Here is a 57,671-nt window from a genome sequence, read left to right on the forward strand (position 1 = left end):
GTAATACGGACGGAAACACCGCGCTGGCCAGGCATCGCCAGCGCGGTGTGCACACAGGGCCTGTCGACAGCCAGGGCAACATGAGACAAACTCACCCTATTCGAATTTGTCACAAGTTATATTCATGGAGAGCCCGTGCTCGAAATCCGTCATCTCAAGACCCTGCACGCCCTGCGCGAAGCCGACAGCCTGGTGGAAGCCGCTGAACGCCTGCACCTGACCCAATCCGCGCTTTCCCACCAGTTCAAGGAGCTTGAGGAACGCCTGGGCATGCCGTTGTTTGTGCGCAAGACCAAGCCGTTGCGCTTCACCAGCGCCGGGCTGCGCCTGCTGCAACTGGCGGATGCCACCCTGCCCCTGCTGCGCGGCGCCGAGCGTGACATCGCGCGCCTGGCGGGCGGCACCGCCGGGCGCTTGCACATGGCCATCGAATGCCACAGTTGCTTCCAGTGGCTGATGCCGACCATCGACCAGTTCCGCGATGCGTGGCCCGAAGTCGAACTGGACCTGGCCTCCGGCTTTGCCTTCGCGCCGCTGCCGGCCCTGGCCCGGGGCGACCTGGACCTGGTGGTGACCTCCGACCCGCTGGAACTGCCGGGCATCACCTATGTGCCGTTGTTCACCTACGAGGCCATGCTCGCGGTGGCCAACCAGCACCCGCTGGCGAACAAGCCGTACATCGTGCCCGAAGACTTGATCAGCGAAACCCTGATCACCTACCCGGTGGAGCGCGACCGCCTGGACATCTTCACCCGCTTCCTGGAACCGGCCGATGTGGAACCGGCCCAGGTGCGCACCTCGGAACTGACGGTGATGATGATGCAGTTGGTGGCCAGCGGTCGCGGCGTGTGCGGCATGCCCCATTGGGCGCTGCATGAATACAGCTCCCGGGGGTATGTGAAAGCCAAGCGGCTGGGGGAGAAAGGCCTGTTTGCCACGCTGTATGCCGGGATTCGCGCCGACATGCTCGACGCGCCGTACATGCGCGACTTTTTGCTGACGGCCAAGGACACTTCGTTTTCGACCCTGGATGGAGTCAGCGCCGTACGCTGATGAACAGCGGGTAACTGTGGCGAGGGAGCTTGCTCCCTCGCCACAGTTTCACGCACCCGTTAGAGACGCGCGGTAGAACGGCAGGATCAGGTCCCGGGTCAGGGGCGCAAGGTGCAAATCGCCGTCGCCGGCCGGGTCGATCCAGCGCACCTCTTCAATCTCGGCGGCCGGGGTCACCGGCACGTCGATGTGCACCTGGAACAACTCGGCCTGCACCACAAAACCCGGCTCATTCGCCGCCGGGGCCGAGAACTGGCCCAGGTACACCGCCGTCGCCGGATCAATCCGCAGGCCCAGTTCTTCGTGCAGCTCGCGGGCCAGGGCCTCGGCAGGTTGCTCGCCGGCGTCGATCTTGCCGCCCGGCTGCATAAAGGCCTGGGTACCGCGCTTGCGCACCAGCAGGGTCTGGCCGTCGCTGCCGATCAGCAGGGCGGCGGCGATGCGAATGGTGGAGGTCATGGGTGGGTCGCCTTCAATACAAAGGCGCAAGGATCCCATGAACCGGCCTCAACCCGAAAGCAGCGCCTCATCCGGCTCTTTGATAAACACGCTGTACTTCGCCCCCTCCATGGCCTCGAACGCAATCAGCTTGTCCACCAGCGGCAGGTTCAGCACCTTGCCGGCGTTGAGCAGCAGCATGCCGTTGTCGGCGTTGAGGTTACGCGCCAGTACCATGCCTTCGGCCAGCTCGCGGGTGGTCAGGACTTTCACGGTCGGGTCGCCCAGGGTCACGTCGCTGAGGAACGCGGCGCAGGCCTGGATAAAGTCTTCCACCATGTCCGGGTCGTAAAGACGCCCGGCGTATTTGCGGATGTAGAGCAGCGCTTCGTCGCTGTTCATTTGCCGCTCCAGGATCAGGCCGCGTTGCAGTTCGATAAAGTCCACCGCCAGCTTCAACAGGCGCGAGCCAAACGGAATCGCGTCACCCTTGAGGTGGTCGGGAAAGCCACTGCCGTCCCAGCGCTCCTGGTGATGGCGAATCAGGCGCGCGGCATCTTTCATCGGCTCCAGGGTCATCAGCAACGATTCACTCTGGGCCGGGTACGCGCGGTAGCGTTCACGGTCGGTGCTGTGCAGCAGGTCGGAGGGCGACACCATCATGCTGTCGCTCCAACTCAGCTTGCCGATGTTATAGAGCGCGGCGGCCATGGTCAGGTCGCGCGCGCTGGCTTCGTCCATGGGCTGGAACTTGCAGTACACGCGGATCAGTTCGATCAATTGGCGGTTGGTCTGTTTTTCCTTGGGCAGCCGCAGGTTGGCCAGCAGCGAAAACACCTCGGTACCGGTCACGTAGCTGCGCTTGAGCTCATCGTAGGCCAGGTCGAGCATGTCGGCGGTCTGCTGCAGCTCGGAGGTGCGCGCCACGACGCGTTTTTCGAGGGTCGCATTGAGGGCTTTCAGCTGGTCGTTCTGCTCGCGGGTCAACTGTTCAAGGCGCAGCCGCTCACGCTCGGAATGCTGGTGCTCCAGGGACTGGCGCAAGGTCAGGAGCATTTCCTCGTCGTTCCAGGGTTTGCTGATGTAGCGGTGGATCTGCCCTTCGTTGATCGCCTTGATCATCATGCTCATGTCGGCGTAGCCGGTCAGCAGGATGCGCGTGGTGGCCGGGTACAGCCGGTGGGTCTCGGCCAGCAGCATTGCACCGTCCATGGCCGGCATGCGTGCGTCGGTCATGATCAGGTCGATGGGCCGGGCCGCCATCATTTCCAGGGCCTGGGCGCCACTGCCGGCCAGCAGCACATCATAGGGTTGGCCACGCAGCAGGCGACGCAGGCTGTTGAGGATCGACTCTTCGTCATCGACCAGCAGAATCGTGGGAGTGTAGGGGGCAGTCGTAGCAAGTTGCTCGTCCATGGCGACACCTCCTCTCAATGACACAAAATTGCACCATTGCGCCCCGGTCATCATCAATCGCTGTACTTGCAGGGGCATTGAGCGCTAGATGAAGACGGGGGTAACTGGCGTTGATTTGACGCCAACTGGCCGACTTATTCAAGGGAGCCAACTATGCTTGTGGCATGAAGCCCATGACCGCCCCTGTTTACCGATGCACTCAAGGTAAGGAAGCCACATGCGCCAGAATATGCAGTTGAGCGCCTCCCGGAACCGCTCGTGAACCCGCGCTCCACACGGGCCAACCGGCGAATCCTGATCGTCGACGACACCACGTCGATCCACGAAGACTTCCGCAAGATCCTCGAGGCCGACGCCAACGGCGGCCAGTCCCTGGACAGCATCGAAGAGACCCTGTTCGGCACCGCCCCGGCGGTGCGCCAGACGTTCCTGCTGGACTCGGCCTACCAGGGCCAGGAAGCGCTGGCCCTGGTGACCAAGGCCCTGGCCGCCAACACGCCCTACGCCCTGGTGTTTATCGACATGCGCATGCCCCCGGGCTGGGACGGCCTGGAGACCATCGAACAGCTGTGGGCCGTCGACCCGCACCTGCAAATCGCCCTGTGCACGGCCTACTCCGACTACTCCTTCGAAGCCATCGAGGCGCGGCTCAAATACGACGACCAACTGCTGATCCTGAAAAAACCCTTCGACAACCTCGAAATCCGCCAGATGGCCAGCGCCCTGACCTGGAAATGGCAGCTGGCACAAGATGCCGCGCTCAAGCTGATGGGCCTGGAGCGTACGGTGGAGGAGCGGGTGCAGGAACTGCTCAAGGTCTCGCACCTGCTGCAATACGACGCCCTCACCGAGCTGCCCAACAGCACCTTGCTGGGAGACCGGCTGACCCAGGCCATCGCGGTCTGCAGGCGCCACGACACCCAGTTGGCGGTTATGTTTATCGGTCTGGACCGCTTCAAGCGCATCAACAACGCCCTGGGCCACCCGGTGGGCGATGAAGTGCTCAAGCAAGTCAGCCAAAGCCTGGTGGCGACCGTGCGCGAATCAGACTCGGTGTTTCGCTACGGCTCCGACGAGTTCGTGCTGATCCTCAACGACGTTCATCATCCCCAGCAAACCCAGCACATTGCCGAAAAAGTCCTCAAGGCCGTCAGCCACATTCGCTACGTGGCCGGCCACGACCTGAGCGTCACCGCCAGCCTGGGCATCAGCATTTACCCCAACGACAGTTTCAGCGCCGTGGAGTTGATCAAGAAAGCCGAAACCGCCATGCACGCCGCCAAGGATCATGGCCCCAATGATTTCAGCTTTTTCATTGATGACATGAATCGCCGCGCCCAGGAACAACAAAGCCTGGAGACCGCGATTCGGCTGGCCCTGCAACGCAATGAGTTTGTCTTGCACTACCAGCCGAAACTGGATTTGAACAGCGGGCGGATCGTCGGCGCGGAAGCCTTGATTCGCTGGCACCAGCCCGACCATGGCTGGGTCTACCCGTCGGCCTTTATTCCGGTGGCCGAAGACAGCGGCCTGATCGTGCCCCTGAGCCAATGGGTACTGGGCCAGGCCTGCGAGCAAGCCCAAGCCTGGCAGGCCTGCGGCCTGACCCCGCTGTGCATTTCGGTGAACATCTCGGCCATCGATTTTCGCCAGCGCGATTTTGTCGCCAACCTGGCGGCCATCCTCGAACGCACCCACCTTGCGCCGGGCTTGCTGGAGCTTGAGATTACCGAAAGCGTGCTGATGCAAAACGTCGAAGACACCCTGACCACGCTGCGGGCGATCAAGACCATGGGCGTGCGCCTGGCGGTGGATGATTTCGGCACCGGCTATTCCAGCCTCAGCTACCTGCGGCGGTTTCCGATTGATGTGCTGAAAATCGACCAGTCGTTCATTCGCGGCTTGAGTAAAAACACCCAGGACGCGCAATTGATCAGCGCGATCATCAGCCTGGGTAAAAGCCTGGACCTGAACATCATTGCCGAAGGCGTGGAGACGGTGGAGCAGCTGGATTTCCTCAAGGCCCACCACTGCGAAGAGGGCCAGGGTTTCCTGTTCAGCAAGGCCGTGCCCGCCGAAGAGTTCGCCCAACTGATGCAAGCCGGGCGACGTACCCTGATGCCCAGCCAATAACCTTCTGCCCCAAGGAGTCATCGCTTGAGCGACGCCACGCCACGCTACGTTCTCCGGTCTTCCCGGGCGCCCGGGCTCGCCATCACGCTTTGGCTGGCAACCTGCCTGCCGGTGATGGCCGCGCCGCTGGATGAACCCCTCAAACCGCTGCCGCCGGTGCCGTCTCTGGACGTGGCAACAGTGGAGCTGGGGCGTCAGTTGTTCAATGAAACACGGCTGTCGGTCAATAACACCAAGTCCTGCGCCAGCTGCCATGACTTGCAAACCGGCGGCGTCGACAACCGGCCCTTCTCCCTGGGTTTCGACGGCAAGCCGGTGGCGCTGAACACCCCGACCGTGTTCAACGCCAGCCTGAACTTCAAGCAGTTCTGGAATGCCCGGGTCGACACCCTGGAGGCACAGGTCGAGCAGGTGGTCACCAGCCCGATGGAAATGGGCAACGACTGGCAAACGGTGGTGACGACCTTGTCGGCACTGCCCCACTACCAGGCCACGTTCCAGCAGATCTACCCCGACGGCATCACACCCGCCAATGTGCAAAATGCCCTGGCGACCTATGAGCGCACCTTGCTTACCCCGCATTCGCGCTTCGACCAATACCTGGAAGGCAACACCGACATCCTCACCCTTAAAGAAAAATACGGCTACCAGCGCTTCAAGGAATACGGCTGCATCGCCTGTCATCAGGGTGCCAATATCGGCGGCAACATGTACCAGAAGTTCGGCGTGATGGGCGACTACTTCAAGGCCCGTGGCAACCCCACCGAGGCCGACCTGGGACGCTACCTGCTGACCAAGGACGAGGAAGACCGCAACGTGTTCAAAGTGCCCAGCCTGCGCAATGTGGCGGTCACCGCACCGTACTTTCACGACGCCTCGGCCAAGACCCTCGAAGAAGCCGTCGACGTGATGTTCAAGTACCAACTGGGTCGCGTTCCCTCGGCTGAAGACACGACCCTGATCGTGCTGTTCCTGAAAACCCTGACCGGCGAATGGGCAGGCAAGCCACTATGAAACTCTCACGCCGCGCCACCCAGCTCATGCTCAGCACCATGACCCTGATACTCGCCTCGACCCTGGTTTTCCTGTACCTCAAGTCATCGAGTGACCAGACCACCACCTACACCGAGTCCCGCGACCTGATCCGCGAAATCAAGCAACTGAACTCACAATGGGACAGTGAAGTGCTCAAGGCCAGGATTGCCCTGACCCACAACTACGACCCTCTGGTGGCGCCCCTCAGCGAAATGAACCGCCTGTGGGCCAGCCTGGAGCGTCGCGAATCGCAACACCGTCACGAAGACCCGGCCCGCTGGCAGGCCGGCCAGGACGCCTATCGCGAGGCGATCCAGGAAAAGGCCCGGTTGGTGGACCAGTTCAAGTCCCACAACGCAGTGTTGCGCAATTCCCTGGCCTTCCTGCCCACCGCCGAGGACGATATCCAGGCGCAGTTCCTGGCGCTCACCGACACCGACAAACTGCTCCAGCAAAGCATCGCCACCGACACCTACGACGTACTCCTCAGTAGCCTCGAATTCGCCCAGGTGACCAGCGACGACAAGGCCGCCGACATCCTGGTGGGCCTGAACAAACTGGCGATCAACAAACTGAGCCTGCCCGAGTCGTTCCAGGTGCCGGTGGAGATTCTCAGCAATCACATTTCACTGATCCTGCGGGAACAGCCCGTGGTCAACGGCCTGCTTGAACGCATCGCCGCCGTGCCGCTGGCCGAACGCCTGGACGACCTGACCAACCAGCTCAACCAGGACCAGTCGGCGGCCGACCTGCTCGACCAGAAATACCACCGCTACCTGCTGGTGTTTTCCACCTTGCTGGTGGCGCTGCTGCTGTATCTGGCGATTCGCCTGTTGCGCAGTTTTGCCGAGATCAACCGGGTCAACCGGGCCCTGCATGTGGTTAACGAAAGCCTTGAGCAGCGCGTTGAAGAGCGCACCCGGGAACTCAAGGATGCCCAGGGCGAACTCATGGACAGCGCGCGCCAGGCCGGCATGGCGGAGATCGCGACCAACGTGCTGCACAACGTCGGCAACGTGCTCAACAGCGTGAACATCTCTGCCGAGCTGGTGGCGCGCAAGCTGCGCACCAGCAAGGCGCTGGGGCTGGGCAAGGCCATGCAGTTGATCAACGAGCACCGCCATGACCTCGGCACCTTTCTCACGGAGGATGAAAAAGGCAAGCTGCTGCCCGGCTACCTGAACCAGTTGGTCGAGGCCATCGCCACTGAACAGCAGGGCCTCACCGAGGAGCTGGCGCAACTGAGCAAAAGCGTCGACCACATCAAGGACATTGTGTCCACCCAACAGTCCTACGCCGGCGCGTCCACGCTGCTGGAGCCGGTGCATATCAGTGCGTTGATGGAAGATGCCCTGCGCATGAACTCCGGGGCCCTGAGCCGCCACCATGTGACGGTGGTCAAGGACTACCACGACGTGCCCGAGATCATGGCCGACAAGCATCGGTTGCTGCTGATCCTGGTCAACCTGATCAGCAACGCCAAGTATGCGATGTCCAACCTCACCGACCGCACCCGGCAAATGACCCTGACGGTGCTGCCGCTGGACGACGGCACCTTGCAGATCAGCGTCAAGGACGAGGGCGAAGGCATACCGGCAGAAAACATGACCAGAATCTTCACCCACGGTTTCACCACCCGCAAGGAAGGCCACGGCTTCGGCCTGCACAGTTGCGCCCTGGCCGCCCTGGAAATGAAGGGCCGCCTGACCGCCCACAGCGACGGCCCGGGCAAAGGCGCGGTGTTCACCTTGCACATCCCCCTTGACCCCGCACGGACATGAGCATGAACCAACCACCGAACCGGCGAATCCTGCTGATCGATGACACCCCGTCGATTCACCAGGACTTCCGCAAGATCCTGACGCCGCCCATGGAGTCGAACCTGGAACTGGACGAGATGGAAACCGCCTTGTTCGGCGACAGCGTCAAACCCCAGGCCCAGGCGTTCACGCTGGATTCAGCCTACGGTGGCCAGGAAGGCTTGCAGCTGCTGTGCCAGGCCATGCAACAAGATCGCCCCTATGCCCTGGCCTTTGTGGACATGCGCATGCCCCAGGGCTGGGACGGCGCGCAAACCATCGAAGCGCTGTGGAAAGTCGACCCGCACCTGCAAGTGGTGGTGTGCACCGCCTACTCCGATTATTCCTGGGAAGAACTGCTGTTTCGCCTGCACGCCCATGACCGCCTGCTGATCCTGAAAAAGCCCTTCGACAACATCGAAGTCCAACAGATGGCCAACACCCTCGCGGCCAAATGGGACATGGCCCGGCGCGCGTCCCTGCAAACCAGTCACCTTGAGCATCTGGTGGAGCAACGCACCCAGGCGTTGACCCTGACCAGCCAGGCGCTGCAACTGGAGATCGATGAGCGCAAGCAACTGGAAAGCCAATTGGTGCAATCGGAAAAACTCGCGTCCCTGGGCCAGCTCGCAGCGGGCGTGGCCCATGAAATCAACAACCCGGTGGGGTTTATCTCCTCCAATCTGAGCACCCTGGACGGCTACTTCAAACAGTTGCAGCAGATGCTCGACGCCTATCGGCAGGCCGAAGAAGCCCTCGCGCCCGGCGTATGCCTGACGCACTTGCAAAGCCTGCGCAAGGCCATGGACCTGGAGTTTCTCAAGGAAGACATCCCGGTTCTGATCCACGAATCCAAGGACGGCATTGGCCGCGTGGCCCAGATCGTCAAGGACCTGAAGGATTTCTCGCGGGTCGACAACGACGAGCAATGGCAGTGGGCAAACCTGCAACAGGGGATCGACTCGACCCTGAACATCGTCGCCAGCGAACTCAAGTACAAGGCCGACGTGGTCAAGCATTTCCAGGTGCTGCCGGACATTGAATGCCTGGCCTCGCAGCTCAACCAGGTGGTGATGAACCTGGTGATCAACGCCGCCCAGGCCATGGGCCCGGAACGCGGCACCATCACCCTCAGCAACGGCGTGGAGGGCGACAAGGTCTGGCTGGAAGTGGCGGACACCGGCTGCGGGATCGCGCCGGAGAGTGTGCAGAAAATCTTTGACCCTTTCTTCACCACCAAGCCGGTGGGCGAAGGTACAGGCCTGGGGCTGTCACTGTCGTACGGGATCGTGAAGAAGCATCACGGGACGATTTCGGTGAACAGCGAAGTGGGCAAGGGCACGACGTTTCGGGTGGTATTGCCGATTCGCCAGACGGCAGATCCCCTGTAAAGGCACGCCTCTACAGGGGACAGGCTCAGGCTTCGGCGTTCTTCGGGGCCGAACCAAACGACGCAAAACGCTTGTTGAAGCCAGCGATGCGGCCTTCGGACTGGGTCTTGCGCTGCTGGCCGGTATACACCGGGTGCGAGGCGCTGGACACGTCGAGGAGCACGTAAGGGTAGGTGTTGCCGTCGCTGTGTTTTTGCGTACGGTCGGTTTCCACGGTGGAACCGATCAGGAAGAACACATCGGCGGCGGTGTCGTGGAACAACACGGTGCGGTAGTCGGGGTGGATACCAGGTTTCATAAGGCCTCCGGGGCGTCTGGGCGATCAATTAGTGTTATACAGTAACACAAATGATGCGCCCAAACGAGAACCGATTGCAATAAGAATAGACCTCAAGCTTCTATGCGGCTTCCTGGAAGTCCATCTCCGGTGGTTGCTGCGAAAAGCCCCGCGTCAGGAAACCCAGGTACACCAGGCCAATCGCCAACCAGCTCAGGCCCAGGTAAATCGCCAGGTGATCGAGGCTGACCATCAACCACACATCCGCCAGCAGGCCGATGGTCGGGAACACCAGGAACAGCACCAGCTCCCGCAGCCCACGCTGTTTGGCGCCGATCCAGTAGTGGAAGATCACCGACAGGTTCACCAGGCTGAAGGCCAGGAAGGCGCCGAAGTTGATGAACGAGGTGGAGGTGGTAACGTCCAGCTTCAGCGCCAGCAAGGCCACCACGGCGCACAGCAGTATGCTGTTCACCGGCGTACCGAAGCGCGCATGCAACGTGCCGAAGAACGACTTGGGCAACACCCCGTCGCGCCCCATCGCAAACAGCAACCGCGAACCGCTGGCCTGGGCCGACAGCCCCGAGGCGAACTGGCCGACGATCAGGCCGATCAGGAAGATCGACACGAACAGGTCGCCGCCAATGTTGCGGGCAATCTCATAGGCGGCCGAGTCCACGTCGGTAAATTCGAATGACGGGTGGGCGATCTGCACGAAGTACGACACGCCGACGAAGATCAACCCGCCGATCAGGGTGATCAACATGATCGCCCGGGGAATGGTGCGGCGTGGGTCACGGGTTTCCTCGGTCAGGGTGCTGACCGCGTCGAAGCCCAGGAACGAATAGCAGGCGATCGCCGCGCCGCTCATGATCAGCGGCATTTGCATCTGGCCGTTGAAGAACGGGGTGATGGTCCACAGCGGCTTGCTGGCGTCACCGCCGATGTAGTGGATGCACAGCGCGACGAAGGCAATCAGCACCAGGAACTGCACCAGCATCAGCAAGGCGTTGATGCCGTTGGCGAGTTTCAGGCCGATGATATTGATCACGCTGGTGACCCCGATAAACGCCAGGACCCAGACCCATTGCGGTACGGCCGGGAAGGCTGAATGCAGGTAGGCCGCGCCGATCAGCCAGATGGCCATGGGCAGGAACAGGTAGTCGAGCAACACAGCCCAACCGGCGATAAACCCGAGCTTGGGGCTGATGGCCTTGCGCACGTAGCTGTAGGCCGACCCGGCCACCGGGAACGCCGAGGCCATGCGGCCGTAGCTCATGGCGGTGAAGAACATCGCCACCAGGGCAGCCAGGTAAGCGGCCGGGACCATGCCGGCGGTGGATTGCGCCAGGATGCCGAAGGTACCCAGGACAATGATCGGTGTCATATAGGCGATGCCAAACAGCACCACCGACCCTAACGACAGGGTGCGTTGCAAACGAGCCATGAGCGATTCTCCGCGCAATTATTAGAGTTATGGCAGAACTGAAGTCGGTGTTGCGAATGTCTTTATTTTTTATGTAAGGCCCAGCCTTTGTGGTGAGCGGGCTTGCCCCGCGCGAGGCAAGCTCGCTCACCACAGGAATTCCATTTGCCAGTGAGATCAGGCTTTGGGGATCAACAACTCCCGCGTACCGTCCTCGCGCTCAATCACCTCCCCCGGCAATTTCAAGCGCTGGTCATCCAGGTAGCGATAGTCCTGTCGCGCCGCCGCCAGTTGTCCAAGGTCCAGATCGACCCTGAACTGGCCTTCTTCACGCCCAGCTTCAAACAACAAGGTGCCGAACGGGTCCACCAGGGCACTGCCACCGGCGAACATCAGGCCGTCGTCACCCGCTTCCACCCGGTTGACCATCAGCGCAAACGCCTGGTTTTCCTGGGCGCGGGCCATGATCGCGGTGCGGTGAGTCGGGCCGTAGGGGTCCATGTTGCCGTTGGTGACGATCAACACTTCAGCGCCCACCTGCGCCAGGGCGCGGGCGGTTTCCGGGAATTCGATGTCGTAGCAGATCAACAGGCCCACGCGCACGCCGTTCCACACGCAGGTGGCGTAGCGATCACCCGGGGTGAACACGCCGCGGTCCGAGGCCCACAGGTGGGTCTTGCGATAACGCAGGGCGATGCCTTCGGGGGTGATCATCAAAGTGGTGTTATAGAATTGGCCCGCGTCGTTCTCGGCCATGCCGATGACCACGGCGATGTTGCGCGCTCGCGCAGCCTGGATAATGGCCTGCACGGTCGGTCCGTCCACCGGTTCGGCGACGTCCGCCACGGTGCTGGCGGTCGGGAAGCCCATCAGGTGGGTTTCCGGGAACACGACCAGTTGGGTATCGGCCGCACACGCGGCAATCGCCGCCAAAGCGCGCTCAAGGTTGTAAGCTGTGCCGTTATCGCGGCCTGCCAGTTGGGCAAATTCGACCTTCATGGTGTGTCCTGTTGTTTTAACTGTGGCGCAGTATGCGCAGGCCGCAATCACTCGGGAAATCACGCAGCCGGGTTAACCCTATGGGGGTAGATGCATGACATTGTCGCTGGAAGACATCGCCTGGCACCGTTCGGTGGGGCAAATGATAGACGCCCTGGACCAGCCCAATTTCTGGACGCAACTGGTCCGGTTACTGGACCAGTACGTGCCGTTCGACAGTTGGGTAGTGCTGCTGTTCAGCAGCGAGCACAAGCCGTTGGTGTTCGCCGAATGCCCCGGCCAGGACGGCGAGCCGGACCATCTGTTCCAGGACTACCTCAACGGCTTGTACCTGCTCGACCCCTTCTACATCGCCAGCCGCGAACACTCGCGCACCGGGCTGTTTCGCCTGGCCGAAGTGGCGCCGGAGCAATTCGAGCTGACCGAGTACTACCAGCGCTACTTCCGGCTGAACGTGGTGGCCGATGAAATCCAGTTCAATTGCCAGCAACCGGACGGGCGAACCTTATGCCTGTCCCTGGGTTGCAAACAGCGTTTTGACCCACAGCAGATAGCCCTGCTGTCGCTGATCCAACCCTGGGTATTGAGCCTGCTGCGCCAGCGCCTGCCCCATGAACTCAACCAGGTGAGCGCCCCGCAGGCACCGATTCAGAACGACGACTGGGGCGCACAGTTAACCGCACGCGAGCTGGATGTGGGGCGCTTGATGCTCAGTGGCTGTTCCAGCAAGGAAATTGCACGCAAGCTGGAAATCTCGGTGGAAACCGTGAAGGTCCACAAAAAGCACATGTACAGCAAGCTGGGAATCAAATCCCAGTCGGAGCTGTTCTCGATTTTCCTGCAGGCTCAGACGAGCTGAATCGGCCCCAGGAACTCAACCAGTCGAGGAGTTTGATGACGACTTCCTTGACGAACGCCGGTGTGGCTTCGTTGTTGGCGACGGCCTCGGCATAGCCTTTGAAGATTGACATCAGGCTCCCCTGGGCGGCGCCACGGATCGACGTTTCCAGGCCGTCGTTGAGGGTTTTCTCCAGCCCGGTTTTTGCACCGGCCATCATGCCGGCGGCGCTGCCATCCGACTTTTCTACACCCAGGGCCATGTTGCTGAGGCCGGGGAACATCCATGTTTTGTTGCCGACGGCACCAGCGATATTCTGCGTCATGTTCTTCGGAGCGTCCTCAGGTCTCACCTCGGCGCCCGAGGGCGGCGCATCGGCCTCCTGACGTTCGGCGCCCTTCTGGCTCAGCAGAAACCTGACGACAGGGTTGTCATACACCGCCTCTGCATGACGCTCACGCCGCTCCTGCGTCGGGTCATCCGCTTGGGGCGTTACTTCGTGCTGCGGCGTCAGATCGTTCGCGCTCGCTCGATCGTTTTTTGAAATCGCCGATTGTTGAGGCAGAGACGGTGACAAATAGCGATCAGGGGCAATTGAGGCACTGACAGTCATAACAATTCACTCATGGCAGAAGTTGACATACGGGATTCGCGTCCTGCGTCCATAGTGGCAATCGCCCGGAGAAGAGTTCCCACAAACAGGCAGCGCCGTGGCCAATAAACGCGCACCAGAGCGGTCAATCCTTGTCCGGGCTTTGAGGACAGGCGCAGAATGGCGGATCGACCTGTAGAGTTGAACCTGAGGAAAAACCGTATGAGCCTGTCGTTACTAAGCCGTTACGCGTTCTTTGCCGTCTGCGTCATTTTCACCCTCGCCAGCATGCCGTTTATCGAACACGAATGGCTGTGGCCGATCGCCGTGGTCACCGGCATTCTCAGCCTGATCGGCATTTTCGACCTGATGCAAAGCCCCCACGCGGTGCGCCGCAACTACCCGATCCTGGGCAATATCCGTTACCTGGTGGAAGGCATCCGCCCGGAAATCCGCCAATACCTGCTGGAATCCGACAGCGACGCCCTGCCCTTCTCCCGGGCCCAGCGCTCGCTGGTCTACTCCCGTGCCAAGAATGAAAGCGCCGACAAACCGTTCGGCACGCTGATCGATGTGTACCAGTCGGGCTTCGAGTTTATCGGCCACTCCATGCGCCCCGCGCCGTTGAGCGACCCCAGCGCCTTTCGCGTGATCGTCGGCGGCCCGCAGTGCAAGCAGCCGTACTCGGCCTCGGTGTTCAACATCTCGGCCATGAGCTTCGGCTCGTTGAGCGCCAACGCGATTCGCGCCCTCAACCAGGGGGCCAAGCTCGGCAATTTTGCCCACGACACCGGCGAAGGCAGCATCAGCCCCTATCACCGGGAAAACGGCGGCGACCTGACCTGGGAACTGGGCAGCGGCTACTTCGGCTGCCGCACCAGCGACGGCCGTTTCGACCCGGAACGCTTCGCCGTGCAGGCGCAGAACCCGCAGGTGCGGATGATCGAAATCAAGATGAGCCAGGGCGCCAAACCGGGCCACGGCGGGATCCTGCCCAAGCACAAAGTCACCCAGGAAATCGCTGATACCCGCGGCATCATGATGGGCGAAGACTGCATCTCGCCGTCGCGGCACAGTGCGTTTTCCACCCCGATCGAGATGATGCAGTTCATCGCCCAGTTGCGTGAGCTGTCGGGCGGCAAGCCAGTGGGCTTCAAGTTCTGCCTGGGCCACCCGTGGGAATTCATGGGCATCGCCAAGGCCATGCTCGAAACCGGCATCCTCCCGGACTTTATCGTGGTGGACGGCAAGGAAGGCGGCACCGGCGCCGCGCCCGTGGAGTTCACCGACCACATCGGCGTGCCACTGCGCGAAGGCCTGCTGTTTGTGCACAACACCCTGGTGGGCCTGAACCTGCGGGACAAGATCAAGCTGGGCGCCAGCGGCAAGATCGTCAGCGCGTTCGACATCGCCAGCGTCCTGGCCATCGGCGCCGACTGGGCCAACTCGGCGCGGGGTTTCATGTTTGCCATCGGCTGCATCCAGTCGCAAAGCTGCCACACCAACAAATGCCCCACCGGCGTGGCCACCCAGGACCCGCTGCGCCAACGCGCCCTGGTGGTGCCGGACAAGGCCCAGCGGGTGTTCAACTTCCACCGCAACACCCTGAAGGCCCTGGCCGAAATGCTCGCCGCCGCCGGCCTCGATCATCCGTCGCAACTGTCGGCCAAGCACCTGGTGCGGCGCATGTCGGCCACCGAGATCAAGCTGTTCTCGCAGCTGCATGTGTTCCTCAAGCCTGGGGAACTGCTGACCGGCGAAGTGAACGGCGAGTTTTATTCGCGCATGTGGCAGATGGCACGGGCGGACAGTTTTGAGCCGAATGAAATCGCGGCGGCTTAACTTTTTAACGGAACGATACGATGCTGAAAGTGATTGCCGAAGACTTCATCAAACCCGAACACCTCGACACCGCGCGCCCGTGGTACGCCGAACTGGTGGAGAAAACCCGCCAGGAACCGCTGTGCATCGCCTACGATCTGTTCGTCGACCAGAAAGACCCCGGGCACTTTATCTTTGTCGAGCAATGGCCCGACCAGGCCGCGCTGGATACGCACTGCCAGACGGAACACTTCACCCGCCTGGTGCCGCAGATCAACGAGTACCAGGCCCAACCGTGCCGGGTGTTGTTGATGGACGCCTTCTGAAAAGATAACCCTTTCCTGCTGAACCGGACCACCGAACGGCATCGTTGAAACAAGGAGCTTCACCATGCCGTTACTGGACTTCACCGCCCTCGCCGCACAACTGCCGGACACCTGGAAATCCACCCGCCTGGGCCAGGTCGGCCCGGCGCGGATCAAGGTGCTGCGCATGGATGCGCAGGCCTACGCAGAAGAAACCCACGACTACAACGAAGGCCTCCTGGTGATCGACGGCCATTTGCGCCTGTCGATCGGCGAGCAGGCCGTCGACGTCGGCGCCGGCCAGATGTACCTGGTGGAAGCCGGCATCGCCCACGCCGTACTTGCCGGCAGCCACGGCACGCTGGTGATCATCGATGTTTAAACGCCGCGATGAGACATTCAGTAAAAACTGAGCTTTGCAATTGCTTACAAATACCGCCAACCTGCGCCCGCCCGACGTACGGCACGACTAAAGCCGTCGCCTGCTTGTCATTACTAAACCCCTTGTTCAAGAGCCCGCTGCCATGCTGAACGGACGCGACCCGCGCATCGATTTTTTTCGGGGCCTGGCGTTGATCTTCATTTTCTGGGATCACGTACCCCACAACCCTCTCGGCCAGATCACCCTGCGCAACGTTGGCTTCAGTGATGCAGCGGAAGTCTTTGTGTTCCTGGCCGGTTATGCGGCGGTGCTGGCCTACGGCAAGATCCTGCAGCGCGACGGCTATTTGATCGCCTGCGTGAAGATTTGGCGACGCACCTGGGTGCTGTATGTGGTGCATATCTTTCTGCTGGCGATGCTGATGGGCATCGTGTTCTTCGCCAACAGCCATGTGGAAACCCGCGACCTGGTCGAAGAGATGGGCCTGACGCATTTCGTCACCCACCCCCAGCAAGCGTTGGTGGATGAGCTGCTGTTGCGCTTCAAGCCCAACCTGATGGACCCGCTGCCGCTGTATATCGTGCTGCTGGGTTGCCTGCCGCTGGTGCTGCCGTTGCTGCTGCGCAAGACCTGGGCGGTGGTGGCGGTTTCGCTGGCGGTGTACCTGTTGGCACCGCACCTGGGCTGGAACCTGGCGGCGATCGCCGACGGTGTGTGGTACTTCAACCCGGTGACCTGGCAGTTGCTGTTTGTGCTGGGCGGTGCGGCGGCGATTCATGCACAGCAGCCACGCCCGGCAGAAACCCGCAGGCTGCTGCGTCAGCCGTTGTTCGTGGCTGCGGCGGTGTACGCAGTGGTGGCGGGGGTGCTCACGATCTCTTGGCGCTGGCCGGAGATCCACGACGCGCTGATGCCGTCGGTGCTCAGCGACCTGCTGTACCCCATCAGCAAGACCGACCTGTCGCCCGTGCGTTTGCTGCACTTCCTGGCGCTGGCCTATGTCACCGCCAAGCTGCTGCCCGGCCATGGCTGGACGCAAAACTGGCTGGCACAGCAAACCTGCCGCATGGGGCGTTACTCCCTCGAAGTGTTCTGCCTGGGGGTGCTGCTGGCGCCATTGGCGGACATGGTCAATGCGATCACCGGCGATGCCTTCGCCATGCAAATCTTCACCGCGATGGTGGGCGCCGGGCTGATGGCGCTGCTGGGGGCCTGGCTGGACTTGAACAAGCGGCTCACGCAACCGACACGCGTCGCTACCGCCTGAAAAACAAAAAGCCCCGAAAGGGGCTTTTTGTTGAGCACCGAAAAATCAGCTCGCGGTGCGCGCCGCAGCCTGGGTCGGCTGCAACTTGAACACATAGAACAACACCGTCAGCAGCACCAGGAACGCCGGGCCGACATACAGCGCCACGCGGGTATCCGGGAAGTACGCCATCAGGCCCACCACCAGCAGCAGGAACGCCAGCGCCAGGTAAGAACTGACCGGGTACAGCCACATGCGGTACTTGAGGGCTTTTTGCTCGGCCGGGCTCAGGCTCTTCCGGAACTTGAGCTGGGCCAGCAGGATCATCAGCCAGGTCCAGATCGCGCCGAAGGTGGCGATGGAGGTCACCCACACAAAGACTTTTTCCGGGACCATGTAGTTGAGCAGCACGCCCAGCAACAACACGAAGATCGACAGCAGCAGCGCCTTGCGGGGTACACCGTTGCTCGACGTGGTGCCGAACGTGGCCGGGGCCTGGCCGTTCTGCGCCAGGCTGTAGAGCATGCGCCCGGTGCTGAAGATACCGCCGTTGCATGACGACAACGCCGCAGTGATCACCACGAAGTTAATGATGCCGGCGGCGGTCTTGATGCCAAGACGCTCGAAGGTCATCACGAACGGGCTGCCCTGGGTGCCGATTTCGTTCCACGGGTAGATCGACAGGATCACGAACAACGCACCGACGTAGAACAGCAGGATGCGCCAGAACACCGAGCCGATAGCACTCGGGATGGTCTTCTGCGGGTTCTTCGCTTCACCGGCGGTCAGGCCGATCATCTCGACGCCCAGGTAGGCGAACATCACCATTTGCAGGGACATCAACACGCCCGTTACGCCGTTGGGCAGGAAGCCGCCGTGGGCCCACAGGTTGGAAATCCCCAGCGCCACGCCGTCGTTGCCGAAACCGAACGCGATGATGCCGACGCCGCCGATCACCATGGCAATGATGGTGACGATCTTGATCAGCGCGAACCAGAACTCGAACTCACCGAACGCCTTGACCGCGATCAGGTTGATGGTGCCCATGCTGACCAGTGCACCAAGGGCCCAGATCCAGCGGGGCACATCGGGGAACCACACGCCCATGTACACGGCGACGGCGGTGATTTCCGCGACGCAGGTCACCAGCCACAGGAACCAGTAGTTCCAGCCGGTGAGAAAGCCCGCCAGCGGGCCGAGATAGTCTTGTGCATAACGGCTGAACGAACCGGCGACCGGGTTGTGCACGGCCATCTCGCCGAGGGCGCGCATGATCACCAGGATCGCCAGGCCGCCGATGATGTAGGACAGCATGATTGCCGGGCCGGCCATTTCAATGGCCTTGGCCGAGCCCAGGAACAGACCGACACCGATACAGGCGCCGAGGGCCATCAAGCGAATATGCCGTTCGCCGAGTTCGCGTTTCAGCGGACCGCCCTGAGCGGTCTCGCCATGGGGCAGGTGATTGCCAGCTGGCATAGGGATACAACCTCGTCTTGTTATTGGATATGAGCCACCGAGTCCGGGGCGTCGCGGCGGGTGGCCGGGGCGTCCTGATAGCGGGCCTGCCTTTTGGGCAAGACCGTCTGGCCGGGCCAGATCAGCGGGGGTGCAGTATAAAAAGCTAAACCCAGGGGTTTTCACTCTATAAACGACAAGATTCAGCGGGAAATCGCGGTAAAGGCCCCTTTGGCGGAGGAGCATTACCTGTTCCGCGTAGGAATCATCGCCAACAAACGGCGGCGAGTATTGCACGGTAATGGTGCAGCGTCATGCCCCTACCTTTGGCGGATTTACCGGTGGGGGGAGGCTCTAGGGCGACAGTTGTGGGTCATACGCATGACCTGTGGAGAGAGGTTTCTCCTGTGGCGAGGGGGCTTGTCCCCCGTTGGGCTGCGAAGCAGCCCCAGTAAAGACACCGCATTTCTTCAGGCAGATCCTCATGGCAGGTTTTGGGGCTGCTTCGCAACCCGACGGGGGACAAGCCCCCTCGCCACAGACAAGCCCCCTTGCCACAAAAAGGTACCTACGCGAAACACGCTGACACTGAACTGCAAGGGAGCACTCCACAGCAACTGCTAGCGTCAATTGACTACTTCCCCCAAGGAGCAACGGAATGCTTCACCAGCCCAACTCTCATCTATTACGCCGTGGTCGATATTCAGAATCAGGCCGCCCTTACCTGATCACCGCCGTAGTTCACAATCGACAGCCCCTGTTCAACGACTTCCACTTGGGAAGACTACTGGTAGCAGAATTCAGGAAGACCCATGAATTGGGCATGGTTGACTCTCTGGCATGGGTTGTCATGCCAGATCACTTTCATTGGTTGTTTGAGCTGCAGGATACAAAGTTGTCGCACGCCGTGGGACGGACCAAATCCCGGAGCACCCTCACCATTAATCGCGCACGCGGAAGCAAAGAGCGATTCTGGCAACTCGGCTACCATGACCGAGCAGTGCGTACCGATGAAGACCTTCGCAAAATCGCCCGCTATATCATCGCCAACCCGTTGCGTGCGGGTCTGGTCGAGAACATTGGTGACTACCCGCTGTGGGATGCTGCCTGGCTCTGATTTTTCCTGTGGCAAGGGGGCTTGTCCCCTCACCACAAAAAGCCCCTTCCCCACAGAACGAACGATTTCGTCTCAGGAAGCGAATATTCACAAATCCCCCCCACTCGCCCACCACCGTCTAAGCTTCAACCAAGTCCGATCAATCTACGTAAATGGATCAATCGACTATGGGCGCTTTATGGCAAAACGCTTCGACCAAGGCTGCGGTATCCACCGATAGCCCGGATGAACAGCCATTGCCACAAAGCCCCCCTCCCCGCCGGCGATTGTGGTGGCGGCTGGTCTGGCTGGTGCTGCTGATTGCGCTGATCGCCCTGGGCTTTGCCGCCCTGAGGGAAATGCACACCTCACGGCTGCAGGCCAAAACCTTCACCGACCTCGCGTCAACCCTCACCTACCAAATGCATGCAGGCCCAAGCGATGCGCGGGTTTATCCCGGGGCCGGGCCGTTCGACAAGCGCCTGGGCTACAGTGCCCTGGGCGAATTCCTGCCGCGCCTGATCAAGCGGGACTACCTGATCCAGGCACAAGCACGCTTCTCCCCCGACCTGATGGTCTACGCCCAGCGCGGCCTGTTTGTGCCCTACCCGGAAAAGATCCAGGCCGGCCTGACCATCACCGATTGCCGCGCCGCGCCGTTGTATCAGTTCACCTATCCACAGCAGTTCTACCCACGCTTCGCGGCGATTCCGCCGGTGGTGGTCAACAGCCTGCTGTTTATCGAAGACCGCGACCTGCTGGACCCGAAAAATCCCCAACTCAACCCCGCCGTGGACTGGCCGCGCTTTGCCAAGGCCGCCTGGTCACAGGTGGCGAAGCTCTTGCACCTGCCCGGCCAGACGGCAGGCGGCAGTACCCTGGCCACTCAACTGGAGAAATACCGCCACTCGCCCGACGGCCTGACCCTGTCCGGCGGCGAGAAAATCCGCCAGATGATTTCCGCCAGCGTGCGGGCTTACCAGGACGGCCCGCAAACCCTCGCCGCCCGCCAAGACATCGTGCGCGACTACCTCAACAGCGTGCCCCTGTCGGCGGTACCCGGCCACGGTGAAGTGCACGGCATGGCCGAAGGTCTGCGCGTGTGGTACGGCGCCGACTTCAACCAGACCAATGCATTGCTCAACAGCACCGACCCCAAACAGCTGCCACAAAAAGGCCTGGCCCTGCGCGAGGTGTTGTCGCTGATGATCGCCCAGCGCCGCCCGTCTCATTATTTGTCCAAGGGCCACAAGGAACTGGCCGACCTCACTGACAGCCACATCCGCCTGCTTGCGCAAAACAACGTGATCGACCCGGCGCTGGCCAAGGCTGCCCTCGCCAGTAAAATCACCTACCGCGACTGGCAACAGCAGCCAACGATCCAGCCGATCGAAAGCAACAAGGGCATCACCGTCGCCCGTACGCGCCTGGCCGCGCTGCTCAACCAGCCGCTGTACGACCTCGACCGCCTCGATCTCGCCGCCACCAGCACCTTGCAAGCCGACCTGCAACGCCAGGCCAGCGCTTACCTCAAGCACCTCGCCGACCCGGCCTTCGCCGCGCAGATCGGCCTGATCGGCCCCACCTTGCTGACATCCGCCAGCACCGCCCAGGTGCGCTACAGCTTCAACCTCTACGAGATGACACCCGACGGCGCACGGGTGCGGGTGCAGACCGATAGCACCGACCAGCCCTTCGACATCAACGAGGGCAGCAAGCTGGAACTGGGCTCCACCGCCAAGCTGCGGGTGATGACCACCTACCTGCAAATCGTCAGTGAACTGCACGACAAATACGGCGCGATGCCGGCTGCCGAGCTGCGCAAAGTCCCAGTGGACGACCAGGACCGCATCACCCGCTGGGCCCTCGACTACCTGACCCAGAACAGCGACCGCAGCCTGCCGGCCATGCTCGACGCGGCCCTCAATCGCCAATACTCGGCCAACACCAGCGAAGGTTTTTTCACCGGTGGCGGCCTGCACCACTTCCACAACTTTCGCAGCCAGGACAACGGCCGTAACCCGACGTTGATCGAAGCGTTGCGCGAGTCCATCAACCTGCCGTTCATTCGCCTGATGCGCGACCTGGTGCGCTACAGCACCTACCAGGGCCCGAACAACAGCGCCGAATTGCTCAAGGACGACAACGACCCGCGCCGCCAGGAATACCTGGCCCAGTTTGCCGACCGCGAAGGCACCACGTTCCTGCTGAAGTTCTGGAAAAAGTACCGCAACAAGAACACCCAGGCCCGCCTCGACACCTTCCTCGACAGCATGCACCCCACCGCCATACGCCTGGCCGCCGTGCACCGCTACCTGCTGCCCAACGCCAGCCAGTCGAGCTTCAACAGCTTTATCCGCTCACACCTGAGCAGCGTGAAAAGCACCGAAAAACTCACCGACGAGCGCCTCGACAAGCTCTACCAGAACTACGGCCCGGGCGCCTACGACCTGCCCGACCAAGGCTATATCGCCAAGGTCCACCCACTGGATTTGTGGCTGATGGGCTACCTGCTGAACAACCCCGACGCCACCTTCACCCAGGCCACCGCCGCCAGTGAACACGAGCGCCAGGAGGTTTACAGCTGGCTGTTCAAAAGCCGCCACAAGAGCGCCCGCGACAGCCGCATCCGCACCATGCTGGAGATCGAAGCCTTCCTCGATATTCATCAGCGCTGGCAAAAAGTCGGCTACCCGTTCGACCACCTGGTGCCGTCGCTGGCCACCGCCATCGGCAGTTCCGGCGACCGCCCGGCCGCCCTCGCGGAACTGGTGGGGATCATCCTCAACGACGGCGTGCGCCAACCCACGCTGCGCATCGACAGCCTGCGCTTTGCCGCCGACACGCCTTATGAAACCCGCCTGATCAACGACCCCAATCGGGGCAAGCGGGTCATGCCATCGGAGGTCGCCACCGCCCTGCGCGGAGCCTTGTCGCAAGTGGTGGACGCCGGTACCGCACGCCGCGTGTCCGGCAGTTTCAACCTGGCCGACGGCACACCGCTGGCCATGGGCGGCAAGACCGGCACCGGCGACAACCGGATCGAAGCCATCGGTGCCGGCGGGCGGATCCTCAGCTCCAAGGCGATCAACCGCACCGCAACGTTTGTGTTCTATATCGGCGACCACCATTTCGGCGCGCTGACCGCGTTTGTACCCGGCGCCTCGGCCCAGGGTTTCAAGTTCACCTCGGCGTTGCCGGTGCAGGTGCTCAAGGGCATGGCGCCGATTCTCACGCCCTATTTGCAGCCGGGAAACAACACCCTGTGCCAGGTACTTCCCACTAACGCCGCGCGCTGAAAAGCAGGGGCTAGACATGCGCTTTATAGGCGCATTTTTCCGCTGGTTCCGTGCGGTTTTCCAGCCAGTATTCGAACTTATCCAAAGCCCCCGCCCTGAATAGACTGAATGGCAATTCTTGTTTTATTCAGGTTCTCCCCATGCCCGACCCTCTTTCCCAAACGCCCGCCGATGACTTCAAAGGTGCGCATTACCAACACTTCAAAAACGCGCTGCCCCTGTGGATAAAAAGCGCCTCACCTGAACGTGTGCGATCACTCAAAAACACCCCGCGCCAGACCGCCCGGCCTTATCCACAGGCCTTGAATCATCCGCAGCTCAAGGCTGCAATCGCCGCCCAATGGCACAGCCAGAACCGCCTGGACCAGACCTTTCGCGACCTCAATGACGTCCAGGCCTTTGCCGAACCCTTGCTCAAAAATGCGCTGGCCTACTACGGCGACATCGACGTCCGGGCCACCTTCATCCGCCTGTATGCCAAGGCCGACCTGGCCTGGTGGGCACGGGACATCACCGAAGGCGTGACCAGCCGCACGGTGTCTTTACTGGAGGCGGCCCTGCACAACTTCGCCGCCTCCGACCGCTTTGTGGACCATGCCTTTTTGTCTGCCGAAGACCCGCGCGGGCAACGCGACATCCTCACCCTGCGCCACCGCAGCACCGGCGCCGTGCTGACCGCCGAGCAATTCAAGGACATCTGCCGCGCACTGGACATCGGCGCCCGCTACCAGGTGCGCCTCAAGGAAACGCTGGGGTTCAACGACCGCAGCGTGGCACGCACCCTGCGCCTCGACGTGATTGCCAGCCAGAAAAACGCCCTCGCCGTCGCCGCCCACCTGGCCCTGGCCAAGCGCGATATTGCACCGGACGCACACAGCGCATTGCTCAGCCTGATTGCCGGCCAGCAACCCCGACTTGATGGTCGCCTGCTCAAGCCCTACACCCTGCGCCTGATGAACACCGCTCTGACGGGAATCGTGGTGTTCTGCCCCTCCCCCGACTCGCCGATCCCCCTTGGCCGGCTGCTGGCCTATGTGCCCGAAGACCCCGAGCACCCGCTCAAGGAATACCCGTCACCTGCCGCGCTCATGCAGGCACTCACCCGCCAGTTGCGTGACACCCAGCGCTACCAGGCGTTTTTCAGCCAGTTCGTGGCACAGGCGGAACGGGGCTATTTCTTTGCCAACCTGAATAGCCGTCTCAGCCGGGTGCGCTGGCACCAGAAGGCAGCCACCGACCCCGAGCCGACCTGGAAAGACACCCCGGTGGACACGCCCAACCTGCAATTTCGCCTGCAGGACATTGCCGAGGATTATCAGAACCGCTCCAGCCTCAGCACCGAAAATGACCTGTGGAACTACCAGTACCGGCTCAAGCTGAACAAGGTGCTCAATGATGCCCAGGAGATCGCCGTGTCCACCGCCCTCGCCGACCGGCACGCGCGCTGGGCGTGGTGGGACAATCTGGAAAAAATCCTTTCGGACATCCTCAATGTGGCGTTGCTGGTGGTGACACCCTTTGTGCCGGTGCTGGGGCAATTGATGCTGGCCTACACGGCTTATCAGCTCGCCGATGACGTGTTTGAAGGCATAGTCGACTGGTCCGAGGGCCAGGGGCTTGAAGCCACGGATCATCTGCTCGGAGTACTAAGCAGTCTTGAGCAATTTGCCTTGTTTGCCGCCGGCAGTGCCTTGGGCTCGTTCGCACGCGTGAAGCTCTCGGCGTTTGTCGAAGGGCTTAAACCGGTGGAAATGCCCGACGGCGCCCTGCGCTTGTGGAACCCGGACCTCGCGCCCTATGCGCTGAAAAACCTGGAGCTGCCCATCGATGCAAAACCCGACACCCGCGGGTTACATCAACACCAGGGCAAACAGATTCTGGCGCTGGACAACGACCATTACGAAGTGCACACGGTCGCCGAAGAAGGCATCCATCGCATCCCCCATCCGCAGCGCCCGGGCGCCTACGCGCCGAAGGTATTTTTTAATGAGCAGGGCGCCTTCGCCCACGAGGCGGAGCAGCCCCGCAGTTGGGACAGCACCACCCTGATGCGTCGCCTCGGGCACCGCACCCAGGCCTTCAGCGATCTCGAACTGCAGCAGGTACGGCGCATCAGCGCCACCGACGAAGACGTGTTGCGCGGCGTGTACGTGTACAACCGGCCCACACCGCCGTTGCTGGAGGCGACGTTCAAGCGCTACGAAGCCTGGCATGTCGCAAAAGAAGCGAGCGAGACCCTGCGCGCCGGCTCGCCGCTGCCCGCAGACCCGTCATCGGCGTGGTTCGAACAGACCGTCACCGAGCTCCCTGGCTGGCCGGAAAACACCGCGTTGCAGGTGTTCACCCGTGCCGACCTGACCGGGGATTCACGCACCTACACCAAGCCCGATGCGCTTCCAACCGCAACCCTGAAAGTCAGCCTCGGGGACGTGATGGCCGGAAAATTGCCGGAGAAGGTGCTGGGTTTTCTCGACGACAGTGCCGTGCGCACCTTGCTCGGCCGGGACGTGCCCGATACTGAACGGGTGCAGGTGCTGCGGGATCAGTTGGCCGACTATGTGGCCACGCAAACCGGCGACATCGGGCAATACATCCACCAGATCAAGGACCAGTCCAGCGACCCGTTCGTGCGTCTGCTGCGTCAACCATTGCCCGATCTCGACTCAACCCTTGCCCAATCCGTCGTCCAGACCGCCAACCGCACCGAGCGCCAAGCCATGGAAGAAAATCACCTGCCACTGCGGCTGCTCAACCAGGCCCAGGAACTGGGTTTCGTCGCCGACGCCAACCAGGCCTACGCAGGCTTTTACACACCCTGGCCCATCACGCCGGGCACCGAACGCATGGCCCTCAACACCCTGAAACTGCACAGCGATGCCTTCGCCGACCTGCACCTGGAGATCCGCGAGCAGACCCCGGACGGCCCGTTGCGCTGCGAGGCGGGCCCGGCGAACGCATCGCAACGGCGGATTCTGGTGCGCAAAAATCACCAGGGCTATGAAGTGTTCGATCAGGCCCAACAGCGATTGAGCGGGCTCGATGACCTGTATGAATCGCTGCTGCACGCCGTCCCCGTTCCGGGCCAAAAACCCGGCCAGGGTGCCGAGCTGAAACGCTGGTTGATGGAGAAACTCCACACCCTCGCCGAGCGCCGCCGGGTGCTGGCGCGACCACCAGAACGCAGCACGGTGGACAAACAGACCAGCCAGTTGCTCAGGGGCCCCGGCGCCAGCCGGCACCCGCGTGCGCCTCAGCACACCGAAGCGACCCACAGCCGGGAAGTCCTGCAACTGTTGTTTCCTTCAATGGGCGAACAACGACTCAACCGATTTATCGACAACATCGGCCCCGCGCAGATGCGCACCGTCCTCAATCAACTGACGGCCGAGAACCACAGGCTGCGCAGAGTGCTGGAAACGTGGAAGCGCGCCCCCAGCCGCCACCCCAAGGACAGCCGGGATTACCGCGCAGAAAAAGCCGCGAGGCATTTTGTCGCCGATGCCCTGTACCGCTGCTGGGAAGACCGCATGGCCGAACACACCGATGCCTGGGGCCATGTGCAGCAGGGTGCCGAACTGGACCTGCGAGGCATCGTCTTGCCCGACAGATTGCCCGACCTGCACAGCGGTTTCGAGCACGTGACCCGCCTGGTGATTACCCACAACACCTTCTCCGAGGACCACGCGCCGTTTCTCCAGGCCTTCCCGGCCCTGCGCTCGCTGGACCTGAGCCATAACCAGCTGGATGAACTCCCCGCGGCCATCGGCGACATGCGCTTTCTGAAACACCTCGACCTCAGCGACAACCTCATTGAACTGGATGCCGACGACGAGCCGCGCCTGGCCAACCTGCGACGCATGGAACACCTGATACTGGATAACAACCCCCTGCGCCGCGCACCGGACATCTCAAAAATGCCCAACCTGCGCCGCCTGCTATTGAGCCGAACCCAGATTACCTCGTGGCCCACCGGGATCTTTGTACACCCCGCGAGCCGAGACTTTTTGCTGGACCTGCGAGGCAATCGGATTGAGTGGGTGCCCAACTTCCCGCCGGACACCCCGCACGCCGGACTGGTCGCCCGCACACGCCTCGACCGTAGCGCCTTGTCGAACGAACAACGCCTGCGCTTTGAAAGTTACCGCCTCGCCGCCGGGCTGGACCCCAATCGCACCTACGACCCCAAGGGCGACAGCGGTTATTGGCTGGAAGCGATGGACCCGCAACTGCACGACTATCGCAAGCTGTTGTGGGACACGCTGGAGCAAGAGCATGGCTCCCAGGGGTTGTTTGAAGTGCTCAAGTCCCTGGAGTTGCAAAACCATGCCCAGACCGAGCTGGACCAGCAACGCATTGAAACCAATCGCACCGAACTCACCCAACGAGTATGGCAACTGATCCTCGCCGCCAGCGTCGACACCCCGCTGCGGGAAACGCTGTTCAAGCTGTCGAGTTTCCCCGGCCTGTGTGCCGATGGGGGCGCGCAGATTTTCAACAACCTGGGCATCGAAGTCCTCGCCACCGAGGCCCAACGCTACTCGCTGTCGGACGGCGAACGGGCGAACAGGCTGGTCACCCTGGCCAAGGGGCGCGCGCACCTGAGACAACTGGAAAAAATCATCCAGGAAGACATCGCCCACCGCCTCAAGCCCGTCGACAAAGGCGGCCTGGGCCAACGCCTGCGCTCGGAGATGCTCGATGGGGAACCCGGTGAAGTGGACGAAGTGGAGGTGTACCTGGCGTATCAGACATCTCTGGCAGACAAGCTGGACCTGCCGTGGCTGTCGGACCACATGCTGTACCGGCTGACGGCCAATGTGACTCAAGCGCAGATTGACCAGGCGCACACCACCGTGCTGGAACTGAGTGAAGGCGACGGCCTGGTGAACCAGATGCTGCTCGAACCCTACTGGGAACAGTACCTGCGCGACAGCCACGACCGCGAGTATCGCGACAACGAGCAGCGCTACACCGAGAAGTTTTTCAAGCTGGATGAGTTGCAGGAAGCGCAGGCGCAATGGGCAGGCTCACAGGACCTGGGCCCGGAGCAGAAGGACGCGCTGAAGCAATCGCTCAAGCACCTTGCCGATGAACTGGAGGTGCCCGAAAGCGTAGTGCTCTCGGGCAACGCCCTGTCGGATGAGCTGTACGGCAGGTTGCTCAATGACTTGGGCTACAACGAAAAAGAATGGATGCGCCGCCTGACCCGCGAGGCCATGACCAGGGCCACCGGCATGACCAATCGGCAGACAGTGCTCTCCACCCGACTCTAAACATCACCGTTATCTGGCGAGCAGGCCTGGCTGCTCGCCACAGGTACGGTGCCAGGCCGTGAGCCTTGTCAGGGCACGCCCATTATCAGTACACCGCTCCCGTTTATGGGCCCGGCGGCAGGCAGGGATCCCGATCGCGAGACCAGCGCAAACGTCACATCGTCGCCCCCGGAGTTGTTGGTGATCTGGCTTAGGAACGAGCCGTTTACCCTCACCGCACTCCCCCCACGAACAAGCGCCGTCCCCACATCCGGATTGCTCATCGTCAGCAGGTTTGAATTGAACGACGACGGCGTGCCTTGGTAGGTAATGGTGATCGGGCTGGTAACACTCCCCGGGCCGGGGCACGAGTAGTTCAGCCTGCGGTCGCTGCGCACGGACGTTGTCAGCGGGTCGGTGCCGATTGCCCTCTGGTGTACGTTGCCGAAGTCGATCACGATCGGGTTGTTATTGTTGATCGTGCAGGTTGAGGGGGAGACGGTGAAGTTGTTGGCGGCGGTGTAAGTGACGGTGAGTTGCGACGAACCGCTGCCTGTATTGTTTGTCTGGACTACACGTAGCGTTCCAAGATTGTCCCCTACTCGAATATCAATCGGCGTCACCGGATTGTTGCGCGTCAAAATGTAGGGGGTGATATCGATCGGGTAAATCACCCTGTTGTCAGGCATGGTGTTGGTTCGAATGCCAATAGGAACAGGGGTGTTTCGGAAGACTCCGTTTACTCGTAAGCCGGTGCCTTCCCGAGCGAATTTTGGCCCTGGCGTCCAGGGGGCACCGTTTCCGGTTGTCCAGTAGTCCTCCCCCGCGGAGGGCGTCTGAGGGCCGATGGTATATCGGCATTCAAGCCTCGCCCCTTCGAGTGAGATTCGGTCCGGGCCGGTCTGCAGCAAGACCGTAACAGGAACCTGCAGGTTTATATTCTGGCCGGCACCTACCGTTACGAACGCTCCGCCATTCACACGGCAATCAACGGCCTGCACGGTCGTCGTAACGCCAATCAGGGAGAGGAGCACAATGGCTCCATAAAGTCGTTTCATGTTGTTCTCTCGTTGCTCCGCCTGCGAACTGATGTTCACGACTACGGATAATCCAGCGTAAAAATAGAGCTCACCCTGTAGGCACCATGCCCAATGGTCTGATCCCTGATGGCGTTCGGCTCACCCTGCACATAGGCTTTGAGCTCAATGACGTTGTTGCCATTGGTCAACCGCTGTTCGTCGCTGGCGGTATTCACGGGCAGTAGCTTATTGCTCAGCGTTTCTATACCGAGCCCGATACCTGAGGCGCCGCTTCCACCATCCAGCGCAAACAACCCGGGTAATTCACGGTTCTCCACACCGCCGAACGTGATGCTGACCGACTCGCTGATGGTGGTGTCACAGTCGTCCAGGTGCAGCCTGAAACCTTTGCCCACCGTGCGCGTGTTGATATAGAGGTGCTTGCTGGCAACGTCCCAGAGCTCCAGCGTGATGGCCTCGTCTCCCGGCCGGATCGTGCAAGCCTGCTCGACCAGGTTGCCCTTGAACCTCAGGTTATCCACCGCATGCCCAGTGGAGGTCAGGCCGAAGGTCAGCAGTATTGCCAACCCGGCACATGACCAGCCCTTATGAACCCTTTCATGTCGCATAGACTCGACTCCTACTGGTATTCGGCCAACAACGTGGCCACCGCTGTAAACCGGGCGGGGGCCAGAACAGAACCCGGCTGCTTGACGGGTACCACTTCCAATGTCGGCGGTGACGACAAGGTGATGTCCAGCGGCGTATTGAGTCGAAACGGCAGGTTGTTTTGAAACAGCCGAATACCCAGCTCGGGCACGCTGGTCTGCACCGCTGAGTTGTCAAACGTCGTGGCGGTGCCGTTGATGCTCAACCTCAGCAACCACGGCAGCGTGGAGGGGCCGCATCGGATGGTGTAGCCGACCGTCCTGCGGTATTTCACGCCGTCGACACGCTTTGTGCCGACATCGCCAAAGTCCACTTCAATCGTGCTTCCAGAATCAATCGTGCAGGGCGGGGGTTCGTTCAGCGTTCCAGTGAACGTCACGTTGGCCGACGCACCACTGCAAAGGCCGATGGAACACAAGGCGAGCAACGCTCGCTGCGACCAAAAAGTCATTGATCGTTCCTCATTATTGGTACTCGATCACGAGGGTGGCGGTGGCATCAAAGGCCCCGCCCGTCAGCGTGCTGCCCGCCCGTTTGACCGGCACTGCCTGTACGACGGGAAAGTTGGGATGGGTAAATCTCACCGCCGTATTCAGCGGCCAGTCAGCACCGTTGACGAACAGCTTTACCCCAAGGTCCGCCTTGCGGGTCAAGAGCACGTTGCTATCAAACGCTGCGCCAACGCCCTTGAGCTCCAGGGTCATTGCATTGCTGTAGACAGGGGGCGTGCAACTGACGGTATACGGCACATCCCGGCGATACGTGACGCCATCAATGCGCGTCGTATGCAGGTCATTGCCGAACGGCACATTGAGCGTGCTGCCGCCGTTAATCACACACGGCGGCGGCGCGATGATGACCGCGCGGATGGTCAGGTTGGTTGCCGCCTGCCCACTCTGGCTGACCGCCCACAACAGGCACCCACCGATAAACATGGCTCGCGAGCCGGTTAACTTAGCCATCGCTCTGCCCTTACTCATAGTTGAGCCTGAAATCCACCACGGCCCGAAATGCCCCGCTGGTCAATGGCGCGGAGGTGCGCGTGGGCTGCACATTCCAGGTTTGAGTGCTGTCGCCCAGAGGCAAAAACAGCGGCTCGCCCCTTGAGCCCAGCTGTACATCCCGGCCCTCGACATCGGTCAAACGCAGGCCCATCCCGGTGATGCCCTGCACCTTGACCAGCCGTGGGTCATCGGCATCGGCAGGCGCGTTAAACGCCACCGACAGCACGGGTTGGTGGGCACTCCATGTCAGGTTCCCCGTACGCTCACTGGCGATCTTGCCGGCGGTGCGCTGGCAATCCTTGAAACGCAGCTGAAACGTCTTGGCGGTCGCCTGATCCCCAGGCCGTTGCAACTGGCCGGCAGAGATGGCGCCCAGGTCGATCGTTTGATGGACGGACGTCATCTCCAGGCTGCAAGGCATTTCATGCATGGCCCCGCGGATATTCAGCCGGCCCACCATGCCCTCGATATCTTCTTCATCCAGGGCGTGGGCACTCGCCATCAAGGCCAGTAACAGACAGCCCAAGACCTTCACGTTGTCTAACTTCATGACTTTCTCCGGCAGCAGGCACTACTGACTAGGCTGCGAGGCTTGCACGTTCACGTTGCACGTTTCGCCACTGCAGGTGAACGCCAGCAGCGGGCGTCCGCCGTAATCATTCACGTAGGCCAGATAGGGGGTTGTGCCGAGTGCCTTGGCCGTTGGCCCCATAGTTTGCGAACCTCTCGGCGGGACCATCACCGGCTCGAAACCTTCCACGGTGTTGCCGTCCTTGCTGCTGCGTGCGTCCACCAGAGTCACGTAGTAAGGCGTGGGGTTGTTCACCTGATACAGGTCGCCTTGGCGGGTAAGGGTCAGCTTCTCCTGCCAGGGGGTGGACAGGTCTTGCTGGCTGGGCGCAATCGCTTTGGGCCGGTAAAACAACTTGATCCGGGTTTGCAGGGCAATTTGCAGGGTGTTGGCCTTGTCGCTGCGGGGCGGAATTTCCCTCAGGTTGAAGTAGAAGACGGTCTCCCGATCCTGGGGCAGCGACTTGACCGCCGGCAACGCCTGAACTTTCACCTGGCTTTGTTTGCCGGGCTCCAATCGTTGAACCGGCGGCAGCACGATCAAGGGCGAGGTTATTTTTTTGCCCGCTTCATCCTCGATCCAGCCCTGGGCCAGATACGGCAATTGGGTGTTGTTATTGGTGATGTTCACGCTGGTGGCATCCTTGCCGCCATCAAAAATCACTCGGGTACGGTCCAGGGCAACCGCGGCGTTGGCGCCCTGGCTCAAGGCCAGGGCCAACAGCGCGAAGGCCTGGCAGGTGAGGCGTATGTTCAGCATCATGAGGGTGTGTTCTCCATATCGTTACGCTCGCCGGTCAGCGCTGCTGGCTCGGGCAAGGATTGATCCACGGCTACCATTTGGCAGCGCAGTTGCAGGGCATCGGTCAGGCCATCAGCCGGTAAAATCACAGGCAGTTCGATGAGGCATCGTTCAGCGCCGCCCCAACTGACGATCATCTTCTCGCCGGCCTGAATGCCGCTCAGGTAGACATCCCCGCCGTCATTCACCACCCCGGTGTCCTGCTGTTTCATGTTCTGCACCGTCGCGCCAAAGGGCGGTGCACTGCCATCCGGCAGACGAAGAACAGCCATGGCTTTCGTACCGCTAATCACCTCCAGCGACCGGTAACCAATCGCCCCTTCGGTGAGGGTCAGTTGGGTCACGGATTGAGTGGCTTCGACGTTGTTCGGCAAGCGCTCCAGATCGACGCTGGCCGCCGTACGCTGATAGCTGCTGATATCGGAAATGACCGCCTTGCCGAAGGCGTTACTGCGGGTCGGCGTGCCATAACCCCGTATCGGCACGTCGGGCACACCACCGGTGTCGACCATCAACCGAGTTCCGCCGGCACTGGTTGTACGGTGGAGCGCCGCGCCGTAAGGCGTGAGCGTGCCGCCACCGCGAACAGACGCACTGAGGGTTCGGTTATTGCCTTGTTGGGTACTCGCGCTCAGGTCGATGTCGGCCTGGTCCCCGATATGACTCAGGTAACCGTTGGCGGAGTTATCGCTGGCACCCAACTGGTAGCTGTTGCGCTCGTCGATGCGGTCGCTGAAGCGCGTTGAAAAGCCGTTATCACCCCCGGTTCTACTGGCATCCATCGAGAGTGTGCCGCTGCGCCCGAACGGCAAACTGACTGTCAGCGACATCCCGTTATCCTTATGGTGGTACTCCCGGGTGCGGTAGACGTTCAGCGACATGTTCAGGTTTTTGACGGTGCCAAAATTGAAGTAGCGTGACGCCGACAGGTTCCAGCGCTGGGTCTGCGGCCGGTTCCAGTACGTTTGTTTGTTGTAGCTGGCGTAGACGGTGGCGCCCAGGTCACGGAACTGCTTGTTCACCGTGACTGTATAAAGGGCCTTGTTGCCGCCAATCGGCCTCCAGTGTTCAACAAGCTCACCGTTCTGGTCATACACGCCCCGCCCGCCGAGTTCGCCGTTCATCCCGTAATGCTTGGCATCCAGGTATTGGCTCATGCTCAGGAAGTTCTTTTCGGAGAACCGGTAACCCGCGAAGGTGACCTGGCTGTCGTACTGTTCGAAGTGCTTGGAATATTGAAGCCGGTAGGATTTACCCGTGAGCGTCTCGTTCCAAAGGTGTGCGCGGGACTCTGTCACGTCCACCGAGATGGCCCCGAACGCCAGCAGATCACGCCCCACCCCGGCCGACAGCGCACGGTAGTTGTTATCCAATATCGCACCGCCCAACAGCGACCAGCCGTTGCTGATGCCCCAGGAGAACTCGCCGGTACCAAAGAAGGCACCGTCGTCGTGGTATTGAAGGTTGGACGGCTGCCCGGCAGACAGCTTGTAACGCACCTGCCCGGGACGTGTCAGGTAGGGAACACCGGCCGTATCGAGCTGGAATTTCTGTACCGAACCGTCCTGCTCTTCCACCCGCACATCCAGCCTGCCGGACACGGCGTCATTCAGGTCCTGGATACGAAACGGTCCTGCCGCCACCAGCGTTTCATACAGCACACGGCCCTGCTGGCTGATGATGACTTTGGCATTGGTCTTGGCGACGCCAACCACTTCCGGCGCGTAACCGCGCAAGTTGGGTGGCAGCTGGCTTTCATCCGACTTGAGCCCGGCCCCGGTAAAACGAAAGCTGTCGAACAGGTCCGAATACAGGTAGTCCTCGCCCACCACCAGGCGCGCTTTCATCTCAGGAAGGGCGCGATACGCGTAGTAACGGCTCCATTCCAGTTTTTGCCGCCGGGCCGACGATTCCCGGTCTTTCTCGACACGCCCCTGCCAATCCGCCCTCAGGCGCCAGGCCCCCGCATTGGCCCCGACGGTTCCGTTACCCGTGAGGTCATTGCGGGTACCGTCGTGCCGGCGGTAACTCGACTGCGCCGTCATGTTGTAGTCGACCAGCAGCCCCGGCACCCCTTCATCCCAACGTGAAGGCGGGTCCCAGTTGATGGCGCTGTATTCCAGATAGGCCTGAGGCAGGCTGATGCTCAGCGTGGAGGTGGCCAGGTCGGCGCTCACCTCCATACCGGGCAAGCCTTCAGGGTCCAGGCACTGGCCGTCTTTCCACCAGCGCAGTTTGGCCACGCCGGACTGTTTCAGGCCCAACTGTTCTACAAGTTCCGGGGATAAACAGGCCTGACTTCCCTTGGGATCATTATCAGGAGGATAGAACGCCACTGAGTATTCAGTCATTGGCTGGGTATTTAACTGCACCACCATCGCGTAGTTGCCGGGCAAGATAAACCCGCTGCGTGCAAATCGAGACAAGTCAATATTGGTGCGGTCACTCAGATCAAGCACGTCGGTATTAAATTCAATATCCCCGGCTCCCATTGCAGTTCCTGCCAGTGATATCAACCCGCCAAAGAAGCCCGGGCGAAGCTTATGTATGACTTTCAACGCATTCCACATGCAAGCAACCCATCACTCTTCAAAAGTATTCCAACTTGAACCGCACGGCGGCCGTGTGATCCCCCGCCAAGAGCGGCACTCCGTTGCCCACCAAGTGCACCGTGTAGTTGAGCGTCATGTCGCCATCAATCACCGGATGCAGCGCCATCGGCACTCCCGGAACACTCTCTTCACCCGCCGCATCCTGGATATGGAAGGCGACCCCCTGTGAGCCACCAAAAGCAGCAAAGGAGCGCCCGCCCCGGTCGGAAGGGCCGTCGAATGTCACGCGCAGGTGTTCCCAATCCGGCAGCGTTACGCCGGGGCGCGAGGGGTCGGGACGAGTCACCGAGCAGTTCACCAGACGCAACTGGAAGGGATGTTTCTGCCCCTGTCCGTCTCGTAGAAGCCGGCCGATGGGTTCGGAATCCATCTCGATGGTTTGATCGACAGTGGCCGCTTCCAGCCCGCAGGCTGAATCGATGATCACGCCTCCCAGCGTGACGACCCCATCGCCTTGCGCATCCGCCTGCGCGAACACCCAAGGGCTGATGAACATCGTCAATGAGGAGGCGATAGCGAGACTTATGAATGTTTTCACCTGAACCTCCCGCCAGCTTCCCCCCGCCACCTGAAGTGGCGGGGGAAAAACTTACTGATAAGCCAAGGTGAAATTGGTGACCGCGCTGAACTCACCAGGAACGATTGCGCCGGTGGCCTGGCCTTGTACGTAGGCACCGAATTCCAGCGTGTTGTTACCGGTGGAAATGACCTGCGGGGTCGTAGGGGTACCCAGCACGACAGGTCGGCCGCCATGGGTCATCATGACGCCGATGCCACCCGCGCCACCGACAGTGCCGATGGCGCCAGGCACAGCGCCCGATGGCGCGCCAGTAAAGGTAGTGGTGACGGTGTTATCGGTGAGGCTGGACAGGTCGCAGCCTTCCAGTTCGATACGCACAGGGCGGGACTGAGACCGGCCACCGGTTTCCAGCTGATGCTTTGCGATCGCGCCAAGGTGAACCGACTGATCTACGGATTCAGGCTTGATAGAGCAAGCACCCGAGTGCACAGACCCCAAAAACGTAACCGTTCCATCCGCAGCATTGGCTACAGAGATCGAACCTGCCAGCAGGCCGAGAGTTAACAGCGCAGTTTTCACTTTAGAATTCATTTGCAGACGCCCACATAATATTAAATATCACAACGGTATCCTGTCGCAGTTGCACGCAGGACTTGTTAAGCGTTTAACGCTTTCCAGAAAGGGATTTGAAGTATTGGTTTTTCCAACTACTTGCATTGCATTTCTGTCATTCGTTCGACGCCGGGCAATTATCCATGGCGATTTTTAATAAAAAAGCCGTCCGATTCGCTGAGTTGCGTAGCTTTGTCACACCAAGACACATAGGAAAATTATGGCACTTTGCCAAAACTAAAAAATTGTCTGTAAGAACTAGACTACATGCAATTTAATGAGAATTATTTGTAAGCGGGAAGTCTGTAAGAATAGGATTACACCTTATAAAAAACAATAGTCATTACTTATAAAAACCAACTAACGGGTTGGCGAACAGGCCGACTGAACCGGCCTCGGGAGGGAGGCGAGCAAACGCTTAGGTGGGATGACCGTTCGTCTGGTCAGGTTGCTCGCTCACAAAGATATATCTTAAGTTGTATCTAAACCAAGAGAGAGAGCACCTGGATATGAGAGACCATCATTCCCACCGCGAGGGCCGCGACGGCTTCGAGAAACGCCCAGGCCGCGAACGCGGCGGCCGCGGCCCGCGGGTATTCGCCCCCGGCGACCTGAAACTGCTGCTGTTGGCGCTGATCGCCGAACAGCCATGCCACGGCTACGACCTGATCCGCCAGATCGAAGGCCTGTTCGATGGCGCCTACAGCCCCAGCCCCGGCGTGATCTACCCGACCCTGACCTTCCTTGAAGAAAGCGAAATGATCAGCGGCGACGCCGAAGGCGGAAAAAAACGCTACACAATCACCGACGCCGGACGTCTTTCCTTAAGTGAGCAAGCAATTGCCCTGGAAGGCGTGCGCATGCGCATTGACGTGAGCAAGCGCTCCCTGCGTGGCCATGACCGCCCGCCGGAAATTCACGAGGCGGTGCACAACCTGCGCCATGCCTTGCAGCTTCACCACGGACGCTGGAGCCCGGAAGAAATCGTCCGGGTTGCCGCCCTGCTCAACACCACGGCCCAGGCCATCGTCGACGGTCCGGCTGTTCAACCTGTACCGGAGCAAGCCCAATGACTGAACCGAATAAACTCGAAATCCACCGCGTCATGCACGAGATCAAACGCCGCCGCCTGGAAGTACTGAAGGTGGTGGATATCACCCCGCGCATGCGCCGTATCACCGTTGGCGGGCCGCAACTGGCCGGGTTTGTGAGCCTGGGTGCCGACGACCATATCAAGCTGCTGTTCCCGCAGAACGCCGCCGAGCAAGCGGCGCTGGACGACCCGAACTTCAGCCTCCAGGGCGACGGCCCTGCACCCGCCATGCGGGACTACACGCCACGGCGTTTTGACCTGGAGATTGGCGAACTGGAGATCGACTTCGTGCTGCACGGCGATGGCCCTGCGTCCACCTGGGCCGAACAGGCCAAGGTCGGCCAGCACCTGCATATCGGTGGGCCACGGGGCTCGCTGATCGTGCCGGATATCTTCGACAGCTACTTGCTGATCGGCGATGAAACCGCGATTCCGGCCATTGCCCGGCGCGCCGAGGAATTACCGGCAGGGCGTAAGGTATTGGCGGTCATCGAGATCGAAAATACGGCGGAACAGCAGCCGCTGCACAGCGCTGCCGAGGTTGAAGTGATCTGGGTGGTACGCGGCCAGGACGACCTGCTTGAAACCGTGCAGAACCTCACGTTGCCGGGCGGTTCGCTGTACAGCTTTGTCGCCACCGAGGCCAAACTGTCGCGCCAGGTACGGCGGGTGTTGCTGGATCAGCACAAGGTGAATGAGGCGTCCCTCAAGGCCGTGGGCTACTGGCGCGCCGACGCCAGCGAGGAATAGAACTCAGCGGTGGCGGCTGGCAAGCCTGTCCAGCCCCACCACTGCCAGCGCCACCAGCACGAACCCCGCCAGAATCCCCCCGGCATTGATAAACACCTGTGGATAACCCAGCTTGTCCACGTCAATGAACGGGTACTGATACAGCCCCCACACATACCCGCGCAACAGCGCATACGCGAAGTACACCACCGGGTAGATCACCCACAGCCCGATGTGTTTGAGCCGCAGGCTGCCCTTGGGTACGCAGCACCACCAATACACCACAAACACCAACGGCATCACGTCGTGCAGCAACTCGTCCGCCATAAACTGCAGGCCTGCAGGCGCCCACATATGCCGCAGCAACAGGCTGTAGGCGAGGCTGACCACCACAATGCTCACGGCGATGCCGCTGCTGACCACCGGCCCGAGGAAAAACCGGCTCGCTGCCGTTGGCCGTTGCACCCAGGCATGGGTCAACACCACCGCCACCAGGGTGTTGGTGAGCACGGTGAAGAAGCTGAAAAAATTCACCAGGCCCGGCAACAGGCTCGCGCCATCAACCCAGCGAAAATAGAAAATGATGTACTGCTGCAGCGCCAGGCCAGCCCAACCGCCGAGGGCTGCCAGGCCGATAAGGTGACGTTTCACCTCAATCCTCGACCGGCCGCTTGGTGCGCATCAACTTCACGTACAGACCCTCGACCTTCTCACGTGCCCACGGCGTCTTGCGCAGGAACGACAGGCTCGACTTGATGCTCGGGTCACTGGAGAAACAGCGGATGTTGATGCGCTCGGCCAGGCCTTCCCATTGGTAATGCGCCACCAGTGCGGTGAGGACCTGTTCCAGGGTGACGCCGTGCAGTGGGTCTTTGTTTGTCGCGGTCATGCCGGGCCTTTTGCAAAAAAGAAGAAAACCAAGCCGCGCACCTTAGCGGACGGGCCGGGCCGGTGGAAGCACCGCTTTAACTGTAGACGCATTCGATCGTTCCCACGCTCTGCGTGGGAATGCCGAATTGGACGCTCTGCGTCCTGCGGCCGACGCGATTTTTTGCCCTGCGCAATGGTGACGCAGAGCGTCACGGGATGCATTCCCACGCAGAGCGTGGGAACGATCAGAGTGGGAATGATCGAGCAGGGTTTGGGAGAAGTTCCCCTTGGCAGGGAAAAAAGTGATGTTATATTGTAACGATAACTATCAAGGGGTATCGAATCCCTTACCGTTTTCAGCCTTCTCTTTTTGCCGTTTGCCAAGGAACGACCGATGTCCCTCTCTTCTCTCTGGCGCCTCACCCCGCTGGCCGCCGCCCTGTTGATCACCTCCCAGGCCAACGCCCTGGAGTTGCAACCCCAAGTCATCACCGGCAACCCGCTGGGCAGCGAAACCCTCGCCTCGCCCACCACCGTGCTGGAAGGCGATGACCTGACCCTGCAACAAAAAGGCAGCCTGGGTGAAACCCTGAACAAGCAACCCGGCGTGTCGTCCTCGTACTTCGGCCCGGGTGCCAGCCGGCCGATCATTCGTGGCCAGGACGGCGACCGCATTCGCATCCTGCGCAACGGCGTCGGCGCGCTGGACGCTTCGTCGCTGTCCTATGACCACGCGGTGCCGCTGGACCCGGTCAACGTCGACCGCATCGAAATCGTGCGCGGCCCGGCCGCCCTGCTGTATGGCGGCAGCGCCATTGGTGGCGTGGTGAACACCTTCGACAACCGCATCCCCACCGAGGCCATTGAGGGCATTCACGGTGCCGGTGAATTGCGCTACGGCGGCGCCGACACCACCCGCAGCAGCGCCGGCAAACTGGAGGCCGGCAACGGCAGCTTCGCCTTGCACCTGGATGCCAACGCGCGGGAATTCAACGACCTGAAAATCCCCGGTTTTGCCCGCAGCCGCCATGCGCCGGAAAGCGAAGACGGTGAAGGCAAGAACGGTCGCCTGGGCAACAGCAACGGGCGTCAGGACGGCGGCTCGGTCGGCGGTTCCTACACGTGGGACGACGGTTACGCCGGGCTGTCCTACAGCAACTACGACAGCAACTACGGCTCCCCGGCCGAGCAGGATGTGCGCATCCGCATGAAGCAGGATCACTACGCCTTCGCGTCCGAGATCCGTAACCTGCAAGGGCCGTTCACCTCGGTCAAACTCGACGCCGGTTATACCGACTACAAGCACATGGAAATCGAAGGCGGCGAAACCGGCACCACCTTCAAGAACAAGGGCTACGAAGCCCGCGTGGAAGCCCGGCACTTGCCGATCGGGCCGTTCAACGGCGTGGTGGGCGCGCAAGTCAGCCGCAATGAATTCTCGGCCCTGGGTGAAGAAGCCTTCGTGCCGCAGACCGACACCAATGCCGGCGCGCTGTTTATCCTCGAAGAAATGCAGGCCACCGACCGCCTCAAGCTAAGCCTCGGCGGGCGCCTGGAACACACCAACGTCGACCCGGACGGCAAGGGCAACGCGCGCTTCGCCAATGCCAACAAATCCGCCGACTTCACCGCCGGCAGCCTGTCGTCCGGCGCGGTGTATACCCTGACGCCAATCTGGTCGCTGGCTGCCACCCTCGGCTACACCGAACGCGCCCCGACCTTCTACGAGCTGTATGCCAACGGCGCCCACGTCGCCACCGGCACCTATGAACTGGGCGACGCCAACCTGTCGAAGGAAAAAGCCGTGTCCAGCGACCTGGCACTGCGCTTTGACAACGGCACCCACAAAGGCAGCTTCGGAGTGTTCTACAGCCACTTCTCCAACTACATCGGCCTGCTGGGCAGCGGTCGTACCCTGAATGACGAAGGCGAGGAAGACGCCGGCGGCATCCCTGAGTACAAATACTCCGGCGTGCGTGCGCGTTTCGCAGGGTTTGAAGCCCAGGACCACATCAAGCTGGGAGAAGGTGCCTACGGCAAGTTCGCGCTGGAGCTGTCGGGCGACTACACCCGTGCGACCAACCTGGACACGGGTGAAGCGTTGCCCCGGATTGCGCCGTTGCGTTTGAACAGCGGTTTGTTGTGGGAACTGGATCGTTGGCAGGCGCGGATCGACGTTGAACACGCAGCAGGTCAAGGCCGGGTACCGGATAACGAAAGCGGCACCGACGGCTACACCACCCTGGGCGCCAGCGCCGGCTACCGTTTCAATGTGGGCGGCAGCCAGTGGCTGGCGTTTGTGAACGGCGAGAACCTGACGAACCAGACCGTGCGCTATGCCAGTTCGATCCTGCGGGATATTGCTCCGGCACCGGGCCGGAGTGTGCAGGTCGGTCTGCGTACCACCTTTTAAAAGCTGATTGAAACCTCTGTGGCGAGGGAGCTTGCTCCCGCTGGAGTGCGTAGCGCTCCCACTATTTTGGGGCCGCTGCGCAGCCCAGCGGGAGCAAGCTCCCTCGCCACAATAAGCACCTTTGCTACAGTCCCGATGTTAACGCTTAACTAGTACCGCGCATCCACCGGCTTACCGCCCTTAGGCCAATCCTTCACCTTGTCCGGGAAATCCGGGCGAGGTTGTTGGGAGAAGTACGCCGCCACATCCACCGCCTCCTGATCCGACAGCCCACCCTGCCCCAACGGGAATTTCTCGTGGAACCCGATCGGCATGTTGCGCTTGACGAACGCCGCCGCCGTGTACAGCCGCGCCATCCCCGCCCCGATATTGAACGACTGCTCGCCCCACAACGGCGGGTACACCGGTTCGCCATCCGCCCGCGTCAAACCCTGGCCGTTGTCGCCATGGCACACCGCGCACTGCCTGGCGTACACCTGCTTGCCATTCTCCATGTCCGGCTTGATCGCAGGGTCGACCTTGCCGACCCCGCGCCCCGTCACTTTGTCTTGCGGTTTAGTGTTGTTTTTCATCCAGTCGAAGTACGCCACCATCGCCTGCATCTCCGCCGATTCCGGTGGCAACGGCGTGCCATTCATCGAGCGCCGGAAGCAGCCGTTGATCCGCTCTTGCAGGCTTACCACCTTGCCCGCACGCGGCGCATAGCCGGGGAAAAACGCCGAGACGCCCACAAACGGCGAACCGTCGGCCACGGTGCCTGCGTTGAGATGGCAACTGGTGCAGTTCAGCGCGTTGCCAACGTTATCGGGCAGCAGTTCCTTGGTTTGCAGGTGCAAGCGCATGCCGCGTACCACTTGATCGGCATTCGGCGCCGCCAGCAATTCAGCCAGGCGCGGGGTTTCGAACGCGGAAGAATCGGTGGTGACCGGGTTGAGCTGCCCGCGCATTTTCTTCACCTGGGCAGCCGTAATGGGCGTGCCTTCGTTGCCCCAACTGCTGCGCACAAAGCTGAGGATTTCAGCGATTTCCTGGTCCGCCAGCCGGGCAAACCCAGGCATGGTGTAGACCCGTGGATGGGTTGCCGTTTCAGCGGTTTCCCAGCCGGTAAGCGTGATATGCAGCAGTGACGTCGGGTTGTTCGAAGCAACGCCCGGGTTGCCCGCCAGCCTCGGGAACAAGCCCTTTACCCCGCCGCCGTCGCTGCGGTGGCAGTCACTGCAAAACTGCATGTAGCCCAGGCCGCCACGGCTGGTATACAGGTCCTTGGGCGGCGCGGCGGGCTCGTGGGCCACGGCGGGCATCGGCAGGTCGTCCTTGCCCGGCGGCAGGGATTTCAAATAGGTCGCGATGGCCGTCAAGTCGGCGTCGGTGAAGTGCTGGGTGCTGTGATGAATCACATCCGCCATGTTGCCCGAGACCGTGGCAAAGCGGTTCTGCCCGGTCTTGAGCAATTGCACGGTGTCGTCCACGGTCCACAGGTTGCGCAGGCTCAAGGCGCGCCAATGCTCCACAGTCTCCCCGGCCAGGTAATGCTGGCCGCTGCGCCCGGCATCGCTCATGGCCTTTTCCTGGAACGCGATGCCGCGCGGTGTGTGGCAGGAACCGCAATGCCCCAGGCCCTGGACCAGATACGCGCCACGGTTCAACACCTCATCCCTGGCCGGGTCCGGCGCAAACGGCTGCTTGTCCAGGAACGCAAAATTCCACAACGCCAGGCCCCAGCGCTGGTTGAACGGGAAACCCATCTCGGCCTCCAGGTTCGGTTTGTTCACCGCCTCCACGCCCTGCATCAGGTAGGCGAACAGGGCGCGCATGTCACCTTCGCTCATCTTTGCGTAGGACGGATACGGCATCGCCGGGTACAGGTTCTGCCCCGCCGGCGTCACGCCTTCACGCATCACCCGGTCGAACTGCTCGAAGCTGTACTGGCCGATGCCGGTGTCGCGATCGGGGGTGATGTTGCTCGAATAAATCGTGCCCATCGGCGTGCTCAGTTCCAGCCCGCCGGCCATTGGCGCGCCCTGTTTGGCGGTATGGCAGGCGATGCAGTCGCCCAGTTGGGCAACGTATTTGCCCTGTTCGATCAGCGTGGGGTCGGCTTCGTTGGCGTGCAGGGGAAGAGACAGACACAGCATCACCCCCACAAGGCCCAGACGTGACAGGGGAAAAATCATCGCACTATTCCTTTAATAACCCGGGCCTGGGGTGGTCCCCTCGACGCAGGTCTGCAATCGTTTTTATTGGGTCATCAGGCGGATAACCGGGGCATGATCAGCCCCAGCTTCGTTGTAGCGGATTTTTTGTGCGCGGCCCTTGATGTGGGTCAGGGCCAGGAGGGATCACACACCTGTGGGAGCCGGGCTTGCCCGCGATGCAGACGACTCGGTACATCAGTAACACCGAGGTGATGCCATCGCAGGCAAGCCAGCTCCCACAGTTGATCTGCGGTGTTTCAGAGGATCAGGCGTTTTTCAGGTAGCGGGCGGCGTCGAGTTCGATCATCACCGGCTGGCGGGTGCCGGCCAGCGCCTGCAACAGTGTGTGCAAGGCCTGTGGGGTATCCACCGCGTGATGGGCGATATGGAAGCTGCGGGCCATGGCGGCAAAGTCCGGGGTCATGATGTCGACCCCCAGCGGCGGTATTTCCCGCGCTTCCATGTAGTCGCGAATCTCGCCGTAGCACTGGTTGTTCCACAGCACCATGATCACGCCCACATCGGCCTCGCGGGCGGCGATCAGTTCGGCGCAGGAGAACTGCATGCCGCCGTCGCCCACCAGCGCCACCACCGGGCGTTCGGGCCTGGCCAGTTTCGCGCCGATGGCCGCCGGCAAGCCGTAGCCGAGGGTGCCGTAGCCGGTGCCGGCGTTGAACCAGCTGTTGGCGGCCGGCGCCTGGTAACCCACCGCGCCCTGGTACACCGGCTGGGTTGAATCGCCGACGATCAACGGGTCCACCAGGCTGTCGCGCAGCAGGTCGAGCAAGCCTTGCAGGCCCTGTTGCTTGGCAGTCCAGCTGTCGCGCTCGATCCGGTTGACCCGTTGCACGCCATCCTGCGCCCAACTGCCGGACGAGGCTTGCGGGGCGACCTGTTCCAGCAGCGCCTGCAAGCCTTCGCGGGCATCGCCCACCAGGCCGACATGGGCCCGTTGCACGCCCATGACTTGCATCGGGTCGATGTCCAGGCGAATCAGCGGCGCCTTGAATTTCAGCGGGCCGAGGCCGAAGAAATCGTAGTCGGTTTCTCCCAGTTCGGTGCCCACCGCGAGGATCACATCGGCCTCGTCAAACAGCGAGCGGCCATGACGGGATGACTGCACGCCGTCCAGCAACAGCGGGTGATTCATCGGCAGCAAGCCACGGGCATTGGTGGTCAGCGCCACCGGCGCCTGGAGATGCTCGGCGAGTTGCTGCAACACTTGGGCGCAGTCCCGGGCACCGCCACCGGCGAGGATCAACGGGCGGCGTGCTTCGTTGAGCAACCGCAGAGCGGCGGCCAGCGAGGCCGGTGCCGGAGCCGGCGCGCCGGGCAAGCTGCGGGGCATCAGGTTGAGGTCGACAGCGGGCATGTCCAGCACGTCCAGCGGGATTTCCAGGTGCACCGGGCGCGGGCGTGCACATTTGAAAACCGCAAAGGCCCGGGCGAGGATTTCCGGGAGTTGCGCCGGTGATTGCAGGGTGTGGCTGAAGGCGCACACGCCGGCGACCATCGCGCGCTGGTCCGGCAGTTCGTGCAGGTGGCCGTGGCCCAGGCGCAGGTGTTCGCGGCGGTTGGTGGTGGAAATCACCAGCATCGGGATCGAGTCGGCGTAGGCCTGGCCCATGGCCGTGAGGATGTTGGTCATGCCCGGGCCGGTGATGATGAAACACACGCCGGGCTTGCCACTGGCCCGGGCGTAACCGTCAGCCATGAAGCCGGCGCCCTGCTCGTGGCGCGGGCTGATATGGCGCAGGCGGCTGCCGTGCAGGCCACGGTAGAGTTCAACGGTGTGCACGCCGGGGATGCCGAAGACGGTGTCTACGCCATACCCTTCCAGCAGGCGCACCAGTGACTGGGCACAGGTGGTCATTGCTCACTCCTTTTTTATTGTTCTGTGTCGATGTGCGGGACCATAGGGCGCGCAAGGAGGCGCAACAATCGAAAAATTTCACCACCACTGCCGAAAAAAATTCACAGGTCACGCCCTCAACTGAGTAAACCGCTGCCCAACTGCAACTTCACCCACTCCCCAAACGCCTGCACCACCGGGCGCTCGACCTTCTGGTGATCGGCCACCAGGTAATACCCGCGATTGGACTCGATCTCGGTCTCGAACGGCCGCACCAGCCAGCCCTTGGCCAATGCCTCGCCGCTGATCAGGTTGTCGCCCATGGCAATCCCCTGGCTGGCAATGCACGCCGACTGCACAAAATGCGCATCGGCAAACACGATGCCGCGCTGCACATCCACATTCGGCGCCCCGGCGGCAGCCAGCCACACGCGCCAGTCGGAGTAGTCGATCATGTGCAGCAACGGCGCGCCCACCAGGTTTTCCGGGGTCTTGAGCCCGCCCATGGTGTTGACCAGGCGCGGGCTGCACACCGGGAAATAACGCAACGACACGATCTTCTGCACATGCTGGTTCGGCCAGTCGCCCATGCCGTAGGCCACGAACAGGTCGGCGTTCTGGTCGCTGGTGTCGTCTGGCGTACGAGGGGAAATCAGGTGCAATTCCACCTGTGGGTACAGCGCCTGGAAATCCGCGATGTGGGTGCACAACCAATACGTCGCAAACCCCGCCGGGCTGCTGATGCACAGGCGCCCGCTGACCTGCTGGCCGTCAAAGCGCTGCCCGGCTTCGAGGATATTCGCCAGCAGCAGGTGGATGTCCCGGGCATAGCGCTCGCCCTGCCAGGTGATGCGAATGCTGCGCCCGGTGCGCTCGGTCAGGGCAAACCCCAACGTCTGCTCCAGGCTCTTGATCTGGTGGCTGATGGCGCTGGGGGTCAGGTTCAGCTCGGTGGCAGCGTCCGACACGCTGCCCAGCCGAGCCACCGCGTCCAGCGCCCGCAAGGCGGTCATGGAGGGGTAGCGCATAGGTCTTCACCGGCGGGTATTTTTGCGCACCATAGCCGTTATCCACCGCCAGACATAGCCACAGCACCGGGAAGTTTTCAGCAGGACAGTTGAATTAAATTTCAAGGTCGGGCGAAAAATCCTCGATTGACCTCAAAGGGCCAGTAGCTATTCTCGACCTCCATCACGGCGCACCCGTGAGGCCGCTTACCTTACAAAAACAAGAGGGATAACCCTTGCACGCGCAGCCCAATTCCGTCACCCCGGTGGTCGCCATCGACGCTCTGCACAAGAGCTACGCCGCACACCACGTTCTCAAAGGCATCTCCCTGCGCGCCAACGAAGGCGAAGTGGTGTCGCTGATCGGTTCCAGCGGCTCGGGCAAAAGCACCCTGCTGCGCTGCATCAACCTGCTGGAGATCCCGTGCAGCGGCAGCCTGCGCATCAACGGCGAAGAAGTGCGGCTGAAAAAAGACCGCGCCGGCAACCCGCGAATCGCTGACCCCGACCAGGTGGCGCGGCTGCGCACCCAACTGTCGATGGTGTTCCAGAGTTTCAACCTGTGGCCCCACCGCACCGTGCTGGAAAACGTCATCGAAGCGCCGGTGTACGTGCTCGGCGAAGACCGCAAGGACGCCATCGCCCACGGCGAACAGCTGCTGGAAAAAGTCGGCCTGGCGGACAAGCGCGATGCCTTCCCCGCCTTCCTCTCCGGCGGCCAGCAACAGCGCGTGGCCATCGCCCGCGCCCTGGCCATGCGCCCCCGGGTGCTGCTGATGGATGAACCCACCTCGGCCCTCGACCCGGAGCTGGTGGGCGAAGTGCTCAAGGTCATCCAGGGCATCGCCGAAGAAGGCCGCACCATGATCCTCGTCACCCACGAAATGGCCTTCGCCCGCGACGTGTCGAGCAAGGTGATGTTCCTGCACCAGGGCTTGGTAGAAGAAGAAGGCACGCCACAAAAAGTCTTCCAGAATCCTGATAGCGAGCGCTGCCGCCAGTTCGTCATGGCCCAGGACAATCGCGTTTGATCGCTCCAACACTGCCCCCCAAAAACAACTCAAACAGGGTAATCCCATGCAAAAGCTGATCAAGACTCTCACCGCCGGCTGCCTGTTCGCGCTCGCCGCCCACAGCGCCGTGGCCGCCGAAAAAATCGTCTTCGGTATCGCCCTGGAACCTTACCCGCCGTTCTCCGAGAAAGCCGGCAATGGCGCCTGGAGCGGTTTCGAGCCGGAACTGATCAAGGCCTTGTGCGAGCGCCTGCAAGCCCAGTGCCCGCTCAAGGAAGTGTCCTGGGACGGGCTGATCCCGGCGCTGACCTCCAAGCAGATCGACGTGATCCTCAACTCCATGAGCATCACCGAAGAGCGTGAAAAGGTCGTCGACTTCACCGCGCCGTACTACCAGACGCCGGCCATGTGGGTGGCCGATGCCAGCCTGGACCTGACCACTACCCCCGAAGGCCTCAAAGGCAAAGTCATCGGCGTACAAGGCTCGACCTCCAACGCCACCTACCTCAAGGCCTACTACGCCAAGGGCTCGACCCTGCGCTACTACACCACCCAGGACGACATGACCGCCGACCTGCAAAGCGGGCGCATCGACGTGATGCTGGCCGACGCGCTGACCATCGAGCCGCTGCTCAAATCCTCCGGCGGCAGCGGCCTGGCCGACAAGGGCCTGGCGCCGAAAGACCCGCTGTTCGGTTCGGGCATCGGTGCGGCGGTACGCAAGGGTGACGACGCCCTCAAGCAGCAACTCAACAGCGCGCTGGCAGCGATGAAGGCCGACGGCACTTACGACAAGATTCGCAGCCGCTACTTCAGCGTCGACATCTCTGCGCAGTAACACCCGGCGGAAAAACTCATGATTTCTTTGTCCGAACTCTCCCAGCTGTTCGTCGCCGACGGCTGGCTTCACGCCCTGCTCCAGGGCGCGGTGGTGACCCTGCAGATCTCCGCCGGAGCCTTTGTGCTGGGCCTGGCCATCGGCTTGCTGGTGGCCATGATCAAACTCAAGGGCCCGCGCTGGCTGGTGCGCCTGGCCAACGCCTACACCACGCTGTACCGCGCGGTGCCGGAGTTGCTGCTGATTCTGCTGCTGTACTACGCGGGCACCGACCTGCTGAACATCACCATGGCCGCCATGGGCCGCGACAGCGTCACGGTCAACGGGTTTGCCGCGGCCGTGCTGGTGCTGGGGATCGTGCAAGGTGCGTATTCGGCCGAGATTATTCGCGGCGCGATCCAGGCGATTCCGGCGGGGCAGATTGAAGCGGCACGCGCCTTCGGGATCGAACGCTGGTTGCTGCTGCGCCGGGTGCTGCTGCCGAGCATGTTGCCGTTTGCCATGGCCGGCCTGTCGAACCTGTGGCTGGTGCTGGTCAAGGACAGCGCACTGATCAGCATCGTCGGCTACAGCGAATTGCTCTCCGTGGGCAAGCAGGCGGCGGGCTCCACCAAGCATTACCTGGTGTTCTACCTGGCGGTGGCGGCGGTGTATTTCGTCATCACGCTGATTTCCAACGGCGCGTTCCGGGTGTTCGAGCGCCGGATCAACCGCTGGATGCCACAGCACTGAGGAGCACGGCGGATGGACTTTTCCTGGATCAACAGTTTTGCCGGCGAGCTGCTGCACGGCCTCGGCATCACCCTGAAGTTGCTGGTGCTGTCGGGCATCTTCGGCTTTGCACTCGCGGTGCTGGTGGCATTGGGGCGCTTGTCGTCCAACCCGCTGATCAGCGGCCCGTTGCGCGCCTACACCGCCGTGTTTCGCGGCACACCGCTGCTGGTGCAGATCTACATCCTGTACTACGGCGTGGGCAGTGTGTTCGCCAGCTACCCGCTGATTCGCGGCAGTTTTCTCTGGCCATACCTGCGCGAAGGCTTCTGGTACGTGGCCCTGGCGCTGATTTTGTGTGTGGGCGCCTACGTCGGCGAAGTGCTGCGCGGCGCCTTGCGGGCCGTGCCCAAGGGTGAGCTGGAAGCCGCGCGGGCCTATGGCATGAAGCGAATGATGGTGCTGCGCCGGGTCTGGTTGCCCCGTGCCCTGGAGCTGGTCAAGCCCACCCTGGTCGGCGAGACGGTGCTGCTGCTCAAGGCCACCGCGCTGGCCTCCACCGTGGCCGTCACCGACTTGCTGGGGGCCGCCAACCTGGTGCGGGCACAGACCCTGCGCGTGTATGAGCCGCTGCTGGCGGTGGCGCTGATCTACATTGTGTTGGCGTTCGTGATCGAACACGGCTTCTCGCGCTGGGGCAAAGTCCCGCAGCGCCAGGCTTGAATCAATTTTGCTTTAAGGAGAACAAGGATGCGTTATTCCCCGTTTGTCGAACGCATTAGCGGCGAGTCCGTCAGCGCCTGGGATATTCACTACGCGGCCGTCGAGGCCCGGGGCCGTGGCGAGGACGTGATCGTGCTCAGCGTGGGCGACCCGGACTTCGCCACCGACAGCGCGATTTGCGAAGCCGCCGTCGACGCCCTGCGCGCCGGCGACACCCACTACACCCACGTGCTCGGCCGCCCGGCCCTGCGCGAAGCGATCGCCATCAAGCAAAGCCGGCTGCAAGGCGTTGCGGTGCACGCCGACAATGTGGCGCTGGTGGCCGGCGCGCAGAACGGTTTGTTTGCCGCCTCGCTGTGCCTGTTCAGCCATGGCGATGAAGTGCTGGTGCCGGAGCCGATGTACCTGACCTACGAGGCCTGCATCCACGCCTCCGGGGCGCGCATTGCGACCATTGAGCAACCGGCGGCCAACGGCTTTCGCCTGACCCGCGCCGCGCTGGAAGCGGCGATCACCGACAAGACCCGGGGCATCGCCCTGGCCACGCCCTGCAACCCGACCGGCAACGTCTACAGCCGTGAAGAGCTGGAAATGGTCGCCGAGGTGGCGCGCCAATACGACCTGTGGGTGATCTCCGATGAAGTCTACGGGCAGATCACCTACGACCATGAACACCTGAGCATCGCCTCGTTGCCGGGCATGGCCGAGCGCACCGTGGTGCTCAACAGCCTGTCGAAAACCCACGCCATGACCGGCTGGCGCGTGGGCTGGGTGGTGGGGCCCACACCCTTGATCGGGCATCTGGATAACCTGCTGCTGTGCATGCTCTACGGCCTGCCGGGGTTTATCCAGGAAGCCGCGATCAAGGCGCTGGACGTGGATGATGCGGTGGTCAGCGATGCACGGGCGGTGTATCGCCGGCGGCGTGACCTGGTGGTGCAAGGCTTGAGCGCGATCACCGACCTGGACTGCCGCGTGCCCCAGGCCGGGATGTTCATGCTGGTGGACGTGCGCCGCACTGGGCTGACCAGCATGGACTTCGCCTGGCAATTGTTCCGCGCCACCGGCGTTTCGGTGCTCGACGCCCAGGCCTTTGGCGCCAGCGCCGAGGGTTTTGTGCGGATCTCCTTCACCGTCGCCGATGACACCCTCAAGGACGCCTGCCAGCGCATTGCCGGGTTTGTTCAGGGCCTGCGGGCCAATCGCTGATCCACTGACGAAACCCAATCACTGTGGGAGCTGGCTTGCCTGCGATGCACGCACCTCGGTTTCTCAGTAACACCGAGGTGATCCTATCGCGGGCAAGCCCGGCTCCCACACAAGCCAGGTCCCACAGTTGATCGTCGCCGCTTTGAATATCGAGGTTTACCCCGTGACTGCTTCCGACCAATTCAATTCCACCCACTCCGCTGTCAGCCCTCACGCCGACCTGGTGCTGCACAACGCTCGCCTCTACACCCTCGACCCGGCCCAGCCGTGGGCCGAGGCCGTGGCAATTCGCGACGGGCGCCTGATCGCCGTGGGCACCTTCGCAGACGTGCAAAGCCTGATCGGCCCGCACACCCGCCAGCATGACCTGCAAGGCGCGTTCTGCATGCCGGGCCTGCACGACATGCACACCCACCCCGACCTGGCACTGGCCCCGCGCTACAGCGATGACCTGGACGTGGGCCTCGAAGACCCGACCCCGGAGCAACTGGCAGCGGCGATCCACGCCTACGCCGACAGCCACCCGGGCAACGGCTGGATCTACGGCCAATACTGGGTGCGCTACACCTTCCGCGAAGCGGGGCTGACGCCCGGCCGCGACTGGCTCGACAGCATCATGCCGGACCGCCCGGTGGCCCTGCTCGACCGGATGTGGGGCACCATGATGGTCAACTCCAAAGCCCTGGAACTGGCCGGCATCGACCGCCACACTGCCGACCCGCGCAACGGCTACATGGAGCGCGACGAACTCAACGGCGAGCCCACCGGCCTGCTGATCGACGGCGCCTACGCGCTGATCCACGCTGCCATGCCGCCAACCCCGGTGGACGTGCTGCGCCGCGCCTATCGCGATGGCGTGCATTTCCAAAGCTCCCGTGGGGTAACGGCGACCAAGTACGTGCACGTCTGCGAGCGGCGCCTGGACGCCCTCAAGGAACTGGACGACGCCGGCGAACTGACCCTGCGCGTGGAAGCCGCCATCAGTTGGCAGGATGATATTTTCCCGGTGCGCCGGCGCTGGGAATTGCTCGGCGGCGAGCGGCACTACTACCGCAGCGCCCGGCTGAATGCGAACGCGGTGAAGTTCCACTTCGACGGCACCGTGGAGCCAAAATCCTCGTACCTGATGACTCCCTGGGAAGCCAATTCCACGTGGCGCGGCAAGCTCAACCTGACCCCGGAACACATCACCGACATGGTGGTGGACATGGACCGTCGCGGCCTGCGGGTGATCGCCCACTGCACCGGCGACGGCGCCTCCGACGTGTTCCTGGATGCGGTGGCCGAAGCCCGGCGGGTCAATGGTGACAGCGGGATTCGTCACCAGTGTGCCCACAGCACCTTGCTGCACCCGGGCAACCTCAAGCGCTTCAAGGCCCTGAACGTGATCGCTGAATTTTCCCCGGCCGCCTGGTACCCGACACCCTTCGCCAGCGGCGCGCGCAGCGGTTATGGCCAGGAGCGCCTCAAGCGCATCTACGACTTCAAAGGCGTACTGGCCGAAGGCGGCCTGGCGGTGATGGGCACCGACTGGCCGGTGGCGTCGATCGACCCGTGGCTGGCCCTGGAAACCATGGTCACCCGCCAGAACCCGTGGAACCAGGAACCGGAATGCTTCGGTGAGCCGATCACCCTCGAACAGGCGCTGCAAGTGGCGACCCTCAACGGCGCCCACGCCATGGGCCTGGAACACGCCACCGGCAGCCTGCAAGTGGGCAAGTCGGCCGACCTGATCGTGCTCGACCGCGATCTGTTCGCCGAGCCTGCACGCAACTACATCCACCAGACCCAGGTGCAACTGACGTTTGTCGAAGGCCGCCCGGTGTACGACCGCCTCGGCATCTTCGCCGACACCTCGCTGCAAGCGGTGTGGCAAGGCCTGCCGCCGGTGATCGAATGAACGCCGCGAGCATCGCGGTGACGGTGGTCGCCGGGTTCCTCGGCGCCGGCAAGACCACCCTGCTCAACCGCATGGCCCAGCAGCCGCAGTACGGGCGCATGGCGGTGATCGTGAATGATTTTGGCGAGCTGAACATCGATGCCGCGATCATCGCCGAAGTCACCGACGCGGTGGTCAGCCTGCAGAACGGCTGCATCTGCTGCACCGTGCAGGAAGACCTGCTGGCGCAGCTGGTAAGCCTGACGCAGATGCGCCCGCGCCTGGACCGGATCGTCATCGAGTGCAGCGGCGTGTCCGACCCGCAACGCATTGTGCAGACCCTGGGTTATCCACAGCTCAAGGCGCAGTTGCACCTGGACACGGTGATCACCCTGGTGGACGCCAGCGGTTACCGCGCGCTGGAAGGCGAGTTCGCACGGCTGTCCCGGGCCCAGGTGGCCTGCGCCGACCTGGTGTTGCTGAACAAGGCCGACCTGGTCAGCGCCGCCGAACTGGAAACCCTGCGTGCCGAGATCGGTGGGCGGGCACGGGTGCTGAGCACGGTGCAGGCGATGGTGCCGGACGCCCTGCTGCTGGGTGAGCGCGGCGAGCGCAACGGCCTGAGCCCGGTGCTGCCGCGCCATGACCAGCTGTTTGAAAGCTGGGTGTGGCAGGGCAACCAGCCGCTGCCCGCCAAAGCCTTGCGCGACTGGCTGGGGCAACTGCCCAAGGACCTGTTCCGGCTCAAGGGCCTGGTGCATTTGCAAGGCAACGACCAACCGTTCTGGCTGCAACACGTGGGCAGTCGCAGCCAGTTCACCCTGGCCAACGGGCAAACGCCGGAGCTGGCGGTGCAACTGGTGTTTATCGCCCGGCGCGGCAGTGGCTTGCGTGAGGGGCTGGAGGCTCAGCTGAGTGCCCTGCAAGGCTTGTGATGCCTGTGGACAACAGGCATAAAGACGCTCCCTTCCCGGTTCGTTTCAAAGGAGCAGCATGTCCCAAGGATTGACCTATCGCCAGGCCCACCTGGATGACCTGCACACCCTGTGCGTGCTCGGCCAGCCGTTGAACCGCCTGCACCACCAGGAACGGCCCGATATCTACCGTGCCGCCACCGAGCAGGTGGAGCGCGACCAGTCCCATTGGCGGCCCTGCCTCACCAGCCGGGTCCAGGCGGTGTTTCTGGCGGAGTTGCAGGGTGCGGGCGTCGGGTTTATCACCGTGCAAATCATCGAGACGGCCAGCCCGTTGCTGCAGCCGCTGCGCGTCGCCCGGATCGGCTCGGTCTGCGTGCTGGAGGCCCAGCGCGGCCAGGGCATTGGCCGTGAGCTGATGGCACTCGCCGAGCGCTGGGCGGTCCGCCAGGGCGCCGGTGATTTGCGCCTGACCGTCTGGGCCTTCAACGAACCGGCCCAACGCCTGTACGAAGAGTTGGGCTATGAAAAGCGCGCCTTCGAAATGGGCAAGCGCCTCGGTTAAATCGATGGACAAGCCCCTCGTGGCCCGGCGACTATCGACGCCCTCCTTCATCAGGCACGGACGCTGACTATGCTCGACATTCTCCAGGGCACGCCTCTTTGGGTGTACGCCGTTTATCTGTGGATCTGCTGGTACGGGATCAAGGCCACCCGCGGCAGCCGCGAAACCCGCCGGTCGCTGGTTATCCTGCCGGTGGTGCTGGTGATCTGGTCGCTGATGTCCATTGAACACTCGGCACTCTCGATCGGCTGCTGGCTGGGCGGTGCGGCCGTCGGCAGCCTGTTGGCGATGGCGCTGTTCACCGCCCGGGGTGCAAGCCTCGATGGCAGCACGCTGGTGGTGCCCGGCACCTGGAAAATCCTGCTGATCTCCCAATTGTTCTTCGGCGTGAAGTATTACCTCGGCTATCAACAGGCCGTGCATCCGTTGCTGTCGAGCACCGCGCCAATGCTGGCCCTGGCGGGCGGGGCTGCGGGGTTCACGGTGGGCCTGTTTTGCGGGCGGGCGATCAAGCTGCGGCGGGCGTTGGCGTCATTCAGCCGCGATGAGGGCATTGTGCTGCCTTGACCTGATCCCCCTCCCCGCTGAAAATGCGCGACGCTTTTCCCGTCTCCCCGTTTACTGAAGTAGTGAAATTTCAATGTCTGATTCCCGTACCGAAGAATCCGTAGTCGCCTTGCAGTCCAAAGCTGAATACGAAAACGCCATCAATCTTTCACAGCACGTGCCGGCGGCCAAGACCATCAGCGAGATGGTGCTGGACGCGTTCCACACCTCCAAGGAAAGCGACCAGATTCGCGAACTGCGCGTGGCCATCCGCCAGGCGCACGATGCTTTCGATGACGACAAGGCCTACGACCTGATGGGCGAGCTCAAGCAGCTCAAGGACGCCGAAGCCGCCGACAACGCCGCCCTCGAAGACCTGAACAGCAAATTCTCCATCAGCCGCATCCTGTCCAGCTTCAAGGACGACCCGGAGTTTCAGGAGCTGGTCTACGGTTTGGCCCTCAAGGTGCTGAACCAGACCCACCAGGCCATCAGCAACCCGAGCGCCGGTAAAGGCAAGGCTTCCCGCCCGAAGAAGGAAGCGGAAGTGTTCGCCATCAGCAAGGACGGCATCAGCGTCACCCTGCCGATGCGTTCGCCACGCTCCAAGCCGAATGTCGACCGCGAGGCGTTTGAGTTCCTCGGCTTTACCTTTGTCGGTGAAGGTGACGAGGCGGAACTGGAAGTTGAAACCTTTGTGGATAACTCGGGCGCCGAGCAGCCACTGACACGTAAAAGCATCATCACGGCGCTGCAGCAGCAGACCGCGTTTGAGGGCTACAGCATCGCCCAGCAGTAACCCGATCTCTCTGGGGGAGCTGGCTTGCCTGCGATAGCATCACCTCGTTGCAGCTGACACACCGAGGTGCCTGCATCGCGGGCAAGCCCAGCTCCCACATTGGGTCTGCGTCGCAGCGAATTCAGCGTACGACCTGAGCCGCAAACACCTCGCGAAACCGCCGCATCTCGTCAGCATTCCCCACCGTGACCCGCACCCACTGCGGCCAGTTTTTCCACACGCGCCCGATCTTCACGCCCTGCTCGCCCAACTGCTCGATGACCTGTTCGGCCGGACGGCGCACGTCAATCATGAAGCAGTTGCTGTGAGACGCCGTGCAGGTGAATCCCCGGCTTTTTAGCCACGCCACCGTTTCATCCCGCAACCGTGTATTCAGCGCCTTGCGCGCAGGCACCAGTTGCGTATCCGCGAGGCTGGCGCGGCCGGCGAGCAAGCTGGCGGCAGCCGGCACGTTATCCCCGCCATACACCGCCAACTGTTCCAGCAACGCCGGATGACCGATGGCCAGCCCCAGGCGCGCGCCGGCCAGGCCGTAGATTTTCGAGAACGTACGCAGCACCAGCAAGTCGTCATGGTCCCTGACCCACGCCACGCAACTGGGCGCATCGCTGAAGTCGATGTAGGCCTCGTCCACCAGCAAAATGCTGCCTTTGGGCTTGTTCGCCAGGGCCTGTTCGATGGCCTTGGCGGGTGTGAGGGTGCCGGTGGGGTTGTTCGGGTTGCAGAGGTAGATCAGGCCGGGCTGCCGGTCAATGGCGAGCATGGCGGGAAGGTCATGGGCGTGATCGGCGGTGAGGTCTACTTCGTGCACCTTGGCCTTGCGCGATTCGGCAGCCTCGCGCGGTACTTCGTAGGAAGGCGTGGCCATCACCAGGCTGCGGGTTTCGCTGGTAAACGCCAGCACCGCGTAACGCAACGCGGCCATGGAGCCGGCGAACACCGCCACCTGCTCCTCCAGAATGCCCTGCTGTTTGGCAAACTGTTCGACCAGCGCGTACATGTCCGGGTAAGGATAGCGCCCCGAGGCGGCAATGCCGCGCTGCATCGCCTGCCGCGCAGCCGGCGAGGGGCCGTAGGGGCTTTCGTTGTAGTTGAGCAGCGCCTCGGGCGCCGCCACAGCCGGACTCGCTTCAGCCCACTCCAGGCGCCCCAGCAAGGGCAAGGCCGCGCCCAGTGCGATCAGGGAACGACGACTCACGTTGACCATGAAGACCTCTCCTTGTCGGCTCGCAGCGTCAGGTGCGGGATTCGCCCCCGTTCCTGCCATTGGGTATGACGAGGAAAGCACCCGCTGATTTACCCGGCCAACAAAAAGCCCCGCGCTTCAGACCGAAGGCGGGGCTTTTGCGTTTCTACCTACTTGGAATGAAAACGCCGGTTCAATGCGATCCGCTTGGCCTCCACTTCCCGCAGGTGTTTGCGGTGACGGCGCCACAGCACCAGCACGATGATCAGTACCAACACCACAAAACCACCGCCCCACAACAGATACGGCATGGCAGTGATCAACAAGGGCACATCCCCACCGCGACGCAGGCTGGTGACTTCTTCGGAACTGACGCTCAGCGCCGGGTTGCCGAAGGTGTGCAGGCTGTAGTTGGCAATGGCGGCGATTTGCGCGTCGTTCAGGTCGCCGCCCAGGGCCGGCATGCTCACGGCACCATCGGCCCCTTTACGGTCGATGCCCGCGATGATCGCCATCACCAGGTTGTTGGCCTGGTTGCCGTTGAGCGCGGTGTTGAGGCTCAGGGACGGGTAAAACTTGTCGGCACTGCCCTGGCCATCGCGGCCATGGCAACTGGAACAGGCCGAGTTGTAGAGGCGTGCGCCATTCAGGCCGGTGGCATCGGCCAGTGAGGCCTGGTCGCCCTGGCCGGTTTCCAGGGTGCTCATGTCCACGGGTGTGACCTTGCGCACGACGCGCTCGGTCTGCCCGGGGTCGCGGATCGGCGGCACGCTGTGCAGGTAGGCGGCCATGGCGTGCAGGTCGCTGTCGCTGAGGTAGCGGAAGCTGTTTTCCACGGCTTCGGCCATGCCGCCTGCCGCCTGGGCCTTGTCGGCGAGGTGACCGTTTTTCAGGAAGTTGACCAGGTCGTCGTCGCTCCAGTCCCCCAGGCCACTGACCTTGTCGGAGGTGATGTTGGGCGCGACCCATCCCCCCAGTTTCGCACCGGCCAGGTACTGGCTGTTGTCCTCGGCCATCAACGCATTACGCGGGGTGTGGCAGGCGCCGCAGTGGGCCAGGTTGTCC

The 57,671-nt window shown here is 62.1% G+C and carries 50 protein-coding genes (2 of these 50 only partly in view); 27 read left to right on the plus strand and 23 right to left on the minus strand.

Annotated features, from left to right (window positions below; all coding sequences use genetic code 11):
• Both HKK54_RS04080 and metR read left to right on the plus strand, forming a co-directional pair.
• Positions 1-4 carry the end of a dermonecrotic toxin domain-containing protein gene (locus tag HKK54_RS04080; protein WP_169386207.1) on the plus strand. 5,519 nt of this gene lie to the left of the window's left edge, so 4 of the gene's 5,523 nt are visible here — the last part of the coding sequence; the start codon falls outside the window, past its left edge; the stop codon is at positions 2-4.
• A gap of 131 nt (positions 5-135) precedes the next feature.
• Positions 136-1,053, plus strand: a complete 918-nt coding sequence (gene metR / locus HKK54_RS04085; protein ID WP_010170229.1) for a transcriptional regulator MetR — start codon at positions 136-138, stop codon at positions 1,051-1,053.
• Between the two features lie 48 nt (positions 1,054-1,101).
• Here metR and HKK54_RS04090 read toward each other — a convergent pair whose 3' ends face one another.
• Both HKK54_RS04090 and HKK54_RS04095 read right to left on the minus strand, forming a co-directional pair.
• The gene (locus tag HKK54_RS04090; protein WP_169386208.1) at positions 1,102-1,512 is read right to left on the minus strand and encodes an NUDIX hydrolase; all 411 of its coding nucleotides are present in this window, start codon (positions 1,510-1,512) and stop codon (positions 1,102-1,104) included.
• Between the two features lie 48 nt (positions 1,513-1,560).
• Positions 1,561-2,907 (minus strand): HD domain-containing phosphohydrolase, encoded by a 1,347-nt coding sequence (locus tag HKK54_RS04095; RefSeq protein ID WP_169386209.1) that lies wholly within the window; start codon positions 2,905-2,907, stop codon positions 1,561-1,563.
• A gap of 258 nt (positions 2,908-3,165) precedes the next feature.
• Here HKK54_RS04095 and HKK54_RS04100 point away from each other — a divergent pair, with 258 nt between their 5' ends.
• The 4 genes from HKK54_RS04100 (at position 3,166) to HKK54_RS04115 (ending at position 9,265) form a co-directional block, all read left to right on the plus strand.
• A complete protein-coding gene (locus HKK54_RS04100) occupies positions 3,166-5,040 on the plus strand; it encodes a putative bifunctional diguanylate cyclase/phosphodiesterase (protein WP_169386210.1) in 1,875 nt (624 codons plus the stop codon).
• 81 nt (positions 5,041-5,121) lie between these two features.
• On the plus strand, positions 5,122-6,054 hold the full coding sequence (locus HKK54_RS04105) for a cytochrome-c peroxidase (protein ID WP_237151073.1): 933 nt from the start codon (positions 5,122-5,124) through the stop codon (positions 6,052-6,054).
• Positions 6,051-7,856: a DAHL domain-containing protein gene (locus HKK54_RS04110; protein WP_010170238.1), complete on the plus strand. Its 1,806-nt coding sequence runs from the start codon at positions 6,051-6,053 to the stop codon at positions 7,854-7,856. Before HKK54_RS04105 ends, HKK54_RS04110 begins: the two co-directional genes overlap by 4 nt.
• A 2-nt stretch (positions 7,857-7,858) precedes the next feature.
• The gene (locus HKK54_RS04115; RefSeq protein ID WP_169386212.1) at positions 7,859-9,265 is read left to right on the plus strand and encodes an ATP-binding protein; all 1,407 of its coding nucleotides are present in this window, start codon (positions 7,859-7,861) and stop codon (positions 9,263-9,265) included.
• Positions 9,266-9,290: 25 nt separating this feature from the next.
• Here HKK54_RS04115 and HKK54_RS04120 read toward each other — a convergent pair whose 3' ends face one another.
• From HKK54_RS04120 to HKK54_RS04130, 3 genes are all read right to left on the minus strand, one after another.
• Positions 9,291-9,563, minus strand: coding sequence for a type B 50S ribosomal protein L31 (locus tag HKK54_RS04120; RefSeq protein ID WP_010170240.1), 273 nt, complete (start codon positions 9,561-9,563; stop codon positions 9,291-9,293).
• A gap of 100 nt (positions 9,564-9,663) precedes the next feature.
• Positions 9,664-10,989, minus strand: coding sequence for an APC family permease (locus tag HKK54_RS04125; protein ID WP_169386213.1), 1,326 nt, complete (start codon positions 10,987-10,989; stop codon positions 9,664-9,666).
• Positions 10,990-11,145: 156 nt separating this feature from the next.
• Positions 11,146-11,967 carry a carbon-nitrogen hydrolase family protein gene (locus tag HKK54_RS04130; protein WP_169386214.1) on the minus strand — a complete coding sequence of 274 codons (822 nt, stop codon included), beginning with the start codon at positions 11,965-11,967 and terminating at the stop codon, positions 11,146-11,148.
• Between the two features lie 94 nt (positions 11,968-12,061).
• On the opposite strand from HKK54_RS04130, the gene HKK54_RS04135 reads away from it, so the two are divergent.
• A complete protein-coding gene (locus tag HKK54_RS04135) occupies positions 12,062-12,826 on the plus strand; it encodes a helix-turn-helix transcriptional regulator (protein WP_169386215.1) in 765 nt (254 codons plus the stop codon).
• Here the strand turns inward: HKK54_RS04135 and HKK54_RS04140 are convergent.
• The gene (locus tag HKK54_RS04140) at positions 12,774-13,418 is read right to left on the minus strand and encodes a hypothetical protein (protein ID WP_169386216.1); all 645 of its coding nucleotides are present in this window, start codon (positions 13,416-13,418) and stop codon (positions 12,774-12,776) included. The two genes, HKK54_RS04135 and HKK54_RS04140, sit on opposite strands and share 53 nt — an antisense overlap.
• Positions 13,419-13,619: 201 nt before the next feature.
• Between HKK54_RS04140 and HKK54_RS04145 the strand changes: the two genes are divergently transcribed.
• The 4 genes from HKK54_RS04145 to HKK54_RS04160 all read left to right on the plus strand — a co-directional run bounded on the left by HKK54_RS04145 (position 13,620) and on the right by HKK54_RS04160 (position 17,172).
• Positions 13,620-15,239 carry an FMN-binding glutamate synthase family protein gene (locus HKK54_RS04145; RefSeq protein WP_169386217.1) on the plus strand — a complete coding sequence of 540 codons (1,620 nt, stop codon included), beginning with the start codon at positions 13,620-13,622 and terminating at the stop codon, positions 15,237-15,239.
• Between the two features lie 20 nt (positions 15,240-15,259).
• A complete protein-coding gene (locus HKK54_RS04150) occupies positions 15,260-15,544 on the plus strand; it encodes a putative quinol monooxygenase (protein WP_169386218.1) in 285 nt (94 codons plus the stop codon).
• Between the two features lie 64 nt (positions 15,545-15,608).
• Positions 15,609-15,905: a cupin domain-containing protein gene (locus tag HKK54_RS04155; RefSeq protein WP_169386219.1), complete on the plus strand. Its 297-nt coding sequence runs from the start codon at positions 15,609-15,611 to the stop codon at positions 15,903-15,905.
• A gap of 142 nt (positions 15,906-16,047) precedes the next feature.
• Positions 16,048-17,172, plus strand: a complete 1,125-nt coding sequence (locus tag HKK54_RS04160) for an OpgC family protein (RefSeq protein ID WP_010170253.1) — start codon at positions 16,048-16,050, stop codon at positions 17,170-17,172.
• A gap of 45 nt (positions 17,173-17,217) precedes the next feature.
• On the opposite strand, the gene HKK54_RS04165 is transcribed toward HKK54_RS04160, so the two are convergent.
• Entirely contained in the window at positions 17,218-18,630 is a 1,413-nt protein-coding gene (locus HKK54_RS04165; protein WP_010170255.1) for an amino acid permease, read from the minus strand.
• 637 nt (positions 18,631-19,267) lie between these two features.
• Here HKK54_RS04165 and HKK54_RS04170 point away from each other — a divergent pair.
• The 3 genes from HKK54_RS04170 to HKK54_RS04180 all read left to right on the plus strand — a co-directional run bounded on the left by HKK54_RS04170 (position 19,268) and on the right by HKK54_RS04180 (position 28,277).
• Complete coding sequence (locus HKK54_RS04170) at positions 19,268-19,726, plus strand: REP-associated tyrosine transposase (protein WP_169386220.1); 459 nt, start codon at positions 19,268-19,270, stop codon at positions 19,724-19,726.
• A gap of 167 nt (positions 19,727-19,893) precedes the next feature.
• Positions 19,894-23,004, plus strand: a complete 3,111-nt coding sequence (locus tag HKK54_RS04175) for a transglycosylase domain-containing protein (RefSeq protein WP_169386221.1) — start codon at positions 19,894-19,896, stop codon at positions 23,002-23,004.
• A 140-nt stretch (positions 23,005-23,144) separates the two neighbouring features.
• Positions 23,145-28,277 (plus strand): NEL-type E3 ubiquitin ligase domain-containing protein, encoded by a 5,133-nt coding sequence (locus HKK54_RS04180; RefSeq protein WP_169386222.1) that lies wholly within the window; start codon positions 23,145-23,147, stop codon positions 28,275-28,277.
• 68 nt (positions 28,278-28,345) lie between these two features.
• Here the strand turns inward: HKK54_RS04180 and HKK54_RS04185 are convergent, their stop codons facing one another.
• From HKK54_RS04185 to HKK54_RS04225, 9 genes are read right to left on the minus strand one after another with little or no spacing between them, the layout of a single operon-like run.
• Positions 28,346-29,314: a fimbrial protein gene (locus tag HKK54_RS04185; RefSeq protein ID WP_169386223.1), complete on the minus strand. Its 969-nt coding sequence runs from the start codon at positions 29,312-29,314 to the stop codon at positions 28,346-28,348.
• Between the two features lie 41 nt (positions 29,315-29,355).
• Positions 29,356-29,904 carry a fimbrial protein gene (locus tag HKK54_RS04190; protein ID WP_169386224.1) on the minus strand — a complete coding sequence of 183 codons (549 nt, stop codon included), beginning with the start codon at positions 29,902-29,904 and terminating at the stop codon, positions 29,356-29,358.
• 11 nt (positions 29,905-29,915) lie between these two features.
• Complete coding sequence (locus tag HKK54_RS04195) at positions 29,916-30,395, minus strand: fimbrial protein (protein WP_010170269.1); 480 nt, start codon at positions 30,393-30,395, stop codon at positions 29,916-29,918.
• Between the two features lie 13 nt (positions 30,396-30,408).
• Positions 30,409-30,906, minus strand: coding sequence for a fimbrial protein (locus HKK54_RS04200; protein ID WP_169386225.1), 498 nt, complete (start codon positions 30,904-30,906; stop codon positions 30,409-30,411).
• 10 nt (positions 30,907-30,916) lie between these two features.
• Positions 30,917-31,498: a fimbrial protein gene (locus tag HKK54_RS04205; protein WP_169386226.1), complete on the minus strand. Its 582-nt coding sequence runs from the start codon at positions 31,496-31,498 to the stop codon at positions 30,917-30,919.
• A gap of 21 nt (positions 31,499-31,519) precedes the next feature.
• Positions 31,520-32,281 (minus strand): fimbria/pilus periplasmic chaperone, encoded by a 762-nt coding sequence (locus tag HKK54_RS04210; protein ID WP_010170275.1) that lies wholly within the window; start codon positions 32,279-32,281, stop codon positions 31,520-31,522.
• Entirely contained in the window at positions 32,278-34,890 is a 2,613-nt protein-coding gene (locus HKK54_RS04215; protein WP_169386227.1) for an outer membrane usher protein, read from the minus strand. The genes HKK54_RS04210 and HKK54_RS04215 overlap by 4 nt, the downstream gene beginning before the upstream one ends.
• 19 nt (positions 34,891-34,909) lie before the next feature.
• Positions 34,910-35,470 (minus strand): fimbrial protein, encoded by a 561-nt coding sequence (locus tag HKK54_RS04220; protein ID WP_010170279.1) that lies wholly within the window; start codon positions 35,468-35,470, stop codon positions 34,910-34,912.
• Between the two features lie 51 nt (positions 35,471-35,521).
• On the minus strand, positions 35,522-36,043 hold the full coding sequence (locus HKK54_RS04225; RefSeq protein WP_169386228.1) for a fimbrial protein: 522 nt from the start codon (positions 36,041-36,043) through the stop codon (positions 35,522-35,524).
• Positions 36,044-36,573: 530 nt separating this feature from the next.
• On the opposite strand from HKK54_RS04225, the gene HKK54_RS04230 reads away from it, so the two are divergent.
• Both HKK54_RS04230 and HKK54_RS04235 read left to right on the plus strand, forming a co-directional pair.
• Positions 36,574-37,137 (plus strand): PadR family transcriptional regulator, encoded by a 564-nt coding sequence (locus HKK54_RS04230; protein ID WP_010170285.1) that lies wholly within the window; start codon positions 36,574-36,576, stop codon positions 37,135-37,137.
• Positions 37,134-37,907: a siderophore-interacting protein gene (locus HKK54_RS04235; protein WP_169386229.1), complete on the plus strand. Its 774-nt coding sequence runs from the start codon at positions 37,134-37,136 to the stop codon at positions 37,905-37,907. The genes HKK54_RS04230 and HKK54_RS04235 overlap by 4 nt, the downstream gene beginning before the upstream one ends.
• 3 nt (positions 37,908-37,910) lie before the next feature.
• Here HKK54_RS04235 and HKK54_RS04240 read toward each other — a convergent pair whose 3' ends face one another.
• Complete coding sequence (locus tag HKK54_RS04240; RefSeq protein WP_169386230.1) at positions 37,911-38,537, minus strand: Pr6Pr family membrane protein; 627 nt, start codon at positions 38,535-38,537, stop codon at positions 37,911-37,913.
• Position 38,538: 1 nt separating this feature from the next.
• Entirely contained in the window at positions 38,539-38,775 is a 237-nt protein-coding gene (locus HKK54_RS04245) for a VF530 family DNA-binding protein (RefSeq protein WP_003216406.1), read from the minus strand.
• Between the two features lie 375 nt (positions 38,776-39,150).
• Between HKK54_RS04245 and HKK54_RS04255 the strand changes: the two genes are divergently transcribed.
• Entirely contained in the window at positions 39,151-41,169 is a 2,019-nt protein-coding gene (locus tag HKK54_RS04255; protein WP_010170294.1) for a TonB-dependent receptor, read from the plus strand.
• Positions 41,170-41,318: 149 nt separating this feature from the next.
• Here the strand turns inward: HKK54_RS04255 and HKK54_RS04260 are convergent, their stop codons facing one another.
• From HKK54_RS04260 to HKK54_RS04270, 3 genes are all read right to left on the minus strand, one after another.
• Positions 41,319-43,343, minus strand: a complete 2,025-nt coding sequence (locus HKK54_RS04260; RefSeq protein WP_169386231.1) for a c-type cytochrome — start codon at positions 43,341-43,343, stop codon at positions 41,319-41,321.
• A 286-nt stretch (positions 43,344-43,629) separates the two neighbouring features.
• Positions 43,630-45,237, minus strand: a complete 1,608-nt coding sequence (locus tag HKK54_RS04265) for a 5-guanidino-2-oxopentanoate decarboxylase (RefSeq protein ID WP_169386232.1) — start codon at positions 45,235-45,237, stop codon at positions 43,630-43,632.
• 116 nt (positions 45,238-45,353) lie between these two features.
• Positions 45,354-46,244, minus strand: a complete 891-nt coding sequence (locus HKK54_RS04270; protein WP_010170300.1) for a LysR substrate-binding domain-containing protein — start codon at positions 46,242-46,244, stop codon at positions 45,354-45,356.
• A 215-nt stretch (positions 46,245-46,459) separates the two neighbouring features.
• On the opposite strand from HKK54_RS04270, the gene HKK54_RS04275 reads away from it, so the two are divergent.
• The 10 genes from HKK54_RS04275 to HKK54_RS04320 all read left to right on the plus strand — a co-directional run bounded on the left by HKK54_RS04275 (position 46,460) and on the right by HKK54_RS04320 (position 55,420).
• On the plus strand, positions 46,460-47,254 hold the full coding sequence (locus tag HKK54_RS04275; protein ID WP_169386233.1) for an ABC transporter ATP-binding protein: 795 nt from the start codon (positions 46,460-46,462) through the stop codon (positions 47,252-47,254).
• A gap of 46 nt (positions 47,255-47,300) precedes the next feature.
• Positions 47,301-48,074 carry a transporter substrate-binding domain-containing protein gene (locus HKK54_RS04280; RefSeq protein ID WP_010170304.1) on the plus strand — a complete coding sequence of 258 codons (774 nt, stop codon included), beginning with the start codon at positions 47,301-47,303 and terminating at the stop codon, positions 48,072-48,074.
• A gap of 18 nt (positions 48,075-48,092) precedes the next feature.
• Positions 48,093-48,806: an ABC transporter permease gene (locus HKK54_RS04285; protein ID WP_010170306.1), complete on the plus strand. Its 714-nt coding sequence runs from the start codon at positions 48,093-48,095 to the stop codon at positions 48,804-48,806.
• 12 nt (positions 48,807-48,818) lie between these two features.
• Entirely contained in the window at positions 48,819-49,508 is a 690-nt protein-coding gene (locus HKK54_RS04290; RefSeq protein ID WP_010170308.1) for an ABC transporter permease, read from the plus strand.
• A gap of 27 nt (positions 49,509-49,535) precedes the next feature.
• Positions 49,536-50,717 carry a pyridoxal phosphate-dependent aminotransferase gene (locus HKK54_RS04295; protein ID WP_169386234.1) on the plus strand — a complete coding sequence of 394 codons (1,182 nt, stop codon included), beginning with the start codon at positions 49,536-49,538 and terminating at the stop codon, positions 50,715-50,717.
• A 163-nt stretch (positions 50,718-50,880) separates the two neighbouring features.
• Positions 50,881-52,617 (plus strand): amidohydrolase, encoded by a 1,737-nt coding sequence (locus HKK54_RS04300; RefSeq protein ID WP_169386235.1) that lies wholly within the window; start codon positions 50,881-50,883, stop codon positions 52,615-52,617.
• Positions 52,614-53,531 carry a CobW family GTP-binding protein gene (locus HKK54_RS04305; protein WP_169386236.1) on the plus strand — a complete coding sequence of 306 codons (918 nt, stop codon included), beginning with the start codon at positions 52,614-52,616 and terminating at the stop codon, positions 53,529-53,531. Before HKK54_RS04300 ends, HKK54_RS04305 begins: the two co-directional genes overlap by 4 nt.
• A 58-nt stretch (positions 53,532-53,589) precedes the next feature.
• Positions 53,590-54,075, plus strand: a complete 486-nt coding sequence (locus HKK54_RS04310) for a GNAT family N-acetyltransferase (protein WP_169386237.1) — start codon at positions 53,590-53,592, stop codon at positions 54,073-54,075.
• Between the two features lie 69 nt (positions 54,076-54,144).
• A complete protein-coding gene (locus tag HKK54_RS04315; RefSeq protein ID WP_169386238.1) occupies positions 54,145-54,642 on the plus strand; it encodes a hypothetical protein in 498 nt (165 codons plus the stop codon).
• Positions 54,643-54,715: 73 nt separating this feature from the next.
• On the plus strand, positions 54,716-55,420 hold the full coding sequence (locus tag HKK54_RS04320) for a hypothetical protein (RefSeq protein WP_169386239.1): 705 nt from the start codon (positions 54,716-54,718) through the stop codon (positions 55,418-55,420).
• Positions 55,421-55,541: 121 nt separating this feature from the next.
• Here HKK54_RS04320 and ptaA read toward each other — a convergent pair whose 3' ends face one another.
• Complete coding sequence (gene ptaA, locus HKK54_RS04325; RefSeq protein WP_169386240.1) at positions 55,542-56,627, minus strand: pyoverdine biosynthesis transaminase PtaA; 1,086 nt, start codon at positions 56,625-56,627, stop codon at positions 55,542-55,544.
• 149 nt (positions 56,628-56,776) lie between these two features.
• Positions 56,777-57,671: the 3' portion of a c-type cytochrome gene (locus tag HKK54_RS04330; RefSeq protein WP_169386241.1), read on the minus strand. It continues 548 nt past the right edge of the window; only the last 895 of its 1,443 coding nucleotides appear in the window; the start codon falls outside the window, past its right edge — the gene reads right to left on this strand; the stop codon is at positions 56,777-56,779.

This window comes from Pseudomonas sp. ADAK13 (assembly GCF_012935715.1).
GTDB lineage: Bacteria > Pseudomonadota > Gammaproteobacteria > Pseudomonadales > Pseudomonadaceae > Aquipseudomonas.

Bases quoted from the DNA above. Each gene is read 5' to 3' on its own strand.
- HKK54_RS04090 (WP_169386208.1), bottom strand. From the start codon at position 1,512: ATGACCTCCACCATTCGCATCGCCGCCGCCCTGCTGATCGGCAGCGAC.
- HKK54_RS04095 (WP_169386209.1), bottom strand. From the start codon at position 2,907: ATGGACGAGCAACTTGCTACGACTGCCCCCTACACTCCCACGATTCTG.
- HKK54_RS04110 (WP_010170238.1), top strand. From the start codon at position 6,051: ATGAAACTCTCACGCCGCGCCACCCAGCTCATGCTCAGCACCATGACC.
- HKK54_RS04115 (WP_169386212.1), top strand. From the start codon at position 7,859: ATGAACCAACCACCGAACCGGCGAATCCTGCTGATCGATGACACCCCG.
- HKK54_RS04120 (WP_010170240.1), bottom strand. From the start codon at position 9,563: ATGAAACCTGGTATCCACCCCGACTACCGCACCGTGTTGTTCCACGAC.
- HKK54_RS04125 (WP_169386213.1), bottom strand. From the start codon at position 10,989: ATGGCTCGTTTGCAACGCACCCTGTCGTTAGGGTCGGTGGTGCTGTTT.
- HKK54_RS04130 (WP_169386214.1), bottom strand. From the start codon at position 11,967: ATGAAGGTCGAATTTGCCCAACTGGCAGGCCGCGATAACGGCACAGCT.
- HKK54_RS04135 (WP_169386215.1), top strand. From the start codon at position 12,062: ATGACATTGTCGCTGGAAGACATCGCCTGGCACCGTTCGGTGGGGCAA.
- HKK54_RS04140 (WP_169386216.1), bottom strand. From the start codon at position 13,418: ATGACTGTCAGTGCCTCAATTGCCCCTGATCGCTATTTGTCACCGTCT.
- HKK54_RS04145 (WP_169386217.1), top strand. From the start codon at position 13,620: ATGAGCCTGTCGTTACTAAGCCGTTACGCGTTCTTTGCCGTCTGCGTC.
- HKK54_RS04150 (WP_169386218.1), top strand. From the start codon at position 15,260: ATGCTGAAAGTGATTGCCGAAGACTTCATCAAACCCGAACACCTCGAC.
- HKK54_RS04155 (WP_169386219.1), top strand. From the start codon at position 15,609: ATGCCGTTACTGGACTTCACCGCCCTCGCCGCACAACTGCCGGACACC.
- HKK54_RS04160 (WP_010170253.1), top strand. From the start codon at position 16,048: ATGCTGAACGGACGCGACCCGCGCATCGATTTTTTTCGGGGCCTGGCG.
- HKK54_RS04165 (WP_010170255.1), bottom strand. From the start codon at position 18,630: ATGCCAGCTGGCAATCACCTGCCCCATGGCGAGACCGCTCAGGGCGGT.
- HKK54_RS04170 (WP_169386220.1), top strand. From the start codon at position 19,268: ATGCTTCACCAGCCCAACTCTCATCTATTACGCCGTGGTCGATATTCA.
- HKK54_RS04175 (WP_169386221.1), top strand. From the start codon at position 19,894: ATGGGCGCTTTATGGCAAAACGCTTCGACCAAGGCTGCGGTATCCACC.
- HKK54_RS04180 (WP_169386222.1), top strand. From the start codon at position 23,145: ATGCCCGACCCTCTTTCCCAAACGCCCGCCGATGACTTCAAAGGTGCG.
- HKK54_RS04185 (WP_169386223.1), bottom strand. From the start codon at position 29,314: ATGAAACGACTTTATGGAGCCATTGTGCTCCTCTCCCTGATTGGCGTT.
- HKK54_RS04190 (WP_169386224.1), bottom strand. From the start codon at position 29,904: ATGCGACATGAAAGGGTTCATAAGGGCTGGTCATGTGCCGGGTTGGCA.
- HKK54_RS04195 (WP_010170269.1), bottom strand. From the start codon at position 30,395: ATGACTTTTTGGTCGCAGCGAGCGTTGCTCGCCTTGTGTTCCATCGGC.
- HKK54_RS04200 (WP_169386225.1), bottom strand. From the start codon at position 30,906: ATGGCTAAGTTAACCGGCTCGCGAGCCATGTTTATCGGTGGGTGCCTG.
- HKK54_RS04205 (WP_169386226.1), bottom strand. From the start codon at position 31,498: ATGAAGTTAGACAACGTGAAGGTCTTGGGCTGTCTGTTACTGGCCTTG.
- HKK54_RS04210 (WP_010170275.1), bottom strand. From the start codon at position 32,281: ATGATGCTGAACATACGCCTCACCTGCCAGGCCTTCGCGCTGTTGGCC.
- HKK54_RS04215 (WP_169386227.1), bottom strand. From the start codon at position 34,890: ATGTGGAATGCGTTGAAAGTCATACATAAGCTTCGCCCGGGCTTCTTT.
- HKK54_RS04225 (WP_169386228.1), bottom strand. From the start codon at position 36,043: ATGAATTCTAAAGTGAAAACTGCGCTGTTAACTCTCGGCCTGCTGGCA.
- HKK54_RS04230 (WP_010170285.1), top strand. From the start codon at position 36,574: ATGAGAGACCATCATTCCCACCGCGAGGGCCGCGACGGCTTCGAGAAA.
- HKK54_RS04235 (WP_169386229.1), top strand. From the start codon at position 37,134: ATGACTGAACCGAATAAACTCGAAATCCACCGCGTCATGCACGAGATC.
- HKK54_RS04245 (WP_003216406.1), bottom strand. From the start codon at position 38,775: ATGACCGCGACAAACAAAGACCCACTGCACGGCGTCACCCTGGAACAG.
- HKK54_RS04255 (WP_010170294.1), top strand. From the start codon at position 39,151: ATGTCCCTCTCTTCTCTCTGGCGCCTCACCCCGCTGGCCGCCGCCCTG.
- HKK54_RS04260 (WP_169386231.1), bottom strand. From the start codon at position 43,343: ATGATTTTTCCCCTGTCACGTCTGGGCCTTGTGGGGGTGATGCTGTGT.
- HKK54_RS04265 (WP_169386232.1), bottom strand. From the start codon at position 45,237: ATGACCACCTGTGCCCAGTCACTGGTGCGCCTGCTGGAAGGGTATGGC.
- HKK54_RS04270 (WP_010170300.1), bottom strand. From the start codon at position 46,244: ATGCGCTACCCCTCCATGACCGCCTTGCGGGCGCTGGACGCGGTGGCT.
- HKK54_RS04280 (WP_010170304.1), top strand. From the start codon at position 47,301: ATGCAAAAGCTGATCAAGACTCTCACCGCCGGCTGCCTGTTCGCGCTC.
- HKK54_RS04285 (WP_010170306.1), top strand. From the start codon at position 48,093: ATGATTTCTTTGTCCGAACTCTCCCAGCTGTTCGTCGCCGACGGCTGG.
- HKK54_RS04290 (WP_010170308.1), top strand. From the start codon at position 48,819: ATGGACTTTTCCTGGATCAACAGTTTTGCCGGCGAGCTGCTGCACGGC.
- HKK54_RS04295 (WP_169386234.1), top strand. From the start codon at position 49,536: ATGCGTTATTCCCCGTTTGTCGAACGCATTAGCGGCGAGTCCGTCAGC.
- HKK54_RS04305 (WP_169386236.1), top strand. From the start codon at position 52,614: ATGAACGCCGCGAGCATCGCGGTGACGGTGGTCGCCGGGTTCCTCGGC.
- HKK54_RS04310 (WP_169386237.1), top strand. From the start codon at position 53,590: ATGTCCCAAGGATTGACCTATCGCCAGGCCCACCTGGATGACCTGCAC.
- HKK54_RS04315 (WP_169386238.1), top strand. From the start codon at position 54,145: ATGCTCGACATTCTCCAGGGCACGCCTCTTTGGGTGTACGCCGTTTAT.
- HKK54_RS04320 (WP_169386239.1), top strand. From the start codon at position 54,716: ATGTCTGATTCCCGTACCGAAGAATCCGTAGTCGCCTTGCAGTCCAAA.
- ptaA (WP_169386240.1), bottom strand. From the start codon at position 56,627: ATGGTCAACGTGAGTCGTCGTTCCCTGATCGCACTGGGCGCGGCCTTG.